Annotated in this window: 53 protein-coding genes (2 of these 53 running past the window's edge); 43 read left to right on the forward strand and 10 right to left on the reverse strand. The window is 47.1% G+C overall.

What is annotated here, in order from left to right; genetic code table 11:
- The 8 genes from AB6805_RS25320 to AB6805_RS25355 form a co-directional block, all read left to right on the forward strand.
- A protein-coding gene (locus AB6805_RS25320) for a hypothetical protein (RefSeq protein WP_370912238.1) crosses the window boundary here: on the forward strand, positions 1–1,141 show its 3' portion. Its footprint begins 398 nt before the window's first position; the window shows 1,141 of its 1,539 coding nt (coding positions 399–1,539); its start codon lies off the left edge, out of view; its stop codon occupies positions 1,139–1,141.
- A gap of 83 nt (positions 1,142–1,224) precedes the next feature.
- On the forward strand, positions 1,225–4,269 hold the full coding sequence (locus tag AB6805_RS25325; protein ID WP_370912239.1) for a S41 family peptidase: 3,045 nt from the start codon (positions 1,225–1,227) through the stop codon (positions 4,267–4,269).
- Positions 4,270–4,282: 13 nt separating this feature from the next.
- Complete coding sequence (locus tag AB6805_RS25330; RefSeq protein ID WP_370912240.1) at positions 4,283–4,834, forward strand: RNA polymerase sigma factor; 552 nt, start codon at positions 4,283–4,285, stop codon at positions 4,832–4,834.
- A gap of 92 nt (positions 4,835–4,926) precedes the next feature.
- On the forward strand, positions 4,927–6,012 hold the full coding sequence (locus AB6805_RS25335) for a FecR family protein (protein ID WP_370912241.1): 1,086 nt from the start codon (positions 4,927–4,929) through the stop codon (positions 6,010–6,012).
- A gap of 108 nt (positions 6,013–6,120) precedes the next feature.
- Entirely contained in the window at positions 6,121–9,474 is a 3,354-nt protein-coding gene (locus AB6805_RS25340) for a TonB-dependent receptor (protein ID WP_370912242.1), read from the forward strand.
- Positions 9,475–9,486: 12 nt separating this feature from the next.
- Positions 9,487–10,884, forward strand: a complete 1,398-nt coding sequence (locus AB6805_RS25345; RefSeq protein WP_370912243.1) for a RagB/SusD family nutrient uptake outer membrane protein — start codon at positions 9,487–9,489, stop codon at positions 10,882–10,884.
- The gene (locus AB6805_RS25350) at positions 10,884–11,918 is read left to right on the forward strand and encodes a cyanophycinase (protein WP_370912244.1); all 1,035 of its coding nucleotides are present in this window, start codon (positions 10,884–10,886) and stop codon (positions 11,916–11,918) included. Before AB6805_RS25345 ends, AB6805_RS25350 begins: the two co-directional genes overlap by 1 nt.
- Positions 11,919–11,941: 23 nt before the next feature.
- Positions 11,942–12,973 carry an isoaspartyl peptidase/L-asparaginase family protein gene (locus AB6805_RS25355; protein WP_370912245.1) on the forward strand — a complete coding sequence of 344 codons (1,032 nt, stop codon included), beginning with the start codon at positions 11,942–11,944 and terminating at the stop codon, positions 12,971–12,973.
- A gap of 54 nt (positions 12,974–13,027) precedes the next feature.
- On the opposite strand, the gene AB6805_RS25360 is transcribed toward AB6805_RS25355, so the two are convergent.
- The 4 genes from AB6805_RS25360 to AB6805_RS25375 all read right to left on the reverse strand — a co-directional run bounded on the left by AB6805_RS25360 (position 13,028) and on the right by AB6805_RS25375 (position 15,205).
- Positions 13,028–13,297 carry a hypothetical protein gene (locus AB6805_RS25360; protein ID WP_370912246.1) on the reverse strand — a complete coding sequence of 90 codons (270 nt, stop codon included), beginning with the start codon at positions 13,295–13,297 and terminating at the stop codon, positions 13,028–13,030.
- A 105-nt stretch (positions 13,298–13,402) separates the two neighbouring features.
- Entirely contained in the window at positions 13,403–14,371 is a 969-nt protein-coding gene (locus AB6805_RS25365) for a hypothetical protein (protein WP_370912247.1), read from the reverse strand.
- 120 nt (positions 14,372–14,491) lie between these two features.
- Entirely contained in the window at positions 14,492–14,965 is a 474-nt protein-coding gene (locus AB6805_RS25370; protein WP_370912248.1) for a PRC-barrel domain-containing protein, read from the reverse strand.
- A gap of 36 nt (positions 14,966–15,001) precedes the next feature.
- Positions 15,002–15,205 carry a hypothetical protein gene (locus AB6805_RS25375; protein WP_370912249.1) on the reverse strand — a complete coding sequence of 68 codons (204 nt, stop codon included), beginning with the start codon at positions 15,203–15,205 and terminating at the stop codon, positions 15,002–15,004.
- A gap of 259 nt (positions 15,206–15,464) precedes the next feature.
- On the opposite strand from AB6805_RS25375, the gene AB6805_RS25380 reads away from it, so the two are divergent.
- Positions 15,465–15,647 (forward strand): RagB/SusD family nutrient uptake outer membrane protein, encoded by a 183-nt coding sequence (locus AB6805_RS25380; protein ID WP_370912250.1) that lies wholly within the window; start codon positions 15,465–15,467, stop codon positions 15,645–15,647.
- A 52-nt stretch (positions 15,648–15,699) separates the two neighbouring features.
- A complete protein-coding gene (locus tag AB6805_RS25385) occupies positions 15,700–17,037 on the forward strand; it encodes an alkaline phosphatase family protein (RefSeq protein ID WP_370912251.1) in 1,338 nt (445 codons plus the stop codon).
- Positions 17,038–17,116: 79 nt separating this feature from the next.
- Here AB6805_RS25385 and AB6805_RS25390 read toward each other — a convergent pair whose 3' ends face one another.
- On the reverse strand, positions 17,117–17,869 hold the full coding sequence (locus AB6805_RS25390; protein WP_370912252.1) for an SOS response-associated peptidase: 753 nt from the start codon (positions 17,867–17,869) through the stop codon (positions 17,117–17,119).
- 63 nt (positions 17,870–17,932) lie between these two features.
- A complete protein-coding gene (locus AB6805_RS25395) occupies positions 17,933–18,352 on the reverse strand; it encodes a LexA family protein (protein WP_370912253.1) in 420 nt (139 codons plus the stop codon).
- A 372-nt stretch (positions 18,353–18,724) separates the two neighbouring features.
- Between AB6805_RS25395 and AB6805_RS25400 the strand changes: the two genes are divergently transcribed.
- From AB6805_RS25400 to AB6805_RS25505, 22 genes are all read left to right on the forward strand, one after another.
- A complete protein-coding gene (locus AB6805_RS25400; RefSeq protein WP_370912254.1) occupies positions 18,725–19,405 on the forward strand; it encodes a hypothetical protein in 681 nt (226 codons plus the stop codon).
- Between the two features lie 285 nt (positions 19,406–19,690).
- Positions 19,691–20,545, forward strand: coding sequence for an ATP phosphoribosyltransferase (hisG, locus tag AB6805_RS25405; protein WP_370912255.1), 855 nt, complete (start codon positions 19,691–19,693; stop codon positions 20,543–20,545).
- A gap of 15 nt (positions 20,546–20,560) precedes the next feature.
- Entirely contained in the window at positions 20,561–21,853 is a 1,293-nt protein-coding gene (gene hisD / locus AB6805_RS25410; RefSeq protein ID WP_370912256.1) for a histidinol dehydrogenase, read from the forward strand.
- A 10-nt stretch (positions 21,854–21,863) separates the two neighbouring features.
- Complete coding sequence (gene hisC, locus AB6805_RS25415; protein WP_370912257.1) at positions 21,864–22,937, forward strand: histidinol-phosphate transaminase; 1,074 nt, start codon at positions 21,864–21,866, stop codon at positions 22,935–22,937.
- Positions 22,934–24,070 (forward strand): bifunctional histidinol-phosphatase/imidazoleglycerol-phosphate dehydratase HisB, encoded by a 1,137-nt coding sequence (hisB, locus tag AB6805_RS25420; protein WP_370912258.1) that lies wholly within the window; start codon positions 22,934–22,936, stop codon positions 24,068–24,070. The genes hisC and hisB overlap by 4 nt, the downstream gene beginning before the upstream one ends.
- Positions 24,071–24,556: 486 nt before the next feature.
- Complete coding sequence (locus AB6805_RS25425; protein WP_370912259.1) at positions 24,557–25,969, forward strand: anthranilate synthase component I family protein; 1,413 nt, start codon at positions 24,557–24,559, stop codon at positions 25,967–25,969.
- Position 25,970: 1 nt separating this feature from the next.
- A complete protein-coding gene (locus tag AB6805_RS25430) occupies positions 25,971–26,540 on the forward strand; it encodes an aminodeoxychorismate/anthranilate synthase component II (protein WP_370912260.1) in 570 nt (189 codons plus the stop codon).
- 61 nt (positions 26,541–26,601) lie between these two features.
- Positions 26,602–27,597, forward strand: coding sequence for an anthranilate phosphoribosyltransferase (gene trpD / locus AB6805_RS25435; RefSeq protein ID WP_370912261.1), 996 nt, complete (start codon positions 26,602–26,604; stop codon positions 27,595–27,597).
- Positions 27,598–27,612: 15 nt separating this feature from the next.
- Positions 27,613–28,416, forward strand: coding sequence for an indole-3-glycerol phosphate synthase TrpC (gene trpC, locus AB6805_RS25440; RefSeq protein WP_370912262.1), 804 nt, complete (start codon positions 27,613–27,615; stop codon positions 28,414–28,416).
- Between the two features lie 4 nt (positions 28,417–28,420).
- On the forward strand, positions 28,421–29,056 hold the full coding sequence (locus AB6805_RS25445; protein ID WP_370912263.1) for a phosphoribosylanthranilate isomerase: 636 nt from the start codon (positions 28,421–28,423) through the stop codon (positions 29,054–29,056).
- Positions 29,057–29,062: 6 nt separating this feature from the next.
- Positions 29,063–30,271, forward strand: coding sequence for a tryptophan synthase subunit beta (trpB, locus tag AB6805_RS25450; RefSeq protein WP_370912264.1), 1,209 nt, complete (start codon positions 29,063–29,065; stop codon positions 30,269–30,271).
- A 7-nt stretch (positions 30,272–30,278) separates the two neighbouring features.
- Positions 30,279–31,052 (forward strand): tryptophan synthase subunit alpha, encoded by a 774-nt coding sequence (trpA, locus tag AB6805_RS25455; RefSeq protein WP_370912265.1) that lies wholly within the window; start codon positions 30,279–30,281, stop codon positions 31,050–31,052.
- Positions 31,053–31,056: 4 nt separating this feature from the next.
- The gene (hisH, locus tag AB6805_RS25460) at positions 31,057–31,650 is read left to right on the forward strand and encodes an imidazole glycerol phosphate synthase subunit HisH (protein ID WP_370912266.1); all 594 of its coding nucleotides are present in this window, start codon (positions 31,057–31,059) and stop codon (positions 31,648–31,650) included.
- Position 31,651: 1 nt separating this feature from the next.
- On the forward strand, positions 31,652–32,797 hold the full coding sequence (hisA, locus tag AB6805_RS25465; RefSeq protein ID WP_370912267.1) for a 1-(5-phosphoribosyl)-5-[(5-phosphoribosylamino)methylideneamino]imidazole-4-carboxamide isomerase: 1,146 nt from the start codon (positions 31,652–31,654) through the stop codon (positions 32,795–32,797).
- An 11-nt stretch (positions 32,798–32,808) separates the two neighbouring features.
- Positions 32,809–33,564, forward strand: a complete 756-nt coding sequence (hisF, locus tag AB6805_RS25470; protein ID WP_370912268.1) for an imidazole glycerol phosphate synthase subunit HisF — start codon at positions 32,809–32,811, stop codon at positions 33,562–33,564.
- Between the two features lie 23 nt (positions 33,565–33,587).
- Complete coding sequence (gene hisIE / locus AB6805_RS25475) at positions 33,588–34,181, forward strand: bifunctional phosphoribosyl-AMP cyclohydrolase/phosphoribosyl-ATP diphosphatase HisIE (protein WP_370912269.1); 594 nt, start codon at positions 33,588–33,590, stop codon at positions 34,179–34,181.
- 256 nt (positions 34,182–34,437) lie between these two features.
- On the forward strand, positions 34,438–35,520 hold the full coding sequence (locus AB6805_RS25480) for a redoxin domain-containing protein (protein WP_370912270.1): 1,083 nt from the start codon (positions 34,438–34,440) through the stop codon (positions 35,518–35,520).
- Positions 35,521–35,590: 70 nt separating this feature from the next.
- Positions 35,591–36,730, forward strand: coding sequence for a redoxin domain-containing protein (locus tag AB6805_RS25485; RefSeq protein WP_370912271.1), 1,140 nt, complete (start codon positions 35,591–35,593; stop codon positions 36,728–36,730).
- A 169-nt stretch (positions 36,731–36,899) separates the two neighbouring features.
- Positions 36,900–37,259, forward strand: a complete 360-nt coding sequence (locus AB6805_RS25490) for a BlaI/MecI/CopY family transcriptional regulator (RefSeq protein WP_370912272.1) — start codon at positions 36,900–36,902, stop codon at positions 37,257–37,259.
- 13 nt (positions 37,260–37,272) lie between these two features.
- Positions 37,273–38,793 carry a TonB-dependent receptor plug domain-containing protein gene (locus AB6805_RS25495; RefSeq protein WP_370912273.1) on the forward strand — a complete coding sequence of 507 codons (1,521 nt, stop codon included), beginning with the start codon at positions 37,273–37,275 and terminating at the stop codon, positions 38,791–38,793.
- Positions 38,794–38,904: 111 nt separating this feature from the next.
- On the forward strand, positions 38,905–39,366 hold the full coding sequence (locus tag AB6805_RS25500) for a peroxiredoxin (protein WP_370912274.1): 462 nt from the start codon (positions 38,905–38,907) through the stop codon (positions 39,364–39,366).
- A gap of 3 nt (positions 39,367–39,369) precedes the next feature.
- A complete protein-coding gene (locus AB6805_RS25505; RefSeq protein WP_370912275.1) occupies positions 39,370–39,879 on the forward strand; it encodes a DsbA family protein in 510 nt (169 codons plus the stop codon).
- Here the strand turns inward: AB6805_RS25505 and AB6805_RS25510 are convergent.
- Positions 39,862–40,908, reverse strand: coding sequence for a formylglycine-generating enzyme family protein (locus tag AB6805_RS25510; RefSeq protein ID WP_370912276.1), 1,047 nt, complete (start codon positions 40,906–40,908; stop codon positions 39,862–39,864). The genes AB6805_RS25505 and AB6805_RS25510 overlap by 18 nt on opposite strands.
- Before the next feature lie 185 nt (positions 40,909–41,093).
- On the opposite strand from AB6805_RS25510, the gene AB6805_RS25515 reads away from it, so the two are divergent.
- Positions 41,094–42,458: a GH1 family beta-glucosidase gene (locus AB6805_RS25515; protein ID WP_370912277.1), complete on the forward strand. Its 1,365-nt coding sequence runs from the start codon at positions 41,094–41,096 to the stop codon at positions 42,456–42,458.
- A 229-nt stretch (positions 42,459–42,687) separates the two neighbouring features.
- Here AB6805_RS25515 and AB6805_RS25520 read toward each other — a convergent pair whose 3' ends face one another.
- On the reverse strand, positions 42,688–43,917 hold the full coding sequence (locus AB6805_RS25520; protein WP_370912278.1) for a hypothetical protein: 1,230 nt from the start codon (positions 43,915–43,917) through the stop codon (positions 42,688–42,690).
- Between the two features lie 9 nt (positions 43,918–43,926).
- Positions 43,927–45,261: a DUF4270 family protein gene (locus AB6805_RS25525; protein WP_370912279.1), complete on the reverse strand. Its 1,335-nt coding sequence runs from the start codon at positions 45,259–45,261 to the stop codon at positions 43,927–43,929.
- Positions 45,262–45,508: 247 nt separating this feature from the next.
- Between AB6805_RS25525 and AB6805_RS25530 the strand changes: the two genes are divergently transcribed.
- The 5 genes from AB6805_RS25530 to AB6805_RS25550 all read left to right on the forward strand — a co-directional run bounded on the left by AB6805_RS25530 (position 45,509) and on the right by AB6805_RS25550 (position 50,510).
- On the forward strand, positions 45,509–46,498 hold the full coding sequence (locus tag AB6805_RS25530; RefSeq protein ID WP_370912280.1) for a Kelch repeat-containing protein: 990 nt from the start codon (positions 45,509–45,511) through the stop codon (positions 46,496–46,498).
- Positions 46,491–46,835, forward strand: a complete 345-nt coding sequence (locus AB6805_RS25535) for a DUF4907 domain-containing protein (protein ID WP_370912281.1) — start codon at positions 46,491–46,493, stop codon at positions 46,833–46,835. The genes AB6805_RS25530 and AB6805_RS25535 overlap by 8 nt, the downstream gene beginning before the upstream one ends.
- Before the next feature lie 340 nt (positions 46,836–47,175).
- The gene (locus tag AB6805_RS25540; RefSeq protein ID WP_370912282.1) at positions 47,176–48,462 is read left to right on the forward strand and encodes a sensor histidine kinase; all 1,287 of its coding nucleotides are present in this window, start codon (positions 47,176–47,178) and stop codon (positions 48,460–48,462) included.
- Positions 48,459–49,190: a LytTR family DNA-binding domain-containing protein gene (locus AB6805_RS25545; RefSeq protein ID WP_079470552.1), complete on the forward strand. Its 732-nt coding sequence runs from the start codon at positions 48,459–48,461 to the stop codon at positions 49,188–49,190. Before AB6805_RS25540 ends, AB6805_RS25545 begins: the two co-directional genes overlap by 4 nt.
- A 192-nt stretch (positions 49,191–49,382) precedes the next feature.
- Complete coding sequence (locus tag AB6805_RS25550) at positions 49,383–50,510, forward strand: cysteine desulfurase family protein (protein WP_370912283.1); 1,128 nt, start codon at positions 49,383–49,385, stop codon at positions 50,508–50,510.
- Positions 50,511–50,733: 223 nt separating this feature from the next.
- On the opposite strand, the gene glmM is transcribed toward AB6805_RS25550, so the two are convergent.
- Entirely contained in the window at positions 50,734–52,116 is a 1,383-nt protein-coding gene (glmM, locus tag AB6805_RS25555) for a phosphoglucosamine mutase (protein WP_370912284.1), read from the reverse strand.
- A 166-nt stretch (positions 52,117–52,282) separates the two neighbouring features.
- Between glmM and AB6805_RS25560 the strand changes: the two genes are divergently transcribed.
- The 5 genes in view from AB6805_RS25560 to AB6805_RS25580 are tightly spaced (at most 31 nt apart) and all read left to right on the forward strand, a layout consistent with a single transcriptional unit that may run on beyond the window.
- Positions 52,283–54,301, forward strand: a complete 2,019-nt coding sequence (locus AB6805_RS25560) for an LTA synthase family protein (RefSeq protein WP_370912285.1) — start codon at positions 52,283–52,285, stop codon at positions 54,299–54,301.
- Positions 54,302–54,332: 31 nt separating this feature from the next.
- Positions 54,333–55,076: a class I SAM-dependent methyltransferase gene (locus AB6805_RS25565; protein WP_370912286.1), complete on the forward strand. Its 744-nt coding sequence runs from the start codon at positions 54,333–54,335 to the stop codon at positions 55,074–55,076.
- A gap of 2 nt (positions 55,077–55,078) precedes the next feature.
- Positions 55,079–55,657, forward strand: coding sequence for a phosphatase PAP2 family protein (locus tag AB6805_RS25570; protein ID WP_370912287.1), 579 nt, complete (start codon positions 55,079–55,081; stop codon positions 55,655–55,657).
- Entirely contained in the window at positions 55,654–56,385 is a 732-nt protein-coding gene (locus AB6805_RS25575) for a ZIP family metal transporter (protein ID WP_370912288.1), read from the forward strand. Before AB6805_RS25570 ends, AB6805_RS25575 begins: the two co-directional genes overlap by 4 nt.
- Before the next feature lie 23 nt (positions 56,386–56,408).
- Positions 56,409–57,671 carry the 5' portion of a hemolysin family protein gene (locus tag AB6805_RS25580; RefSeq protein ID WP_370912289.1) on the forward strand. It continues 27 nt past the right edge of the window, so the window shows 1,263 of its 1,290 coding nt (coding positions 1–1,263); it begins with the start codon at positions 56,409–56,411; its stop codon lies beyond the right edge, outside the window.

Below are 57,671 nucleotides of genomic sequence, written 5' to 3' on the forward strand. Positions count from 1 at the left end.
TAATCCCTTGTTCCCTTTCCTGAGCAATTATTTTATTTCAGATGCGCTGTTCCTTTCGCTCGGACTTACCTGGATTACTTTGTTGCTGTGGATTCTGCATAAGCCCACTACGTTGTTACTGGTATTTCACGGGCTGCTGTTGGGATACGCGTTTACCGTGCGCTATAATGCCATGTTTTACCCGTTGGTGGCGCTGATCCCGATTTTATTATCTGCTTACCGGTCGTGGCAGAAAGTGGTGGCTGTTTTATTGCCGGTAATGCTGATCGTTTCGTTTGTGCTGTTTACCCGTCAGAAAACAGCGGAGCATTCCGGGGTGAAAATATTTTCGGCTTTCAGCGGCTGGCAGATCATGAATAACGCGATGTATATGATGCAGTATGTGCCGCTGGATTCTGTGGGCGTGCCGCCACAGTTTGCCAAAACACATAAGGCGGTATATCACTACATGATGGCGCTGAAGAAGCTGCCGAGGAAAATAGTGGTGTCAGACGGATCGTATTTTATGTGGGATATGAACGGGCCGCAGAAGGGATTGCTGAGAGATTATGGGCTGGAGCATACCGGTAAGGATGTATATGCCGGCTGGTGTGGCGTGGCGCCTTTGTGCAGTGATTATGGGAATTACATGATCCGGAAGTATCCCTGGGATTTTGCCCGCTATTATTTGCTGGGCAATGCAAAGCTTTATTTGTTGCCGGAACTGGAAGTGCTGGGCGGATATAACCGGCCTGTTATTAACCTGGTGAATAAAGAGGTAGCCACTTTTTTTAAAGAGGGGGATAAGCCTAAACCGGAAGGTAAATACAATAACTGGCAAAGTACGCTGATGTCGCTGTTCCCTTCTTTGATCGTGATTTGTCATTTGTTGTTTATAGAAGAAACGATCCGCTATCTTATTAAAAAAGGTATCCGGAAAACCAGCCGTAAATTTAATATTGCGCTGTTGTTGTGCTGGGCTTTCATCGGGCTGAATTTTGCATTCAGCGTTTTTGCCGCGCCTATTGTATTGCGGTACCAGGTATTGCTGATCGTGTTGCTGCTGGGGTATACCCTGCTGCTCACGGAAATAACAGATGCGCCACATGTGTCGCAGGCAGAAGCCGAAGCGGAAGAAGAACGGGTGATGCTGGGCATTTAGCAGGATGTAGGGTGCCCGGAAAATATGAATTATATATTTGTATCTTTATCCGGGCTGTTACAAACTGCATTCATGCACTGCGAATGAAAAGACTGATCATTATTTTACTCATCTTGTTTTGGGGGGAATATATTTTTGCCCAAAGTTCTCCCTGCTGGTTGCGCTATCCTTCTCTTTCTCCTGATGGAAAAACAATTGTATTTACTTATAAAGGCGATTTATACACCGTTGCTGCCAGGGGCGGCACTGCTGTACAGTTAACAGCTAACCCCGCGGAAGAGTGGATGCCTGTATGGAGCCATAACAGCAGCAGTATTGCTTTTGCATCTGACCGTTATGGTAATGCCGATATTTTCCTGGTACCCGCAAAAGGAGGAACTGAAAAGCAACTCACCTTTCATTCGGCAGAGGAGTATCCCTATGATTTTAGTGAAGATGATCAGCAGGTGATTTTTGGTGGGGTGAGAATGGATGCAGTAAACAGCCGGCAGTTTCCTTCAGACGCGCAGCCTGAGCTATATCGTGTATCCGTAAACGGTGGACGGATAACCCAGCTACTGGGCGTTCCTGCGGAAGATGCAAAGCTCAACGGTCCATTCATTGTTTATCACGATAAGAAGAACCGGGAGAATCCCTGGCGGAAGCACCAGGTATCTGCTGCGGCGAGGGATATATGGTTGTATGACACGCAAAACGATACGTATAAACAATTGACAGACTTTAGCGCGGAAGACAGGTCACCGGTGTTTACCGACAAAGGGAAATCCATTTGTTATTTGAGTGAAGAAAGTGGCAGTTTTAATGTGCACCGTTTGTGGCCCGGTCGTCCGGGCGCATCAGAACAACTGACAACATTTAAGCAATTCCCCATCCGTTTTTTGAGCGCATCCCGCAATGGCGCACTGTGCTTCGGTTTTAACGGAGATATTTATTTACAGGCGCCGGGGGCCGCGCCCAAAAAAGTAAACATACATCTTACCAGCCGGGTTACGGAAAATACAACCGTAGTGCCGGTAGCGGATCATATTAAATACGGGGTGGTTTCACCGTCCGGTAAGGACATCGCGTTTATTTTCCGGGGAGATGTATTTTCCGCCGGCATGGAACATGGCGTTATCCGGCAATGGACGCATACTCCCGGGGAGGAAGCGGACCTGAGCTTTTCACCGGATGGCACCAAACTGTTGTATGCCAGTGAAAGCAGCCATGGCTGGCAGCTTTGCGAGATGGATCTGCTGCATGGAAAGGAAACCGTGTTGCTGGCCAACGGCGAAGAAAACTACCAGCCCTTGTATTCTCCCGATGGAAAAGAAGTAGCTTATATCGAAAACAGAGTAACGTTAAAAATATATAACATCGCTTCGGGAAAGAGTCGCCGTATTGCGTCGTTGTTCAGTCGCAGGGATCATGATCAGTATTTCCGCTGGAGTCCTGATGCCCGGTATCTCCTGCTTCAATATAACCAGCCGGGCGCGGGCAACCAGGAAGTTGGCCTGGTGGCAGCCGATGGTAGTGGTAGCGTACAAAATATTACGCAAAGCGGTTTTTCCGATGAAGCGCCACAATGGGCAACGGACGGAAAGATGATGATCTGGAAAAGCGACCGGAACGGGCTGCGGGGTTTTTCCACGAGCAGCAGCCGGCAACAGGACGTATATGCGTTACCGTTTTCCGGCGGCAGTTTTAAAGACGCAGAACAGATTATAAAACTAACGCCATCGGCCGGTATGCTGGGAGATGTATTACTCAGTAAAAGCGGCAACAAATTATATTACCTGGTAAAAGCCGGTGCGGCTTACCAGTTGTGGATAACAGATATTCCCACCAAAACGTCCACGATGCCTTTGTCGGTGAAGGCAGAAGATTGCTCACTGCAATGGGACGCTGCGCAACAACAACTTTTCCTGTTGGCAGACGCCCGCATCCTGCAATTGGATACCACAGGGCAAAAGCAGCATAGCATTACCATTAACGGTTCCATGAAAACAGACCTGGCTGCAGAGAGGAAGGCGATGTTTTACCATATCTGGCGAAGAACAAAGGAAGCGTTTTATACCGCTGGTTATCATGGCGCCGACTGGGAAGCGTATGGCCGGAATTATGAAAAGTTCCTGCCGCATATTGCCAACAACTTTGAACTGGCAGAAATGGTGAGTGAAATGCTGGGTGAGCTGAATGTAAGTCACAGTGGCGCAACGGGCAGCCATGTGGTGGAAGAAAAGGAAGAAACAGCTTCCCTGGGTATTTGTTACGATGTATCTTACCGTGGCGCCGGTGTGAAAATAAGTGAAATACTTCCTGGTGGTCCGCTGGATCAGGAAGCATTTAATCTGAAGCCGGGCATGTTTATTACGGCCGTAGATGGTGAGGAGATTATGGCAGATAAAGATCTTTCCCAATACCTTAATCGCCGGGCGGGTAAAAATACCCGGCTGAGTATTGATGATGGTGGCCAGCGACGGGATATAGTGGTGACGCCGGTTACGCCGGAAGCAGAAAACGACCTCCTGTATAAAAGATGGGTAAAACGTAACCGTGACGAAGTAACGCGCCTCAGCAACGGGCAGTTGGGATATGTACATTTATACCGGATGAACGACGCCGCCTACCGCAATGCTTACAGCGAAATAATGGGCAGGTACGCCGGTTGTAAAGGCATTGTGGTGGATACCCGTTTTAACCGGGGAGGTGATCTGGCTTCAGACCTGGGCATGATGCTGAGTGGAACGGAGGTCAGGACAAATACAACAGACACGCAGGTGGAAAGCATGGAACCTGGCTTCCGCTGGACAAAGCCGTCGGTGGTGATTGCCAACGAAGCCAACTATAGCGATGGCAGCTGTTTTGTGTTCGATTATCAGTATCTCCATATGGGTAAACTGATAGGGATGCCGGTGCCTGGCAGCTGTACCTTCATGACCGGGGAAACATTGCCCGATGGCAACCTCCATTGGAGCGTGCCTTCACTGGGTGTGAAAAGCCGGGAGGGCTATTACCTGGAAAATCATCAAACGGAACCGGATATACGTGTAAGGAATGCGCCTGAAGAAATAATTAAGGGAAGAGATCAGCAACTGGAAGCAGCCATCAGGGAATTGATGAAGGAAACTGCTCCATCAACATTATAACGACCTGCATTTTATGTCTTATGAAGAAGACAATAATATTCATTGGGAGCGCCTGAGAAACGGCGATAAGCAGGCGTTGTTTGCACTGTATAATAATACCTATTCTCATCTGCTGAGGTTTGGATTGAAAATTTGCGGCAGCGACGAACTGGTAAAGGACTGTATCACGCAACTATTTTTGCAGCTGTGGACCCGGCATCAAAGTCTGCGCCCGGTAACCAACGTGCCGGCCTATTTATTTACCGCCCTGAAAAGACAGCTACTGGATCAGTTGGCGTACCAGTCGAAGATCCATGCAGCTATTCACCGGATGACCGATAAGGAAGCGGAGCGCGAATTATCTTATGAAGAAATTATTATCCAGGTACAACAGGACGAAGAATTAAAGCAGCGGCTGCAACAGGCGCTGAAAGCGCTCACTCCGCGACAGATAGAGCTGATACGGCTTAAGTTTTTTGAAGGATTGTCGTACGAACAGATTGCTGCACAAACTTCGCAAACGGTGAAAACGGCTTACAATACCATTTATGATGCCATCAAAGCATTAAGGAAAATGCTGAAATAAGCCCGGCTTCCCCATCTCCCGAAAAAAAATTTATAAAACCTTTAGGAAAAACGATTGATTTTGCCGTCTGTATAGTTAAAGGCATTATCTACATGAATTTCCAGGATTTCGAAGCCGCCGACTTTGCATGTGATGAATCTTTTCAGCGCTATTGCCTGGAAGAGAATGACAGCGATATTTTATTTTGGGAGAGCTGGATAACCCGCCATCCTGAAAAGAAGGCTGCTGTACTGGAAGCCCGGTATATGATTGAGGTATTGTCGGCCCGGCAGGGTAACCGCCTGGAGCAGCTGAAACACCTGAAAGATGGTATTTCACAGTATGATCTGCTCCATTCGGCCCTGGAAGAGCCTTCCCGACAAAATACCCCTGCTCCTGCCAGGAAAACCGGTTCATTATTTAAATATGCCGCAGCATTGGGGGGGATCCTGCTACTGGCCGGCGCCATTTACCTGTTCAGCCGTAACAACACCGTTACTGATATCAGCTCCCCCAAAACAAGCATGGTTGTTATCAATGCCGGCAATGATCCCCGCAAAACCGTGGTGCTGCCGGATGGCTCTTCCATTATTTTACGGAAGAACAGTACCGTGGAACTGGCGGCGGGATTTAATGAGGTCAACAGGAAGTTGACCCTTACAGGCGAGGCTTTTTTTGATGTAACGCAACATGCGCAGTATCCTTTCATTGTACATACTGCCGCTTTTGATATTAAAGTACTGGGCACCGTTTTTAACGTAAGTGCCTATGCCGGCAGCCATCAGTCGGAAACCGCTTTGTTTAAAGGCAAGGTGGAGGTTACGCTGGCCAATAAGCCCGAAGAAAAGATCATACTACAACCAAACCAGAAGCTAACGATGAATGTTACCGGGCTGCCGGCGCCGGTCAATCCTTTTAAAGTAATGCCGCTGGATGCAGATCCGGTAAATCATAAAGCCAGGGAAATAGCCTGGGTGAGAAACCGGCTGGAAATTGAAAATGAGCCGCTGGAAGTGATAGCGGGCAAGCTGGAAAAATGGTATGGCATCCGGGTCACCTTTGCGGATGAAGAAGTAAAGCATTACCGGTATTCCGGCACCTTTGAAAGTGAAACGATCCTGAAAGCACTGGATGCCCTGCAGTTATCTTATCCATTCAGTTTTAAAATGGTAAACGGTCAGATTATCATCAGTAAATAAATAATTATACATCAACCAAATAAAGAAAGGGGAAGTGCTGGAACACTTCCCCCGGAATTAGGCTAGAAAATGTCCTGAATGATCATTAACTAAACCAACATCAAAGGTATGTTAAAACTTGTATTCCTGGAATGGAAGGGGAAACCTGTTCCCACCGGCAAATTGCTGCTTACTATGAAATTAACTGTTCTTCTTTTTTTGACCTGCCTTCAGGTGCAGGCTATTTGTTTCGCGCAGGAAACCATTACCCTGCAGGTAAAAGAAACAAGTATCAAACAATTGCTGAAAGCACTGGAGCATCAAACGGCCTACCGCTTTGTGTTCCATGATAAAACACTGCCTGAAAACAAAAAGGTGACAGTCGCAGCAAAAGAAGCCACGCTGGACGCCGTGCTTTCACAGGCGTTTGCCGGTACCAACCTGGCATACACGCTGAAAGAAGACGGGCTGGTGGTAGTATATGCAGGCGCAGAAAGTACATCTGCCGTAGATATTACGATCAGGGGAACGGTGAGGGGGATAGATAACCTGCCTTTACCGGGAGTTACCGTCCGTGCCTCCGGCACCACTGCCGGTACGCTTACCAATGAAGATGGCGCTTATACGCTCATCGCCCCGGATAATGCCACCACGCTCCAGTTCTCACTGGTAGGGTATCTCAGCCAGCAGGTAACTATTGGCAACAGACGAGAAATCAATGTGGTGCTAACAGAAGACATCAAAACGCTGAATGCTGTAACGGTTACCGGGTATACGAATTATACCAGGGATAAATCTACCGCAGCTGCCGGCGTGGTAGGCGCAGATAAGATTACACAGGTGCCGATGGCTACCTTCGACCAGATATTACAGGGACGGGTTCCGGGAATGGTGGTATCTGCCGGCTCCGGCCAACCAGGTACCGCTGCAACGATTACTGTGCGGGGCGTTGGTACCATCAATGGCAGCTCCTCCGTTTTATATGTAATGGATGGCATCCCCATTGAGGCAGGCCAGTTTCAGGGTATCAACCCTTCAGACATCGCTTCTGTTACCGTATTGAAAGACGCTTCTGCTAAAGCATTATACGGATCACGCGGTTCCAATGGCGTAATTGTGATCACTACCAAAAAAGGACAGGCCGGAAGAATAGCCGTGTCGTATAAATCGCAGTATGGTTTTTCCAATATGACCACCCCCAAATTCCAGATGATGAACTCCGTGCAACACCTGCAGTTTGAAGAAGAGATCGGCCTGGAAACCGGCGCTAACCTGGGACCGGGTTGGGAGTTCTCCAATAAAAATCCTGACTACCTCAATAAAACACCACAGGAAAAACAGGAAGCAGATCATATCCTTGATAGCTTAAGAGGTGTTAATACCGACTGGAGAAAGATTTTCCTGCAAACAGGTAAATTCCAGGAACAGCAGCTGAGTGTAAGTGGCGGCAGTGAAAATGTCCGGTTTTATAGCTCTGTGAATTATTACGATCAGCAGGGTATTGCCAAACGCTCTGAATTAAAACGCTACAGCTTTAAAAATAACCTGGATTTTAATGCAGGTAAATTAACCGCCAATATCAACGTGGGACTGGCCTATTCTGAGTCTTCCTTTATAGAAAGAGAAGCCTCCAGCAGCGGCAGCAACCCGTTGGCAGCGGTATACTACGCCCTGCCTTATGAATATCCTTATGCACCGGATGGTACACTGGTCACCAATTATAACGATGATGTTTACCCGGTATATGATCTGCGGGAAGGCAGCAATGCACTCGAAGCATTATTAAATACCAGCAGTAAAGATAACCAGCTGAAAAGCATTATTGGTACTTCACTGAATTACATCCTGGCGAAAGGATTGGTGGCGAAAACCAGGCTAGGCATCGACTTCAGGGAAACTACCACCGAGCGTTATGTGAACCCGGATTCTTATTCCGGCTATAAAGTGGATAACGGCGGAAGAGGTAGTTTTGGAGAAGGCGTTACCAGGAATGTTACGCTGGTGAGCACTTCCGGGTTAACGTATTCAAAAGTTACCGGCAAACATGATTTTGAGGTATCCGGTTATTTTGAGTTTACCAGGAATAATTACCGCGCATTTGATTATACAGGTTATGACCTGGACGACAGGTTACCTGCCACTCCTGCGGCCATTACACCCGGTTCGCCCTACAGCGCCTTGTTGGGCGGAGGCCGCACTAAAAGTGCGCTGGCTTCTTACATTGGCGTAGGCCGGTATACTTTCAATGAAAAGTATACCCTGAATGCGAGTTACCGGTATGATGGCGCTTCTACCGTACCACCGGACAACCGCTGGCATGGGTTCTATTCCCTGGGTGTTGGATGGGAAGTAAAGAAAGAGAATTTCCTGAAAGATGTGAGCTTTGTAGATAACCTGCGCTTCCGGGCCAGCTATGGTACTTCCGCCAATCCATTTTCCAATCTCGGCCCCTTTGCTTATTTCCGGACTTATGGAACCGACCAGTATGGCGGTAACCCGGCGATTGTGCCTAACCAGCCGGGTAATCCGAACTACGACTGGGAGTACGCCAAAGAATTTAACATCGGCTTTGACCTGGGTGTAATGAATAACCGCATCCGCCTGGTAACAGATGTATATAATAAAGTAACCAATAACCTCTTTATAGAGCAGCCGTTATCTATTACGTCAGGATTTTCCACCATGTTCCTCAATTCCGGCGCTATGCGCAACAGGGGAATAGAAATGGATCTCCAGGGAGATATTGTGAAGAGAAAAGATCTCACCTGGTCGGTAGGTGTGAACTTTGCCTATAATAAAAATGTGATCACGGATCTGGGCGTGTCAGGTGAATTTACGCAGGGTACTACGCAGATTGTAAGAGTAGGCTTGCCTTACGGGTCCCATTATGCGCCTAAATGGGCTGGTGTGGATCCGCAAACAGGCGATCCTTTATACTATGACAGGTCAGGTAATAAAACAAGCGATTATAATGAAACAGCTTTGAGCGTAGCAGAATTTGGCACTTATATTCCTCCTTTCACCGGTGGATTTAATACGGCCGTTAGCTGGAAAGGTTTTTACCTGAATGCGCTGTTTACGTTTGCAGATAAAACCATGCGGTATCTCAACGAAGATTATTACAACGAGAATCCAAGTTTTGCCAGCAGTAATCAATCTGTTCGTATGCTGTATGACCGTTGGAAGAAACCAGGTGATAATGCCATCCTGCCTAAGTTTGATGCCAGCAGGGGATTTTCTTCCAAAGATATCCAGGATGCCTCTTACCTCCGTTTAAGGAATGTAAATATTGGCTATAATTTCCCGAAAGAAATTATGACCCACCTGAAATTTGTGCAGGGCATCCAGGTATTTGCGCAGGCTCAGAACCTGTACACCTGGACCAGCTGGAAAAGTTTTGATCCGGAGAATAATTATGGTGACGGCAGGTTTGACTACCCCAGCGCACGAACCTACACTTTTGGCCTGAACGTTAATTTTTAAATCACTAAGCTCATGACGATCCGTTATATCAAATATACTTTTACGCTCCTGTTGTCGTTGTGTACACTTGCCTGTAATAAGCAACTGGACCTTTCTCCTACCGACAGTATTATAGATCCGGGAAGAACCTTCCGGACTGTCAGTGACCTGAATGGCGGCCTGCTTGGGGCTTACGCAGGTCTTACTTACAACACCATCTACGGCGTATCATTGGTTACCGATGAATGTACATTGCCCAGTGAGAATGGTACTGGCGGCGGTGTAGCCACTTACCGCTGGCAGATAGATCCCAGCAATACAACTATTACTGCTTCCTTCGGAGAATATTATATTGCCATTGACCGCGCTAACCGCGTATTGGGGGCTATGGGTAATGTTACTGCCAAAGGTGATGAGATAGGTTTGAAAGATCAGTACCGCGGAGAGGCGCTGGCGATACGCGCTTATTGTCATTTCCAGCTATTACAGAGTTATGCAGAGGCATATGAGCCGGCTGCGATGGGAGTACCTTATATGGATACTTCCGTTAACAGTTTTCCTGCCCGGAATACTTTTGGTGAAGTAGTGGCTGGTATAGAAAGAGATTTACAGCTGGCTAAAACACTGATCCCTGCTGAGGCAGATGATAACACGAGGATTACGCTTCCTGCCATTTCTGCTATCCAGGCAAGAGTAGCTTTATACGCCAAAAAATGGACCGATGCCATCACCTATGCTACGGAAGCCATTGATGCGCTGCCGCTGGCTTCCGCCAGTGATTTTCCCGGTATCTGGAAAGACACTAAGCAATCTGAAGTTATCTGGAAACTGAAACAGGTAGCAGGTAGTGATGATGAGTTGATCGGCAGTGCTTATTTCGATAGGGATGTAGCGTTATATGTGCCGTCTTTTGAACTGATTAACCTGTTCGATAAAAATAACGATGTGCGTTATCCTGCCTACATACAGTTTGACGATACCCGTGGCGATGGCAACTCTGAATACCTGGTGAATAAATATTTTGGATCTTCCGGCAGCATGGGACTGGCGGATATCAAACTTTTCAGAACAGGAGAAATGTACCTGATCCGTGCAGAAGCACTGGCAGAAAATAACCGGGTGGCGGATGGCGCTGCCGATCTGAACGACCTGCGCGCTGCGCGTATCAATGGTTACACGCCGCAGTCTTTCAGCAATAAAGATGCATTGATCACCGCTCTTTATACCGAACGATTCAAAGAGCTGGCCTTTGAAGGGCATCGTCTCTTCGACCTGAGAAGAAGGGGACTGTCTGTAACCCGCAACCCGGAAGATGCGATTAATGCACTGGGTGCTGTGTTGCTGAAACCCGGTCAGAAGGGATATGTATTTCCTATTCCTGATGCAGAAACCAAAGCTAACAAAAACATGAAACAAAATCCCGGCTACTGATGAAAAGAATAATAACTGTACTAACGATAACGGCTATATGTTTAAGTGCCTGTTATATGCGTATGCCCAAACCACTGACTATTGCCGGCCGGCCGGCTTCCATCGGGATTATTGGCGATACGGCAGATGTAACCACGCCGGTAAAAGGAGGGGTAGCGTTGATTGGCGGCGGTGGGAATGTGGACGGCGCTTTCCAATGGATGATTGAACGCAGCGGTGGCGGTGATGTAGTAGTGCTTACCGCCTCCGGCAACGGCGGCTATAACCATGATATCGACTCCCTGGGGAAAGTGAATTCAGTAGAAACGCTGAATATCACCAACAGGGAACTGGCCAATAATGATACCGTGGCCAATATTATCCGTAATGCAGAGATGTTGTTTATTGCCGGTGGTGATCAGTCGCGCTACATGCTGCAATGGAGAGGTACCAAAGTAAATGATGCGATCAATTATTTACTGCAGGAAAAGAAAGTGCCGGTGGGCGGCACCAGCGCGGGCTGTGCTATCCTGACCGGATTTTATTACAGCGGCGAAGGAGGCAGTGCGGTGTCTGATTCGGTGCTGGCCAATCCATATGATTCGCTGGTAAAAGTGTATAACAACGATTTCCTGCATGCGCCTTATCTTCGTGACGTGATCAGTGACCAGCATTACCTGAAGCGTGGCCGCGAAGGCAGGCATGTTACTTTTATGAGCCGGATCATTAAAGACCAGGGCATTTTTCCAAAAGGTATTGCGCCCGATGAAAAAACGGCGGTGTGTATTGATGAAGCAGGAGTGGCCAAAGTTTTTGGCGTGAGCAAGGCTTATTTTATCATGTCTGACAGTCTTAAAAAACCGGAACTTTGCGACCCGGGGCAGCCGCTGCAATGGAACCACGGCGGGCAGGCATTGAAGGTATATGAAATCCCTGCCAGCGCTTCCGGCAACGGCAGTTTCCGGGTAGCTGATTTTGATGCCACAACAGCCAGTGGCGGCGCCTGGTACTGGTGGTGGGTAGAAAATGGACAGCTGAAGAAAAAAGCAATCTGATTATTTCCGTAATAAAATTTGATATGAAAGGCAGGTTTGGTATTTTATTTTTTCTGATGGTACTTTTTGTTTTGCCTGTAAAGGCGCAACAGAAGGCATCATCTTATGTACTGGTGATCCATGGTGGTGCGGGTACTATTCTTAAAAAGAATATGACCCCTGAAAAGGAAGCCGCGTACAAGGCATCTTTACAAAAAGCACTGGAAACGGGCTATAAGATCCTGCAGTCGGGCGGAAGCAGCCTCGATGCGGTGGAAGCCACTGTAAGAGTGTTGGAAGACGATTCACTTTTTAATGCGGGCAAAGGTGCTGTGTTTACCCACGAAGGGCGCAACGAGCTGGATGCCGCCATTATGAATGGTAAAACCAGGGCAGCAGGTGCGGTAGCCGGTGTTACCACCGTGCGCAACCCGGTGAGCGCTGCAAGGGCGGTGATGGAAAAATCGGAGCATGTGATGATGGTAGGGCCGGGTGCAGAAAAGTTTGCAAAGGAAGCGGGGCTGGAAATAGTGGACCCCTCGTATTTCAGAACGGAATCGCGTTGGAGGGACCTGCAGAGTGCCATCAAGGAGGATTCTATTGCTGCGGCTAAATCGAACGCCTATACGAACCAGGGGAAGCTGGGTATAAAAAACCGGGATTATAAATTTGGAACGGTTGGGGCAGTAGCGTTGGACCGGCAGGGCAACCTGGCGGCAGCAACTTCTACCGGCGGTATGACCAACAAAAAATATGGCCGCATTGGTGATTCGCCTATCATTGGCGCGGGTACGTATGCGAACAATGAAACTGCTGCCATATCCTGTACCGGTTGGGGCGAGTTTTACATCCGTAATGTGGTGGCTTATGATTTGTCGGCCCTCATGGCGTATAAAGGACTTTCTGTGCAGCAGGCGGGCAATACGGTGATCAAAAAAGTAGGGGATATGGGTGGCGATGGTGGTTTGATTGCCCTGGATAAAAAAGGAAATATGACCATGTCTTTTAACACGGAAGGCATGTACCGGGGCGCCGTTACCAAAGATGGCAAAATAGAAATTTCGATTTACAAGTAAACATTATAACGAACGGATGCGGGGCGTAGTACCCATATCCGTTCGTATTTTTTATTATTCCAGCGGCCTTTTTGGTGAATCATCTTCTTCCAGGCTGTTTTCTGATACATCCTCATCCGTAATATCTTCTTCCTCCAGGAGCTCATCTATTTCCACGTCGTCATCTTCTTCATCGAGTAATTCATCAGCGTTGTCGTCGCCCCTCCTCGATTGTTCATCCTGGTTGCCTCTCTGTGGCACCGGTTGTTGTTTTTGACTAAAAACATCGTCTGGTTGAAGATCGTCGTTGAGCAGTGGTCCGGGTGTTTTAGGTTGTGTGGTCATAAAGCAAGTTTTCCAGGGAAAGTCCAAACATCGCACCACTAAAAACAGCTTGATTTACAGGCTGCTGTTGCGGATGACTGCGTAAATAAATACACAGTTAATGGGTTATTCATTCACCACTTTACTTTTTCTGAAAACGGCGCTCCATTTGCTCACGAAGGCGGCCGGCAAAGTTTCTGTTTTTTGGGCAATGAAAACGGCATGAAAGGACCTGGGGCCCTGTATCACATAATACAGCTGCGATTCCGGATTTCCGGCGCCGGGTGTTTCCACTTTAAACAGTGCCCAGCGCCGCTGGGGAATATTTTCTTTTCCAAGCAATGTCACCTTTGCCTGTGATGCTTTACTCACAGCGGCTTCCGAGAAGCTTTTTACAGCGAGATCAATATTATTGACCCGTGCATTTTCCATGGTCATATTGTTGATCAGCAGGGTCCATTGCTGCGCGGTTTCATTGGCCGGCAGGAACTGGCGGGTAGCGAGATTGTCCACTTCTGTATCGGTGATCGTTGTCCATTTTACATTAACCGGCAGCACAATTTTAAGGCGCTCTTTTCCCGCTGCTTTGCCTGTTTTGAAGGAATTGCCGATTTTATGAAATAGAGGCTTAAAACCGGCTGAAAACGGCAAAAGAGTGGTGGCGGTCAACAGGTAGGTTTTGTTGTTTGAATACGCAATGAAGATGCTGGCGAATATGGTATCGGTTCTGCTTCCCTCCAGGTGGATTTCATCCAGCCAGATCATCCGTTTGCCGGCGCTGACAATGCTACCGGAATCCAGTAGTTTGAAATAAGGATTGCGACCGATATAGTACAGGAGTTTTTTTGCAACGGCATCCACATTGGAACGGGGTTCATCCACTACATTGACTGTGAAATTTTCCGGCGCTACCAGGGCGCTGTCGGCCCGCTGCGCCATAAATTTCAGGGAAGGGATCTGTTTGTTTTTTATTACCTGCCATCCGTTGGGAATTCCTACGGAGAAGTGGTTCGCCGTATCGCGGTAGTTCACAAGGTTCTGGCCGTTGGCAATAAAAGAGAGTAACACGAGGCCACACAGCAAAGCATATTTCATCCGGAGCAATTTGTTGCACAAATAAAACATATTTAGTGTTAGCCTGCAAAAGAGAAAGCCTCCGACCGGAGGCTTTCTCTTTTGCAGGCTAACATCAACGGACGATTATTTAGGCAAGTACTATACGCGGTTATCCCTGGGCGCCCGTGTTCCATAAAATCTATCCTGGTCAAACTGGTCGTGGTTGTAAAAGTCGTTATCGGCGGTATACGAATCCGGCGCCACAAATACATTCCGGATATCCCGTTCCGTTTCGGGGGTAACGATCACCCCTTTTTCATAAAAAGGAAGGATGCTGATCTGTAAAGGAGTTATTTCCGGCAGCAATACGGTATCATCTTTTTCATGCAGAATGGCTACGCCGATAGGAAAGAGTACTTTCCGGTCGGTGAGTCCTATCCGGTTACCCTTGAGGTTGATGACGAGATAGCGTACCCTGCGTGAAGCGGGATTGAACAGCAGGTCATCTACTTTTCCGAATTTATTGCCTTGCAGATCTTCCACCCCCCAGTTCCTGATATCGGGCTGTCCGTCTACAATTTCAAATCTGCTGCCGCTTAATTCTTCAAGACGATTGGTTTCAGTGATAGACATGGTAATATTTTTTAGATAAAGAATAGGTGAAAACCTTTACGGTTGTGCGCCGGGGGTATCTGCTGCGGGTGCAGCATTGCCGGTAGTACTAACAGTATCAGTGGTGGTAATTACGTCCTGTTGACGGTTATTACTGCTGCGCATCAGAAAAAACAGGATAGCAGCGATGATGATAAGACCTATGATCAGCCATAGCCACGCCGGATTTCTTTTCCTGGGTTGAACTTCTAAGTGTGCCATAGTAGTATGGTTAAGGTAGATAAATATTCCGGATGAGTTCATCCGGAAAAGGTTCATGCACTATCCGGCAATCATTATACCAATGCACAGGAAAAATGTATAGAGGGCCTATTTTCCTTTACTATGGCTTATTGTAGGGGAACTAAGGTGCTGGTTCCGGGGAGTTCAGCCATTTTTTTGTTAGGGTCTTTTTCCTACGTATTGCGGAATTATAGTCCGCTGTATATACTCACTGCTACGAGTAGTATACCTTACAGAGATGCGGTTCTTGTCTCGTTTTCCGAATGTTAACGAAAGCGTAACAGACACTGTATTGCCGGAGATACGCCGCGAAAGAGGCGTTGAGCTGATCCTGGAGGGCTTCCGTTTTTACATTCTGGTACGCTGCGGACTTGGCCCTTTACCTTTGAAGCCTTATATTGGCTGGTATGGCTGGTTTTGAACCTGGCGTTGAAACAGCATCCTGAGTGGAAATAAAGTAAAATATATATTGTATGAAGAAGATTACCGGTATAGCATTGTTGCTGATGATAGGATTCACTTCCTATGCGCAGCGCGCCTCGCATGTGGTGCTGATTACCATTGATGGCTTCCGGCCTGAGTTTTATACAGACGCTTCCTGGGGTATGGTAAACCTGCGGGCCATGAAAGACAGCGGCGCTTATGCAGACGGGGTAAACAGTGTATTCCCTACCGTTACCTATCCCAATCACACGTCGCTGATCACCGGTGTAACGCCGGCACGGCATGGCATTTATTATAACACGCCTTTTGAGCCCAATGGAGCCAGCGGGATCTGGTACTTTTATTACGACAGCATCAGAACGCCTACGCTGTTTGATGCGGTGCATAAAGCCGGGAAGAAATCGGCTAATGTAATCTGGCCGGTATCTGTGGGCGCACCGATCGATTACAATATACCGGATGTATGGCCTGTTGGGAAAAAAGACAGGCGGGACCTGATGGCTACCGTCACCAACCCGGTGTCGCTGTGGCAGGAAGTACAGGAACATGCCACGGGTAAACTTGGTGAAAAGGATTTCACGATGGAGGATGAAGAAATGATCCTGGATGAAAATGTGGCGCGTATGTCGGCCTACCTGATCACTACTTATAAGCCTGCTTTTACTACATTGCATTTAGCCTGCACAGATCATTATGAGCATGAACAGGGCCGGGATGGCCTGCTGGTAAGAAAGGCGGTAGCCGGGGCAGATAGGGCATTGGGTACTATTATTGAAGCGCTCAAACGTGCAGGCATATACGAAAATACTACCGTCATTGTTACCGGTGATCATGGTTTTGTGAATATCAGCAAAAGCTTTTCCCCGAATGTATTGCTGGCGCAAAATGGTTTGCTGAACAATATCAAAACGGGTGATTGGAAAGCGCAGTTCCATTCTTCCGGCGGGTCGGCCTTCCTGCATCTCAAAGATCCGAAGGATGTGGCTACACAACAGAAGGTACTGGCGTTGCTGAAAGCACTGCCGGCGGCACAGCAGCAAATGTTCCGGATCATTGGCCGCACACAGCTGGATGCAGTGGGCGCTGATCCGCATGCTGCTTTGGCCATTTCCGCGTCTGATGGCGTTACCATTGGCGGTGGCTCCACCGGTGAACTGGTAATGGCAGCCAAAGGAGGCACACATGGTTATTTCCCGGATTTTAAAGAGATACAAACCGGCTTCGTGGCTTCCGGAGCAGGGATAGTGGCAGGCGGTCACGTGAAAGAAATGAATGTAACGGATGTAGCACCGCTGGTAGCCCAACTGCTTGGATTATCATTGGATAATACCGATGGTAAAGTGCCGGCGGGTGTGGTAACTAAGTAAGCATTGAAATCTAACAATAGTGAGCGGACGCCTTGTGAGAGGGGCGTCCGTTTTTTTTGTGGTGTTCAGGAAGCGATGTTTACATCTGCAGGGCAGGTAAATGCTCATATACTGCAGGGGCTATTACAGCTGCGTCATCAGGCTTTGCTTTTCTGACAGAATTTACCGGCCAGCATTCCAGTTGTGTTGTAGGCAGTTCATACTGTATAATTGATCGTATATCCGTATCGGTTAGTTCCGGTTGCAGCCATTGTTCTGCGAGTCCGGGAGTAAGCATCATGGGCATTCTGCCGGCGTTGTCGCCGCCGTTATGGATCTGTGCCATCAGTGGGTTAGCCGCACGGGTAAGCAGGGTGAATGCGGGAATACGTGCGGGTTTATCTACATCCCAGGAGTTAGACATTGCCCATAACCCGGCGATAAAAAAGAGTTCCTGTTCTTTGGGTTTGATATAGTAGGCCACTTTATTTTTCCATCCGGGAATGTGCCGGTATTCAAAGAAGCCGCTGGCCGGAACGAGGCAGCGCTGGTGCCGGATGGCATTCCACATGGTGCCGTTTTCAAGTACTTTTTCGCTGCGGGCGTTGAGGAAAAGTTGCCGCTGACGTTTTACTTTTTCCAGGGTGTCCAGCATTTTAGGTACGGGACCCCAGGTGTATTTTTCAAGTTTGAAGCCGTTGTTGTTGGTAACTACGGGCCATTGCGGATAAGACATCCCGATCTTGTGCCAGGTAGGGTCGAAGTCGATATCCAGTTTGCCGCCGGGTTTAAGTCGCGGCAGGTATTTGAAAATGCTCTCTATGCTGGAGGTAAAGGCAATATCGTAACACATATTATCTGTCGTGGTATTATAATCGGATAAAGGTACTTTTATTTCTGTATCTGTCCCGGTGCGCTATTTGCGCATATCTACAATGACGGCGGTTACCACGCCCCATACCTGGAAGTCGGCGTCTTCTGTGATAACAATAGGTTTATAGAAAGGATTTTCGGGATGTAATACCCAGCTGCGACCCGCTTTTACGAGCCGTTTTACAGTATATTCCCCATTGAGTGCGGCCACTACAATATCTCCCGTGGAGGGGCGGATAGAGCGGTCTACAACCGCCATGCAACCATCAGGAATGCTGGCATCAGTCATGCTATCGCCCTTTACCCTGATAATGAAGGAGGTGGAGGGATTTGGCTGCAGGATACGGGAGAGATCAATCTGCTCTTCTTCATAATCCAGGGCGGGAGTAGGAAACCCTGCAGGAACACTGGTATTAAAGAATGGCAGGGTAATGTGCGGGTCACTCAATTTCATCACTTGCATATAACTATCGTTTTTATAAATACTAATATTATTAGCAAAATAAAGCTAAAATTATTAGTTTATGAAATCCATTAACACATCGTTTGCAAATGATGGAAATCCGCAGCAGGAGGGGATGGGAAGTAAGTGACGGGGGATCAGTAAGATGTAAATACCGGCTGCTAAAACAGGCGCAGTAAGAATTTTTTTGGCAGAAGGGAATGTATCCAGTTCAATATTTATCATTTATTGACCGTTTAAATGTTAATCACTTGTTATTCAGTACATCCGGATTTTTTTTCTACACTCCCTGTATGCCCCACACATAATTTTATGCGCCGTGAAATTTTACGCGGTGAAAATATTGTAAACCTCAGATAATCCTTATTTCTTATGGGCATTCAAATGAAAGCACTCCTTTTCTGCTGCCTGGCAGCCTTCACCTTCTTTGCACCCATCGATGCAGCTGCAAAAGTTAAATCCAAAAAGATCGTTATTAATACGGAGAACGACGCACGGATCTATGTGGATGGAAAACTGGTCAATAACACTTCTACAGAAATCAAGGTAGCGGTGTACGCGCAGGTAAACATCCGTGTGGAAAAGGTAGGTTTTATTACACAGGAGCGGAACTACATCAATGATGGAAAGCATACCTTGCCTTCTACAGATTATATTAAGCTGGAGAAAGACGATGCGTACGAAAATTCAATGGTAACGAATCTTGCGAACCAGGATATCGACGTACGGACCAGTCATGATGAAGAAAATTCCTGGAAGCTGATCAACCGCATCATTACCGGTTATTTTGATGTGATTGCGGTTACCGATAAAGCGACGGGATACATGTGCACTGCCTGGGTAGTAAAATCTTTTAAAGCAGCTACTGTCCGTACCCGTCTTATCATTAAAACCGGGAACACAGACCCGCTTACCTACAAGGCAAAGCTGGTAAGTGAAATAGCTCCTCCCGGTGTGTCTGCAAGTTCTGACGAATCATTCCGTAACTGGGACCGGCTGCTGCGTACGTTTGAAAATGTAGTGCCCGAATTGCAAAGCAGGCTGGCGAAATAAGCAGGCTGGGATACTGAAAAGAGATATTGGCAAAGGTTTATTATACCAGTGATTATATATAAGCGCTTATATTTAAATTTCCCGTTAATTCCAAAAAAAACCTTTGTTATTTCATTTTACTTCCTATTTTTGCACCTGAAATTATGATTACAAACAAACATACACATCACCACCATCATATCTTACCACAAGGGTAGGCAGGGGGATGATTTGTGTATATCACCATATTACATCATCAACAGGGGCTTACCGCAGAGGTAAGCCCCTTTTTTTATTTTATCAGGGATGAAACTGAAAATTGCAATCCAGAAATCCGGCCGCCTGCACGACGATTCCATCAAGCTTTTGAAGGAGTGCGGCATCGACATCAACAACGGTGTTAATAAGCTGAAAACAGAGGCCACCAACTTCCCGCTGGAAGTGTTTTTCCTGCGTGATGATGATATTCCGCAATACATTGAAGATGGTGTGGCAGACATAGGAATTGTAGGAGAAAATGTAGTGCTGGAAAAACAAAAGCAGGTAAATATTGTTCAGAAACTGGGCTTTGGAAAATGCCGTTTATCTATGGCGGTGGAAAAATCGGTGGATTATACCTCCGTGAAAGACCTGCAAAATAAACGTATTGCTACCAGCTATCCTGTAATAGTAGAAGATTTCCTGCAACAAAACGGTATTACCGCAGAGATCCATGAAATCAGCGGCTCCGTGGAAATAGCGCCGGGTATAGGTTTGGCGGATGCTATCTGCGACCTGGTGAGCAGCGGATCTACCCTGTTCATGAACGGTTTGAAAGAAGTGGAAACGGTGCTGAAATCGGAAGCAGTGCTGGCAGCCTGCCATAACCTGAAGCCGGAACAACAGCTGCTGCTGGACAAACTTTTATTCCGTATCCAGGCAGTAAGGAAAGCAAAAAATAACAAGTACATCCTGCTTAACGCACCCAATGATAAACTGAATGAAATTATTGGTTTGCTGCCGGGCATGAAAAGCCCTACAGTACTGCCTTTGGCTGAAGCCGGCTGGAGCTCCGTTCATTCGGTACTGAATGAAAATGATTTCTGGGATATTATCGAAAGTTTGAAAGAAGCGGGTGCACAAGGCATCCTGGTAGTACCCATCGAAAAAATGGTGATCTGATAAACTGAGTAAACGATGCAAACAACCAGATTTCCCGATAAAAGTTCCTGGAATACGCTGCTGCAAAGACCTGTAATGGATACTTCCACGCTCGAAAAGAAAGTGAATGATATCCTGCAGGAAGTACGCACCGGCGGCGATGCCGCCATCAGAAAATTTGCAGCTGAATTTGATAAAGTAACGCTGGATAATTTACAGGTGCCATCCGCCGCTTTCGCAGCTGCAGAAGCTACGCTGGAACCGGCGCTGAAAGCGGCTATCCAGCAGGCAGCAAAAAACATTACTACCTTTCACCGCGCACAGCAGGAAAAGGTACAGGTGATAGCCACCATGCCCGGCGTACAATGCTGGCGCAAATCAGTCGCCATACAAAAGGTAGGCTTATATATCCCCGGTGGCTCCGCACCACTGTTTTCCACCATCCTGATGCTCGGCATACCAGCCATGATAGCAGGTTGTAAGGAGATAGTGCTTTGCACGCCTTCCCTGCATCCGGCGATCCTGTATACTGCCCAGCTGATAGGCATTGACAAAGTATTTACCATCGGCGGCGTACAGGCCATTGGTGCAATGGCTTATGGTACGGAAAGCGTGCCGCAGGTATATAAGATCTTCGGTCCGGGTAACCAGTATGTTACCTGTGCAAAACAGCTGGTGAATAAAAGCGGCGTGGCCATCGATATGCCGGCTGGCCCTTCTGAAGTGGCTGTGCTGGCAGATGACAGCTGCGTGCCGGCTTTTGTGGCGGCCGACTTACTATCGCAGGCGGAACATGGCCCCGATAGCCAGGTGGTATTGGTTACCACGAGCGAGCAGGTGCTCACCAATGTAACCAATGCGTTGAATGCCCAGCTGGACGAACTGCCCCGTAAGGGCATTGCCACAGCGGCGTTGGAAAACAGCAAGATGATCCTGGTGAAAGATATGGATACCGCCATTGACATGCTGAATGCCTATGCGCCGGAACACCTCATCCTGGCCTGTGAAGGCGCAGAAAACCTGGCAGATAAAGTAACAGACGCGGGTTCTGTTTTCATGGGAAATTACACTCCGGAAAGCGCAGGTGATTATGCCTCCGGCACCAATCACACCCTGCCTACAAATGGCTATGCCAGGGCTTACAGCGGCGTGTCGCTGGACAGCTTCGTAAAAAAGATTACTTTTCAGCAGATATCTCCCGACGGGCTGCAGAATATTGGCGCTACCATAGAAGCCATGGCAGCAGCAGAGGGACTTGAGGCGCATAAAAACGCCGTTACCGTAAGATTAAAACAGCTGGAATACACCGGCTCACTTATAACAGATTAATTAATGCAATATGTTTAATCTCGATACCCTGGTAAGGGAAAACATAAAAAAACTGGTACCTTATTCTACTGCCAGAGATGAATTCAAAGGAGAAGCATCCATCTTCCTGGATGCGAATGAAAATAATTTCGGATCCCCGTTGCCGGTGAATTATAACCGCTATCCCGATCCGATGCAATGGCAGCTCAAATACAAAATTGCTGATATCAAAGGGGTGCCGCCACAAAATATTTTTATTGGTCACGGCAGCGACGAAGCCATAGACGTGCTTTACCGCTCTTTTGTAAATCCGGGCGTGGATAACGTGATCCTTTGTCCGCCTACCTATGGCATGTACGAAGTAAGCGCGCACATCAACGATGCCATTATCCGCAAGGTAACGCTGACAGAAGATTTTCAGCTGGACATCCCTGCGCTGCAACAGGCCATAGATGCCAACACAAAGCTCATCTTCATCTGTTCTCCCAATAACCCTACCGGTAATTCTATCAACCGCTCGGACATAGAACTGCTGTTGAATAATTTTGATGGTATTGTGGTGATAGATGAAGCGTATATCAATTTCTCCCGTCAGAAAACTTTTATACAGGAACTCACCGAATATCCTAACCTGGTAGTGATGCAAACACTGTCGAAGGCATGGGGGTTGGCCGGACTCCGCATCGGGATGGCTTTTGCCAGTGAAGATATTGTGAACACCTTCAACAAGGTGAAACCACCCTATAATATCAGCCAGGCCACCAATGAGCTGGCGCTCCAGGCATTGGAAAACGTAAGCCAGGTAAATGAATGGATCCGCGAAATAGTGATAGAACGCGACCTGCTTTCCGGCGCACTGATTCAGTTGCCGGAAGTACTGCACATTTATCCCAGTGATGCGAGCTTTATCCTGGTAAAAACCACCGATGCAAAAGGTATCTACAATTATCTCATTGAACAGGGAATTGTAGTACGCGACCGTTCCAAAGTAGAATTGTGCATGGGCTGCCTGCGTATCACCATTGGCACGCCGGCCGAAAACCTGCGCCTGCTGGAAGTATTGAAATCTTTTAACCTGAAAACAGCCACAATTGCATCTGCATGAAACGAGTGCTCTTTATAGACCGTGATGGCACCCTGATCAGGGAAGTGCCGCCAACTTACCAGATCGATAGCCTGGACAAAGTAGAATTCTATCCCAAAGTATTTGTGAATATGGCGCGGATCGCCGCTGAGCTGGACTATGAGCTGGCAATGGTTACCAACCAGGATGGACTAGGTACTGCTTCCTTCCCGGAGGATACCTTCTGGCCTGCGCAGAACATGATCATGAAAGCGTTTGAGAACGAAGGGATCAAATTTGATGAGGTGTTTATTGACCGCTCTTTTCCCGCCGATAATGCGCCTACCCGCAAACCCCGCACGGGCATGCTCTCCAAATATCTCGATGGCAGCTACGACCTGGCTAATTCTTTCGTGATCGGCGATCGTATCACCGATGTGGAGCTGGCAAAAAACCTGGGCGCAAAAGCTATCTGGATCAATGAAGGCGTTGGTTTGGGAAGTGCAGAAATCAGCGATAACGCAGCTGCGCTGCAATCCGTGATTGCCCTCGAAACCACCGACTGGAACCGGATCTATGAGTTCCTGAAACTGGGATTAAGAACGGTAACGCATGTACGGAAAACCAATGAAACAGATATCAATATTGAACTGAACCTGGATGGAACCGGTAAAGCGGATATTCATACAGGGCTGGGTTTCTTTGATCATATGCTCGATCAGATTGCCCGCCATGGCGCTATAGACCTGAAGATCACCGCCAAAGGCGACCTGCATATTGATGAGCACCACACCATAGAAGATACGGGCATTGCCTTAGGAGAAGCTATTGCCAAAGGCTTAGGCGATAAACGTGGTATCGAAAGATACGGTTTCTGCCTGCCAATGGATGATTGCCTGGCCCAGGTGGGTATTGATTTTGGCGGCCGTAACTGGCTGGTATGGGATGCGGAGTTTAAGAGGGAAAAAATAGGGGAGATGCCTACCGAGATGTTCTATCATTTCTTCAAATCCTTTTCAGACGGCGCCAAAGCGAACCTGAACATTAAGGCAGAAGGCGAAAATGAACATCACAAGATAGAAGCCATCTTTAAAACCTTTGCGAAGTCCATTAAAATGGCGGTAAAACGGAATCCGGCCAATATGCAGCTGCCCTCGACGAAGGGGGTGTTGTAGAAGGGCGGCGCCTTCGGCGCCTTTTGTCTTTCTGCAGGATTAGGCTGATTACATTGATTACGCTGATTTTTCCACCTTTTGTTTTAATATATTTTGGGAGATAGGAGCGGGTAAGATTAATTGATTGCAGAAGATATAAGCGTATTTCGCTTTTATCTCCATACAATAATTCCAACAAAAGGTGGGAAAATCAGCGTAATCAATGTAATCAGCCTAATCCTGCAAAAAGACAAAAGGTGCCGAAGGCACCGCCCCCCACAAAAAAAATTTGCATTTTCTAAAAAAATGTTCCATTTTTGTTCTCGCTATGCAAAATATCATTACAAACAAACATTGGTGGTGGCACGGAATCAATTCCTGATCTGTGTTACAGTGCCATGTTTCGTTTAGAAATATATTTGGAAGGCCCGCTGTTACACAGCGGGCCTTCCGCTTTTTCAGCCCTTCCCTTTTTTAAAAAAAAACAAATACTTCACCCAATACATCATGCGTACCATCCAAGTAAAAACGAGATCCAAACAGATGCTGGCAGACATTTTCACGCCAGTGGGAATATATCTGCGGCTGCGCGATAAGTTCCCGGGTTCTATCCTCCTCGAAAGCACTGACTACAGGGCCAGTGATAACAGTTATTCCTTTATTTGTGTGAAGCCAATTGCAGGTATTGAAGTTACTTCCACGTCGCACTTCGAATTTAAGTATCCCAACCTGCCTGTAGAAAAGAAAGAGCTGAAAAATAAACAACAGGTACTGGATGAAATGGAGCAGTTTCTGGGCAACTATTCTTTCACCGGCAAACACCCGGTACCAATGGCGCAGAGCCTCTTCGGCTATACCACTTTTGATGCCGTACAGTTCTTTGAAACCATTGAATTTAATAAAAAGAAACAAGAGGCCGGTAATACCATCCCGTTGATGCGTTACCGCTACTATCAATATGTAATAGCGATCAATCACTTTAAAGATGAACTTTATCTTTGTGAAAACCAGATAGATGGCATCGACAGTGAGTTTGAGCTACTGGAGTCGCTTATCCGGCACAAAGATTCCCCCGGGTATCCGTTTGCCACTACCGGGGAAGAGAAAAGCAATATGACGGACGCGGAATATATGCAGATGGTAGAACAGGGCAAACAACACTGCTTCCGCGGAGACGTTTTCCAGGTAGTACTTTCCAGGGCTTTCCAGCAATCCTTCAAAGGCGACGAATTCAATGTTTACCGCGCGCTCCGCTCCATCAACCCCTCTCCTTATCTTTTCTTCTTCGATTACGGCGATTATAAATTAATGGGTTCCTCACCGGAAGCACAGATCGTGATTACAGATGGCAAAGCCACTATTCATCCCATAGCAGGTACTTTCCGCCGCACCGGGGATGATGAACAGGATAAACTGCTGGCCAATAAACTGCTGGAAGATCCGAAGGAAAACGCAGAACACGTGATGCTGGTAGACCTGGCCCGCAATGATCTCAGCAGAAACGCTACAGAAGTGGAAGTAGCTTCTTACAGGCAGGTGCATTTCTATTCACACGTAATTCACCTGGTAAGCGAAGTAACCGGAAAGGTAGATCCAAAGCTGAATCCGTTCACGCTACTGGCTTCTTCATTCCCGGCAGGCACACTGTCCGGCGCACCAAAATATCGCGCCATGGAAATCATTGATCAGTATGAACCCACTGCACGTGGCTTCTACGGCGGTTGTATCGGCGCTGTTGGTTTCAACGGCAACTTCAATCATGCCATCATGATCCGATCCATACTCAGTAAAATGAATACCCTGTACTACCAGGCCGGCGCCGGTGTGGTAGCAAAATCAGTAGCTTCTTCAGAACTGGAGGAAGTGAACAACAAACTCAATGCGTTAAAACAAGCCATTCTGCTGGCACAAAAAATTTAGTATGAACATCCTCGTTTTCGATAACTACGACTCCTTCACATACAACCTCGTTCATCTCGTGGAAAAAATCATCAACGGTAAAGTAACCGTGGTACGCAATGATGAAATTCCATTGGAGAAAGTAAATAACTACGATAAAATTATTTTATCGCCCGGCCCCGGTATTCCGGAAGAAGCTGGATTATTGCTGCCGCTGATCAAAGAATATGCGCCCACCAAATCCATCTTTGGCGTGTGTTTGGGGCAGCAAGCCATCGGACAGGCTTTTGGCGCTTCTCTCACCAACCTGAAAGAAGTATACCACGGCGTAGCTACCAACGTAAATATTATTAAGGAAGATGGGCGGCTGTTTAACGGCTTACCACGACAAATACTGGCCGGCCGTTATCATTCCTGGGTAATCGATGAGTCTACCCTGCCTGCGGAACTGGTGATCACTGCCAAAGACGAAGATGGTTTTATTATGGCCGTACAGCATAACAAATATGATGTAAGTGGTGTGCAGTTTCACCCGGAAAGTGTGCTTACCCCGCAGGGAGAAAAGATTGTAAGAAACTGGTTAAGCCTGTAATAATAACACCGGCGCCCGTTTTAAAATTATCGAACACCCAATCAGTAAAATTCTTCCAAAAATGAAAAAGATTCTTAATTACCTTTTTGAACATAAAACTTTCAGCCGCGAAGCTGCCAAAGATATCCTGATCAGTATTTCCAAAGGCATGTTCAACGAAAGCGAACTGGCGGCTTTCATGACGGTATACCTGATGCGCAGCATCACCATCGATGAGTTGCTGGGCTTCCGCGACGCCCTGCTGGAACTCTGCGTACCGGTTAATCTCAATGGTTACGATGTACTGGACATTGTTGGTACCGGCGGGGATGCAAAAAATACTTTTAATATTTCTACCTTGTCGTGCTTTGTGGTAGCCGGCGCAGGCGCAAAAGTAGCTAAGCACGGCAACTATGGCGTGTCTTCTGTAAGTGGCGCTTCCAATGTAATGGAGCTGGTAGGGTATAAATTCAAGAATGATGATGCCAAACTGAGAACAGAGCTGGAGGATTCAGGTATTTGTTTTCTGCACGCACCACTGTTCCACCCGGCATTGAAACATGTAGCAGGCATCCGCCGCCAGCTGGGTATCCGCACGTTCTTTAACATGCTTGGTCCCCTTGTGAACCCGGCGCTGGCCAAACATCAGCTGATCGGCGTTTACAGCCTGGAAATGGCGAGGGTATACAACTACCTGTTCCAGCAAACGGACAAGCAGTTTGTGATTGTTCACAGCCTCGATGGATATGATGAAATATCCCTCACAGCAGATACCAAAGTGATCACCAATAAAGGTGAACAGGACTGGACCCCGGAGCAACTGGGCAAACGTAAAGTTCACCAGGAAGATATTTACGGCGGTAATTCTACTGAAGAAGCCGCAAAGATCTTTATGAAGATCCTGAAAGGAGAAGGTACCTGGGCCCAGAATTCCGTTGTTTTTGCCAACGCAGCAATGGGTTTGTACAGCCTCGGAACATATAATTCGTATGAAGATTGCTTCGCCGCCGCGGTAGAATCCCTGGAGTCGGGCAATGCACATAATGCGTTCAAAAAACTGATTGCTTTGCAGTCGTAGTACAGATAGTTTATCATGAAGAATATTTTAGCAGAAATTGTTGCTCATAAACACATCGAAGTAGCTGCCCGCAAATTGCAGCGCAGCGCGCAGGACCTGGAGCAGTCGCCGGCCTTCCCGAGGGAAACATTATCGCTCCGCCATTTCCTGCAGCAGCCGGAAAAAACGGGCATTATTGCGGAATTCAAACGGCGCTCTCCTTCGAAAGGAGTGATCAATGGCGATGTAACCGTTCAACAGGTAACTACCGCATACACCCGTTACGGCGCTTCCGGGCTGTCGGTGCTCACCGATGAAAAATATTTCGGTGGTTCTTCCGACGATCTGCAACAGGCGCGCAGCTTCAACCAGATCCCGATTCTACGGAAAGATTTTGTGATAGATGAATACCAGATACTGGAGGCAAAGGCTATCGGGGCAGATGTAATACTCCTCATTGCAGAATGCCTGGATGCCGCACAGGTGGCACACCTGGCAGCTTTTGCACATAACCTCGGACTGGAAGTATTACTGGAAGTACACAGTGAAGCACAACTGGAAAAAGTAACGGCACATACCCACCTGGTGGGCGTGAATAACCGCGATCTGATCACCTTCCAGGTAGACTTTAACCGTTCCTGTGAACTGGCGCCGAAAATTCCGGCGGATAAAGTGAAAGTAGCGGAAAGTGGTATTAACGACCCCGCTGCTATTATAACGCTGAAAGCCGCCGGGTTCCAGGGATTCCTGATAGGCGAGCATTTCATGAAGCAGGAAGATCCCGCGCGTGCCTTTGAAAATTTTGTACAAACACTCAGCGATCTGCAGCATAAATCATAACACGATGCGTATTAAAGTTTGCGGTATTACCAGGATAAATGATCTGCAGGCGCTGGTGGATAACGGCGTTGACTATGCAGGGTTTATTTTTTACGAGAAGTCACCGCGTTTTGCCGGTAACAAAATAGATGCGAGATCGGTACGGGAAACCTCCGGCATCAAAAAGACAGGGGTTTTTGTAAACGCGCCGCTGAAGCAGATCCAACGCACCGTGAGCGATTATGCACTGGACCTGGTGCAATTGCATGGTGATGAAACGCCGGAGTTTTGCGCTGCTGTCCGCACCTTCATCCCGGTGGTGAAAGCTTTTCGTATAGGTGATAACGTTAACTGGCAAACGGAAGTGGCGCCTTTTATACCGGTAACCGATTACTTTCTCTTCGATACCGCTTCCGTAAAAGGTTATGGCGGAACAGGCGAGCAATTTAACTGGGACCTGCTGAAAACGTACCCGTTTGATCATCCCTTCTTTTTGAGCGGGGGCATCAGCGCTAACCAGGCAGCAGAAATACAGGAGATGCAGTTGCCGGCGTTGTTTGCAGCAGATGTGAACAGTAAATTCGAGGACAGTCCGGGTGTAAAAAATATCGCGCTGGTAAAACAATTTGTGAAACAAATTCATTCATCAATAATAAAATAAGCGGTCATGGATATTGCGATTAATACCGGCAACTCCAGGTATCAGGTGGATAAGAATGGCTATTATGGCAGATTTGGCGGGGCGTACATCCCCGAGATGCTGTATCCCAACGTAGAGGAATTACAGTCCAAATATCTCGGCATCCTCAGCGATCCCGGTTTTCAGCAGGACTTTGAAGCCCTGTTGCGGGATTATGTAGGAAGGCCTTCCCCTTTATATTTTGCCAAACGTTTGTCTGAAAAATATAAAGCGAAAATTTATCTTAAAAGAGAAGATCTGAATCATACCGGTGCACATAAAGTAAACAATACCATCGGGCAGATCCTGCTGGCGCAACGCCTGGGCAAACGCCGTATCATCGCTGAAACCGGCGCTGGTCAGCATGGCGTGGCTACGGCTACCGTATGTGCGCTCATGGGCATGGAGTGCGTGGTGTATATGGGCAGCATTGATATAGAAAGACAGGCGCCCAACGTAGCGCGGATGAAAATGTTGGGAGCCACCGTAGTGCCGGCCACCAGCGGCAGTAAAACTTTGAAAGACGCTACCAATGAAGCGATCCGCGACTGGATCAACAACCCGGTAGATACGCATTATATTTTGGGCACCGCTGCAGGTCCGCATCCATATCCTGATATGGTGGCCCGCTTCCAGTCGGTGATCAGCGAAGAAATAAAAAAACAGCTGTTGGAGAAAACCGGCAGCGAGAATCCTGACTATGTACTGGCTTGTATCGGTGGCGGCAGCAATGCAGCCGGCGCTTACTTCCATTACCTCGACAGGGAAGCCGTAAAACTGGTGGCCGTGGAAGCTGGCGGAAAGGGTGTACACAGTGGATTTTCCGCAGCTACTACGCAGCTGGGCACCATTGGTATTATCCATGCCAGCAAAACATTGCTGATGCAAACCAACGACGGACAGATCGTGGAACCACATTCCATTTCCGCAGGACTCGATTATCCCGGCATCGGACCTATGCACGCTCATTTGTATGAATCGGGCCGCGCACAGTTCCTGTCGGCTACCGATGAAGAAGCTCTTGCAGCGGCTTATGAACTGAGCCTGCTGGAAGGAATTATTCCTGCTATGGAATCGGCTCACGCCCTGGCTAAACTGAAAGACCTGCCCCTGAATACAGATGATGTAGTGGTGGTATGCCTTTCCGGCCGCGGGGATAAAGATCTGGATACCTATATCCGTCACATGAATAAATAAATGGAATATGCAAAATCGTATTGATCAACTGTTTGCTGTTAAGCGGCACAACGTTTTAAATATATATTGTACGGCTGGCTTTCCGCAGTTAAATGACACCCTGTCTGTAATGACTGCATTACAGCAATACGGAGCGGATCTTATTGAGCTGGGGATGCCATTCTCCGATCCGCTGGCCGACGGGCCTGTCATCCAGGACAGCAGCACCAAAGCATTGCAGAACGGCATGAGCCTGCACAAACTGTTTGAACAACTTACCGGTTTCAGGGACCGTATACAGGTACCCGTTATCCTGATGGGATATTTCAACCCGGTATTAACTTACGGTGTGGAAGCCTTTTGCGCAAAATGTGCAGAAGTAGGTGTGGATGGCATCATTGTGCCAGACCTCCCAATGGCCGAATATGAAAATGAGTACAGACCTGTTTTTGAAAAATACAACCTGCACCTGATTTTCCTGGTAACACCGGAAACCAGTGAAGCACGGATCCGTAAAATAGACAGCCTGAGCAAAGGCTTTATTTATGCCGTATCTTCTTCTTCCACCACGGGGAAAGACAAGGATATGAAAGACCAGCAGGCTTATTTTGAGCGGCTGAAGCAGTTGCAGCTCACAAACCCTGTTTTAATTGGTTTTGGTATAAAAGATAAAGCTACTTTTGATACGGCATCTGCATATGCCAATGGCGCTATTATCGGTACTGCCTTTATCAGGGCCATTGAGCACAGTAAGAATATTGACGAAACGGTGAAAACGTTTATTTCGGGAATAATTCAGTAATAACATGAAAACGGTTATCATAAAATACAACGCCGGTAATATCCGCTCTGTGCAGTTTGCATTGGAGCGTTTAGGCGTAAACGGTACTGTTACGGATGATCACGAAGAGATCATGTCGGCCGATAAGGTGATTTTTCCCGGTGTGGGAGAAGCCAGCACGGCGATGCAGTACCTGAGAGAAAGAAAACTGGATGCCGTAATTGCCGGCCTGAAACAGCCGGTACTGGGCATCTGCCTGGGTATGCAGCTGTTGTGTAAATATTCGGAAGAAAACGATACCAAATGCATCGGCGTATTTGATGTGGATGTGAAACGTTTTCAATCACCGGTGGAAAACCTGCTGAAAATACCACAGATCGGATGGAACAATATCACCGGTTTGCACAGCGTGGTGTTTGAACACGTACCGGAGAATTCCTACATGTACTTTGTGCATAGCTATTATGCGGCACTTGGGGCAGATACCGTAGCCATCACCAATTATGTGATCAACTACAGCGCTGCATTGCAGAAGGATAATTTTTATGCGGTGCAGTTTCACCCGGAGAAATCAGCTATAGCAGGCGCCCGTATTATTGAAAACTTTTTGAACCTGTAAGATGAATATCCGGAAAATCAGCGCAGATGACACGCTGCAACTCCGCAGGGATGTGATGTATCCCAATGAATCGCTGGAAGCCGTAAAAGTTGACCACGATGCAGATGGATTGCACTTCGGCGTTTTTGACCAGGGGCAACTGGTTACCGTGGTGTCCCTTTTCCTGGGCCGCGACAGCGCGCAGTTCCGTAAACTGGCTACAGCGCCGGCTGCACAGGGAAAAGGCTTTGGCAAAGCGATACTGGCACATCTGGTGGACATCTGTAAAAAAGAAAAAATAAAACTGCTCTGGTGTAATGCCCGTGATACCGCAGTAACATTTTATGACAGGCTGGGCTATACGAAGAAAGGAGATTACTTTGTTAAGGGAGGAATCACTTTTGTGAGAATGGAACTGCCTTTGGATCAGCAAAACATGACAACTAAAAAATTTGAAGTTATACCTGCCATTGATATCATCGATGGTAAATGTGTAAGGCTTACCCAGGGTGATTACAACCAGCAGAAAGTGTACAACGAACATCCGCTGGAAGTAGCAAAGGAATTTGAAGCCATCGGCGTTCGCCGTCTTCACCTAGTAGACCTCGACGGCGCCAAAAAAGGAGCGGTGGTAAACTGGAAAGTGCTGGAGAGCATTGCCGGTAAAACCGGTCTGGTAACAGATTTTGGCGGCGGTATTAAAACGGATAAAGACCTGGAGATTGTATTTCAAAGCGGTGCTGCATTGGCTACGATAGGCAGCGTAGCGGTGAAGCAACCCGAGCTGTTTTTCAGTTGGGTGAAGCAATACGGAGCCGGTAAAATATTCCTGGGCGCCGATGTAAAAGAAGAAAAGATTGCAGTAGGTGGGTGGCTGGAAACAACGGAGTTGTCGGTATTTGATTTTCTCGAAAGCAATATCGCGCAGGGCGTCAGCAATATCTTTTGTACAGATATCGCTAAGGATGGTCTTTTACAGGGACCGTCTGTTGAGTTGTATAAAAAGATTATAGAACGTTTTCCGGATATTAACTTTGTGGCCAGCGGCGGTGTGAGTAATATTGAAGATGTGGCGGCCTTGCAGGAAATTGGCTGCAGTGGCGCTATCATCGGTAAAGCGATCTATGAAGGTAACATCTCCATGGATGCATTAAAAACATTCCTGTAAACTATTAGCACATGTTGACCAAACGCATCATACCATGCCTGGATATCAAAGACGGCCGTACCGTGAAAGGCATCAATTTTGAAAATATCCGCGATGCCGGCGACCCTGTTGAACTGGGGGCGTTGTATGCTTCACAGGGAGCTGATGAGCTGGTATTTCTCGATATAACGGCAACGAACGAACGGAGAAAGACGCTGGCGGAACTGGTAACGAATATTGCCCGTCATGTGAATATTCCTTTTACCGTGGGCGGGGGCATATCTTCCGTGGAAGATGTATACGTGCTGTTGCAATCCGGTGCAGATAAGATTTCGGTGAATACCTCTGCGTTTAAGGACCCTGCGCTGGTAGACAGGCTAGCCCGTGAATTTGGGAGTCAGTGTATAGTACTGGCTATTGACACCCGCTTTGAGGAGGGCGACTGGTACGTGTACCTGAATGGTGGCCGTGTGAAAACGGATATAAAGGCATTTGACTGGGCAAAAGAAGCGGTAGGCCGTGGTGCGGGTGAGATACTGCTCACTTCCATGAACAACGACGGTACCAAGAAAGGCTTTGCCCTGGATATTACCGGGCAGCTGGCACAGCACCTGAATGTACCTGTTATCGCTTCCGGCGGCGCTGGTGCAATGGAACATTTTACCGATGTTTTTGAAAACGCACAGGCAGATGCCGCACTCGCTGCCAGCATCTTCCATTATAAAGAAATAGAAATTCCTGCGCTCAAAACTTTTCTTTATAACAAAGGAGTGAACGTAAGATTTTAAGTGATACCTGAAATAAGTAAACAATGCAGATAGATTTTCAAAAGTCGCCCGATGGCCTCGTACCGGCTATTATACAGGACGCCATCACCAATAAGGTGCTGATGCTTGGTTATATGAACCGGGAGTCGCTGGAGAAAACCGTTTTGGATGGCAAGGTGACTTTTTTCAGCCGCTCAAAAAACCGTTTGTGGACAAAAGGAGAAGAGAGTGGTAATTTCCTGATCGTAAAAGACCTTAAAGTAGATTGCGACCAGGATACGATTCTCATCAAAGCCAGTCCAGTAGGCCCGGTATGCCATACCGGCGCTGATACCTGCTGGGATGAAAAGAATGTAAGCAACGACTTTCTCTCTACCCTGGAGAACATTATTACCGACCGGAAAAATAATCCTTCCGATAAATCTTATACTGCCAGTCTTTTTGAAAAAGGCATCAACAAAATTGCACAGAAAGTAGGAGAGGAAGCGGTAGAAGTGGTGATTGAAGCTAAGGACAATAACGATGAGCTGTTCCTCAATGAATCCGCTGACCTGTTGTTCCATTACCTGATCCTTCTTCAGGCAAAGGGTTTCCAGCTGGCAGATGTTATATCGGTGTTAAAACAGCGCCACAAGTAGTTGCCGGCTTCGCCGGCGTTAAATTGTCTTGGAGCGGGATTAGACTGATTACATTGATTACGCTGATTTATTTTTATTTATTAAAGGTTGATAATTAACTTATAAGATCATTCCTGAAAATAATAAAATCAGTGTAATCAATGTAATCAGTCTAATCCCGCTCCAAGACAATTTAGTGCTGGCGAAGCCGGCACCCCTCGCCGTAAAAAAATCTCTTCGTATATTACACACCACTAACTAATTAAAATAATTTGTAATGAAACAGATTTTACTGTTAGCCGCTGCGGTGTTGGTTTTCGCAGGTGTGAATGCCCAGCAGGTGTCGGGTATTGTGAGGGGAGGCAACGGCAAAACCATTTATCTTTTTGACGACCAGGATAATAATCCGGATGATTCGGTGGTGATAAAGAATGAGCAATTCAGCTTCCGTGTAAAAAGTGGCAAGGAGCCAGCCGTGTATGCGTTGATCCTGCGGGATGTAAATTACCCGATGTTGTTTGTAACAGGGAATGAGCCTGTTCAGTTTACTACTTCCGTGGCCACCTATCCTATTGCTACTTCCGTGAAGGGCAATGCGAATACGCTGGCGATGCAGGAGTACCAGAAGGCATTTGAGCCCCTGATCAAACAGGCGCAGGAGCTGAACAACGAAGCAAAGCAGATTAACCCCGAGGATGAGCCAGGGAAGAATGCCTTCCGTAAGAAAGCGGAGACATTCAGCCGCGAGGTGGTGAACACTGGTAAACAGTTTATTACTTCACATCCGAAGAGTATTGCCAGTATATGGCTGATGATGAATGAGCTGCGCAGCAGGCTGGAACCGGAGGAGTTCAGGCAATTGTTTGAATCACTGGATAAGTCGGTGCAGGAAAGTCCGTACGGACAAAGCGTAACCGCCTATGTAAAAAGTCTGAAAGCAAATGTGTTGAATGTGGCCGCCGACGATTTTTCGCAGGAGGATACCAAAGGGAATCCGGTAAAACTATCGTCTTTCCGTGGTAAGTACGTATTGGTTGATTTCTGGGCGAGCTGGTGTGGTCCCTGCCGCCAGGAGAATCCTAATGTAGTAAAGGCTTATAACAGGTTCAAGGATAAAAACTTCACCATTTTGGGCGTTTCGCTGGATGACAACCGTGATCGTTGGTTACGGGCTATCAGCCAGGATGGACTGGCCTGGACCCAGGTATCTGACCTGCGAGGCTGGGGCAATGAAGTAGCGGTGCAGTATGGCGTTCAGTCGATTCCTACCAACTTCCTGGTAGATCCTGCCGGGAAAATTATCGCCCGCAATCTCCGTGGGGAAGAGCTGGAGGCAAAGCTGGAGCAGTTGCTAAAATAGCCGCTTATCAAAATCAGGTTGCTAAAGAGCGGCGGATTTTACAAATTTGTTATTCGTAAAACAAAAACCAATGAAAAAAGCGATTATAGGTGTTGCCCTTTTAGTGCCGGGGATCATGTTTGCCCAGGATAAGAAAGGCGCAACTGCAGGAAAACCTTATACTATACAGGGAACTGTTTCCCAGCAACAGAATCCGGCTACTGTTTACCTCAGGATGCGCAAGGGTGGTGAGAACTTCATGGACAGCGCGCAGATCAAGGACGGCAAATTTACCTTTAACGGAACTTTGGAAGAAGCCGGTTTGGCCAGCCTGATGCTGGTACAAAAAGGTTCTGAAAAACCAATGTCGATGGGACGTGATATGCTGGCGGTTTTCCTGGATAAAGGCGTTATCACTATCAGCACTACCGATTCTATCAGTAAAGCTACTGTTACCGGCTCAAAAGCGAATGACGATTATAAAAATCTGAATGAACTGCTGAAAGATGTAAATGAGAAAGGCGCAGCTTTGCAGAAACAATACCGTGAGCTTGCGAAGAATAAGGACGAAGAAGGGATTAAGAAACTGGAAGCAGCCTATGATTCGTTAGATACAGAAGAGAAAAAAATTGAGAACGAGTTTCTTTCTAAAAATACCAATTCTCCTATTGCGATGTTCCTGTTAAACCAGGTAGCCGGTTACGATATAAAACCTGCTGAAGTTACACCGCTGTTCAAGAAATTAAGTAAGGAAGCAAAGAATTCACCTTCCGGTAAAGAATTCTCCAAGCGTCTTGAAGCTGCCCGTAAAACGGCGGTTGGTCAGCCTGCTATTGAATTTGCCCAGGCAGATGCCAATGGTAAAGACATCAGCCTGTCGTCTTTCCGTGGTAAATATGTACTGGTTGATTTCTGGGCCAGCTGGTGCGGTCCCTGCCGTGCAGAAAACCCTAACGTGGTAAAGGCATACGATAAATTTAAGTCCAAAGGCTTTGAAATCCTCGGGGTTTCCCTGGATGACAAAAAAGACAAATGGCTGGCTGCTGTTGATGCAGATAAGCTTACCTGGACGCATGTTTCCGATCTGAAAGGCTGGAAGAATGCAGCGGCAGACCTTTACGGTGTGCGCGCCATCCCGCAGAATGTACTGATTGATCCTAAGGGAAAGATCGTAGCGAAAAACCTGCGTGGTGAGGAACTGGCCTCCAAACTGGAAGAAATACTGAAGTAATAATTTCCCCTCGGGGAGAAAATATCAAGAGGTGCAGGGGCTGTCCCTGCACCTCTTTTTTTTAAAAAACAATTTTACCCGCCAGATCATCTATCTAAAAAAATAATTTGTTTATCTACGAAACATTCGTAGATTTACGAAAGAATCGTAATTCAAAATATTCATTTGTATGGAAAAACTTACCCAGCAAGAAGAAACGGCCATGCTGGCTATCTGGAAAGTAGGGAAAGGTTTTGTGAAAGACTTTCTGGAAGCGCACAGCGCTCCGGCGCCACCTTATACTACATTGGCTTCTACGATTAAGAACCTGGAGAAAAAGGGGTTTGTGGAAAGCCGGAAAGTGGGTAACGTATATGAATATACGCCGGTTATGGAAGAAGCAGCTTATAAACAGAAGTTTATGAATGGCTTTGTAAAAGACTATTTTGAAAACTCCTACAAAGAGCTGGTGTCTTTTTTCGCGAAAGAGAAAAAGATCAGCCCGGATGAGTTGAAGGAAATTATCAACATGATAGAAAAAGGTAAATAATAAAATTACAGCCATGGTACCTGCTATTTTAATATACCTCTTAAAGGCAAATATTGCTCTCACGTTATTTTTTCTCGCTTACCGCTTTGGTTTGCGCAGGCTTACCTTTTATACCGGGAACAGGTTGTTCCTGCTCACTGGTATTGTTTTTTCATCCTTGTTTCCTTTAATTCCCATTGATGCGTTTGTAAACAGGCATGAAGTGCTGGCGGGCAATGTCATGACTTATGTTCCGGACCTGGCCGGCTGGCGTGCGCCTGCACCGGTGTTTACGATCTGGACGCTGCTGGTGTATATCTTTTGGACAGGGGTATCTGTAATGGCTATACGTTTCTGTTTCCAGTTGTTATCCTTATGGAAGATACACCGGACCTCGCAACGCAGTGAAATAGCCGATATCCCGGTGCAGGTATTGCGGCAACCGGTGAATCCTTTTTCTTTTTTCCGGAATATCTATATCAATCCGGTACTCCATCAACCCGAAGAGCTGCCCGCTATACTGCGTCATGAAAAAGTACACGTACAGCAGTGGCACAGCGTAGATGTGGTGTTAGGAGAGCTTAATAACATTTTTTACTGGTTCAATCCCGGCGCATGGCTGATGAAAACAGCCATCCGTGAAAACCTGGAGTTTATAACAGACAGGTACCTGCTGAAGCAGGGTGTGGATAAAACCGCCTATCAATACAATTTAATTAAAGTAAGTGGGATCCCATATGCGACGGCCATCGCAAACAATTTCAATTTCTCACATTTAAAAAACAGGATCATCATGATGAACAGCAAAAAGTCATCACGTTATCAAATGGCGCGTTACCTGGTATTAGGACTGCTGGTAGGTGGAACCGTTTTGTCGCTCAATTACACCAAGGCGCCTTCCGTTAATCCTTTAGCCCTTGTTATCGTCAAGGACACTGTACCGCCATCTCCGCCGGCACCACCACTTCCTCCACCTCCGCCGGCGCCACCCAAAATAAAGGTGGCTAAACCGACACCACCGGCAAAAGTAAAAGAAGTACCAGCGCCGGAAGTCAAACTGAGCGGTAGTATGACTCTTCGGGGAATAGACCCCGCCAATGCACCGCTCTATATAATTGATGGTAAAGTTGCGGAATCAATTGAAGGTATTGACCCTAACAGGATTGAAGCCATTGAGGTGTTAAAAGACAAAAGTGCAACTGCTTTGTATGGCGACAGGGGAAAAAATGGGGTTATACGTGTTACGCTGAAGAAATCTGCGGCGACTATGACACCCATTAAAGCATCGGGCGTTGTAGTAACAGGTAATTCCTTTAGTGCCTCGGAAGGTGCACTGTTATTGGTGGATGGTAAAAAAATGACTAAAGAAGAAGTGAGCGCAATACCTCCTTCCAATATCAAATCTGTTAATGTGTACAAAGGCGGTAAGGCTACCCTTTACAAGGGCACGCCGCAGCCAAACGGGATAGTAATGATCAACACCAAAGACAACCCCGATGAATTGATCGTATCAGGTGTGATAACCGTGGAGTCTGATACCGTTAAAGTAAAATAACAGCGGCAATAGTCTGTCACAAAAAGCCACGGTCCGCCACCGTGGCATTTTTGTTTCTGCACAACATTATTCCGCAATAGCTGTTTATATAGGGTTAAGAACTCATTGCTTATGTTACAGAAAGGCGAAACTGCTCCCGATTTCACGCTGGATGCCACTCCTGAAAAGAAGGTGCATTTAAAAGACCTCCGCGGAAAAAATGTTATCCTGGCTTTTTACCCGGCCGACTGGAGTCCTGTATGCAGCGATCAGATGGCGCTGTATAACGAAATACTGCCCTATTTCGAAAAGTATAATGCGGTGTTGCTGGGTATTTCCGTAGATGGCGCCTGGTGTCATCAGGCATTTGCCAGCGCCCGCCAGATCCACTTTGACCTGCTCTCAGACTTTGAGCCGAAAGGCGCCGTTTCCATCGCTTACGGCGTGTATGAAGAAAAGTTTGGTGTAAGTAAACGTGCCTTGTTTGTTATAGACGCCAACGGCATTATCCAGTGGAGCTATTTATCGCCGGTAAATGAAAATCCCGGTGCAGACGGTATCCTGGAAGCATTGGAAAACCTCAAAAATAAATAAGATATGCCCACCCTCATCCCGCCGGTAAATGCCATGGATCATGTGCTAGGCAAACCTGATGCAGCTATTGAACTGGTAGAATACGGCGATTTTCAATGCACTTTCTGCGGCGAAGCTTTTTTTATTATAAAACAGTTGCGGGAACAACTTGGCGGCCGGCTTCGATTTGTGTTCCGTAACTTTCCTTTGTCCGAAGCCCATGAATATGCGATGGATGCTGCACTTGCAGCGGAGGCCGCCAGCCGGCAAAACCAATTCTGGGAAATGCATGATGCGATCTACACCCGTCAGTCTGATTTGAATGAAGGGTTGCTATTGCAGCTGGCTACCAGTCTCGGATTGGATCTGAGGAAATTCAGGGAAGACATGGAATCTCCCAAATTACTGAGCAGGGTAGAAGCCGACTTTGAAAGCGGTGTTCGCAGCGGCGTGAATGGTACGCCCACCTTTTATGTAAACGGCAAACGTTATAACGGCGACTACCGCGAATTGCCGTCATTTCTGGACAAGTGAACGCACGCAGCGGAAGCCAAGATTGGCCAAACCCGATTCAGGCGTGCTTTTCATACGTGCAGATACCCGGTATCCCCGGCAATATTCATCACTGCACATAAAGGAGCCTCCGCGGATGACGCGCTTGGCCTGGCCTGGATCGTCCGGATCAAATCCTGCTGCCGGTCCGGCCGGATTCTTCACCCCTTTTTCCCCCTGGATATAATAATTGGCGTCGTACCAGTCTTCACACCATTCCCACACATTGCCGGACATGTCATATAACTGGTAACCATTAGGGCTATACGATTTCACCGGTGCGAGTCCGTAGTAACCATCTGTTTTGGTATTATGATAGGGAAAGTTACCGTTCCAGGTGTTGGCTTTAGGTTGGCCGCTGGTTAAGGCTTCGGTTCCCCAGGGATATATTTTGCCTGAGAGACCGCCACGTGCCGCGTATTCCCATTCCGCTTCTGTGGGAAGGCGTTTCCCGGCCCATTTGGCATAAGCCTGTGCATCCAGCCACGACACCTGCGTTACGGGCTCATTGTCCCGCTTATCGATATTACTGGCCGGCCCTTCCGGATGCTGCCAGGTGGCGCCTGGTACAAACGACCACCATTGGGAAATATCATTAAAAGGAACTGCATGATCAGGAGGGGTGAATACCAGGGCTCCCGGCGCCATCATTCCTGCCAATGCAGCGCTGTCGGGTTCCGGTGTTCCGGGCGGCAGGCTGGCCAGCAATTCTTCTTTGCTGATGGGCTTTTCGGCAGTAGTTACATATCCTGTTGCGGCCACAAACTGTGCAAATTCGGCATTGGTTACTTCGTGTTCATCCATCCAGAATCCGGCTATATCCACGGTGTGTTTGGGGTATTCATCGGCCATACCGGTTGAATCGTCGGCGCCCATGGTAAAAGTACCCGCTGGTATCAGTACCATTTTATTCAGTGAGTCCTTTCCGCCGGCAGCTGCGTCCTGCTTTCCCGGATTGCCCGCGCAGGCGCTCAGGAATGCAAGGCCAAGCAATAGGTTTATCTTAAACATATATTTGTCTATCAATTTAGTAGGCTTCCAAAAATAGGATATTAAAACAGCTTTTGCGAAATTTTCACGGCAGACTTTCCCGCCGTAATTGCCCCTTAACAATTATATAATTAAATTTCCCCGAAAACTGTTGTAAACTGCATGCTGTTTCGGGAAGCACTTGGCCCCGGTTACAGGTATTGCATATGCAAACAACTGCCGTACCCTTTACCCGAAAGGATTTCGGGGACGATTTTCTCTGGGGGGTTACTATTTCCGCATTTCAGAATGAAGGTGCCTTCGATACCGATGGCAAAGGACCTTCTATTTGGGATACTTTCACCGGCCGTAAGGGCAAGATCAAAGATAAAAGCCACGCACAAACCGCTACCGATTTTTATAACCGCTACACACAGGATATCCTGCTGGCAAAGCTGCTGGGCTTTTCCGTTTTCCGTTTTTCGTTGTCGTGGTCACGCATCATGCCTAAAGGCACCGGCGCGGTAAATCCTGCCGGGATCGACTTTTACCACCGGGTAATAGACGCCTGCCTGGAGTTGGGGCTGGAGCCTTATGTAACGCTGTATCACTGGGATTTGCCCCAGGCATTGGAGCATAAAGGTGGCTGGAGCCACCGGGGCGTTGTTTTTGCTTTTGAAGAATTTGTACGGGTATGTGCCCGTGAATTCGGGAATAAAGTGAAGAACTGGATTGTGATGAATGAGCCTTTCGGGTTTACCGCCCTGGGTTATATGCTGGGTGTGCATGCACCTGGCAAATTTGGCCTCTCCTGGTTTTTGCCGGCCGTACACCATGCGGTGATGGCGCAGGCGGAAGGCGGGCGGGTACTCCGGGAAGAAGTTGCCGGCGCCAATATCGGCACGGCGTTGTCGTGCTCACAGATTATTCCCAACAGCAACAGCGATGCCGACCTGATGGCCGCGCGCCGCGCAGATGCCCTGTTTAACCGCTTGTTCCTGGAACCCTCGCTGGGGATGGGATACCCGGTAGCGGATTTTCCGTTGCTTAAACGTATTGAACGCCGCTACGCCCTGTGGCGCGACTGGGACCGGCTGGCCTTTGATTTTGATTTTATTGGTGTGCAGAATTATTTCCCGCTGGTAGTAAAGTACAACACTTTCATGCCGGTGGTAAGGATCTCTGAGGTGAAGGCCAGGTACAGGAATGTGCCGCTAACAGGACTGGGATGGGAGATTAACGGCAACGGGTTATACGAAATTCTCCGGCAGTTTGCCGGTTACAAAGGAGTGAAAAAACTGATCGTTACCGAAGGCGGAGCCGCTTTCCCGGATATCCCCGGCGCCGATGGCCGTATAGCGGATACAGCCCGCATCAGCTACTTCCAGGAATATCTTGCTGCCGTACTGAAAGCAAAAAAAGAAGGGATTCCGGTAGACGGCTATTTCGCCTGGACCCTCACCGACAACTTCGAGTGGGCCGAAGGCTACCGGGCACGCTTTGGCCTGGTGTACGTGAATTTTGACACACAACAGCGGATGATTAAAGACTCCGGCTACTGGTTCCGCGAGCTCCTGTCGGCGGGATCATAGCGGAGATCGCCTTCGGCGATGCGGATTTTGTCTTGGCTCAGGATTACGCTGATTTTACTGATTACCTGGATTTTTACTTTTGGATTTTTTTTGATTTTTAGATTAATAAGTAAGGGAGATAAAAGCGAATATCCGCTTCTATCTCCCTTAATCCTTTATAAAATCAAAAAAGTAAAAATCCAGGTAATCAGTAAAATCAGCGTAATCCTGAGCCAAGACAAAATCCGCGCTATTGTGCCAGGCGTTTGAAGAACCAGATATCGCGCAAGCTGAAGTTGAATACGGCGTTTACATAAGTTTCCTTGACCAGTGCCGTGCCTTCTTTTCCGCGTTGCCCGGCTTCCAGGCCGATGTAGTATCTGAGCTGCCCGTTTTTATTGGGGAGTGATACGCCAAGTGTGCCCGAGATATCGGTGATTTGCGTGCTGCCTATTACCAGCGGGGTTTTATTATAAGCAAATCCGGCCTGTAACACGGCTCCTTCAAAGCTTTGGTTATAATAATGCCGTTTAATCGTATATTCTACACCGGTAGAATACCGTTCTCCGTCCTGGTAGCGGTAGGTAGCGCCTTTTTCATTCAGTGAGTTCCACAGTGAATGGCGGTAGTCTGCCACCCAGGTAATGGTACCGTTGGTAAGGCTCAGACCAGCGCCGTATTCTGCGGGCAGGGTGAGGAAAGAGGGGTCCTGGTCTTTCTGATACAGCGATGTGCCATCCTGGTTAACGATATTCAGTTTTTCCTGGAGTTTCATTGTTGTTTCGAAGCGATAAGTGGCGCCCAGTCCCAGTTGCCAGTCTTTACCTATTTTTCCTGCATATTGTGCGCCGGCTGTAAAGTTAGGTTTGAACCCATATTTATTGTGCTGTGTTTGTAAGGAGTCGGAACCAATGTATTGTGTAGTATTCAGCGGACCAAATAAGAAAGCGGTAGATACGCCGGCAGAGAAGTTTTTGCTGATCTGGAATCCATTGGAGATATAGGCCCTGTTGAACCCGCCGGTGCCGGTAGTAGTGGCGGTTACGGGACTACCGGTACCGGTTACAAATTGCTGGTTTTCCAGTTTGTAATCAATCGTGCTGAAAGGTGTGATACCTGCGCCGATGCCCCACCATTTGGCTGCTTTGAATCCGAGTGCGAGCCGTTTAAAGTTAATATCCCCGGCGCTTTGTGAAATATTATTGCCACTATAATTTATCTGTTGTGCTTTCAGCGACACATCAAACATAAAGTTTTGCGGAGGCAGTGCGCTGTAGGAAGCGGGATTGAGTTCGTTGAGATAACCGGAGTGCCTGCGGCCAATGCCGGTGCTTCCCAGTCCGAAATTGCGGCTGTAATCCCTCGATTCCAGGTCGCCTATGCCATAGGCAGAATAAATGGAATTAAGGCCACGTTGCGCTTTTACGGTGGCCGTGCACAACAGGAGTAAGATTAATCCGCTATATATTTTTATTCGCATGAGTGTCCTTTATTTATACAACAGGTAGTATAACTGTATTTTAAGCTGGTTTTGCGTATTCTTCTGATCACCGGTAACCAGCCTGTCCAGCGTTGTTCTGCTGTCGGTAGCACTTGGTGTAAGCAAAAGGCCGCGGGAGTCAACATCGCTGACGGTTTGTTCTTTCGTTACGTAGTTGGTGATGTCGAAGGTGTAATTGGTATTTTTATCATACAGTTTATCTACTGTCAGTTGACCATAAGTAAGGGTATCTGTTACATCATTCAGTTTATTCACCTCGCACAGTGCCATTCTCGGTGGAAGACGGCTATCTGTGTAGGTGCCGACAACCGGTTTTAGCGTCATATATACTTTCATTATTTTAAAGAACTGCCCCATGTACACGAGGTTCTTGATATAAGGAATATCTATTCGTGTAGCCGATCCCGTGATAGGCCGGGTGAACACCCTGTTGCCGGTGCTGGCGGAGGAAAGTTCTTTAACGTTGCCAGTAAGCGGCGCCAGTGGCGTGCCGGTCTGATCTGCTACTACCTGGTTGAATTGCAGGTTAGATGCCTGCATTTTAAAATCAACATATTTAACGGTGGTAATAATTTCGTTGACATGATAGTATAATCGCATTACGAGATAATTTTCTGTAGCACGAAAGCCGCTAACGGCTTTGCTATTGGGCCCACCCCGTACATTCAGACCTTTAAAAAATTCGAGGAAAGTATTATTGGCGGTGATATCCGGACTTTTGTTAACCAGCATGGTAAATAGCTGACTGCCCAGCTGATCGGACATATGTACAGTAACGATGGTATCGGTACCTGGCCGTATAAGGCCGTTGAAGCTGCCAATCGGGGTACTTTCTGTTGAGAAGCTGCTGTTGTTATACAGGTAATAGAAATTTTTTGCGGTTTGTATGGTAGATGTTACCCGGTATACCTGGAGTTCCTGTGGTATGGTAGAATCACCGGCGATGTAACCGTTGGGGCGCATCATCAATACCATTGAATCGTATGCGGAGCCATTCGCCGGAATTTCCACGGCGGCAGGTTGTGCTATCTGGAAAAAGGATTGTATGGTGGCGGTGCCAAAAAGCGGATCGGTATTTTTACCGGCCAACAGCACTTCTACTCCCGAGGTGGGTACAGAATCCTGCTGCACGGTTTTCACATTTACGGTAAGTGTGTCGGTCAGGATGTAATCTGTATTCTGATTATTATCTACAACATTATTATAGGTAAAGCCTGTTTTTTGGCAGGAAGAAACAGCAGCCACCAGTAAAAGCGCCGGGAGATACCTGCGTAAGCTCCCTGCCGTGCGCCTGAAAAATAAGTGATACATGGTATTGTTCATGGTGCGCAATTTTAGACAGGATCGATACTTTCAGTTCCTTTAATATGCCAACGGCCAAAATTCATCGATGAATAACGAAATATATCCTTTATGCCGCCAATAGCGCAGCAACAGGCATTTCAGGCGAAAGAAACCAACTGGTAGATGAAATAACGGTATCCGTCCGCTAAAAACAGGGGAACAGCTATTTCCTGTTTGCCGGAATGCTCCTGCGGATAATTTTGGCGCTAGTAAAAAGAACATGCTAATGCGATATTTAAAAGGTTATAGTTTATTATTGATGGCTTCCCTGGCAGCCTGTTCGAAAGGTTCAGATACTACTACGCTGGTAGGAAACTGGGTTAAGCGCTCTCAGTATGAAGGCGTTGCCAGGAGCTCGGCGGCTTCCTTTGTAATTGATAATAAAGCTTACGTAGGTACCGGCTATGATGGAACTGAAAGGTTACAGGATTTCTGGGTATATAACGTGGATCAGAACCAGTGGACACAGGTAGCGCCGTTTACCGGTGTGGCCCGTAACGGAGCCGTTGGCATGGCTATGGCCGGTAAAGGGTATGTAGGTACCGGTTACGATGGATTAAATAAACTGAATGATTTTTACGAATACGATCCAGCTGCCAACAGCTGGACAGCGAAAGCTCCTTTTAAGGGTACTGCCCGTTATGGCGCGGTGGCTTTTGCACTGAACGATAAAGGCTTTATTACCACCGGTTATGATGGCAACTGGTTAAAGGATAACTGGCAATATGACCCGGGTACCAATGCATGGACGCAGGTGGAAAGCATGAACAGCGGCAAGAGAACAGATGCTTCGGCGTTTGTGATCGGCAACAAAGCCTATGTTTGTATGGGTACCGCCAATGCTGCTAATGTAACCGACTTCTATTCATTCGACGGAACTACGTGGACGACGCTGAACCAGATTTCCAATGTAAGCGACGATAGCTTTGATGATGACTATAACTTTGCAGGCAGTTCTGCCGCCGCTTTCTCTATGCAGGGCAAAGGCTACATCGTTTCCGGTATTAAGGGTGGCTATTCCGCCGCAGTGTGGGAATACACACCGGGTACCGACCGTTGGGTGCAGAAAACTGCTTTTGAAGGTGCTGCCCGGTCGGGTGCAGTAGGCTTTGGTATAAAAGACCGTGGCTTTGTAGGTTTGGGCGCCAGCTCCAGCCTGTCGCTGGATGATTTATGGGAATTTAATCCTAGTGCAGAGTACAATAAAAATGACTAAGCGTAATATCATTATCGTAGCCGGTATAGCCGTGATCATACTGGCTTTTGTGGTGGCGAGATCTTACCGGCGACCACACGACGCTGGCAACGATATGCTTCCGGTAGCGGTGGTGCCCTTTGAAATACACAACGGATGGGGATATAAGGTAAACGTAGACGGACATACCTACATTTACCAGGATATCATTCCAGGCGTTCCGGGCAACCGTGTTTTCAGTTCAAAGGAGCACGCCCTGCGCGTTGGGCAGGCCGTGGCAGCGAAGCTGACACAGAACAAAATACCATCGGTATCCCGACAGGAATTAATAGCCATGCAGATCCCGGAAGCGCAATAGCGCGCGGAAATTGTCTTGGCTCAGGATTACGCGGAGGTTGTCTTTCTCAGGATTACGCTGATTATACTGATTTAGAGATTTGATCACTTTGGATTTTGAAGGATTTGGGAAGATGGGCGCGAATATATCCGCTGCTATCTCCCCAAATCCTTTATAAAATCAAAAAAGAAAAAATCAAAGTAATCAGTATAATCAGCGTAATCCTGAGCCAAGACAATTTCCGCGTTTTTAAGCTGTTTTTAATTTCTTTATTAAATTTAACAAACCCTTATATCGGATTAACAAATTTTAACACAAGCCTAACCCTATCTGGTGTAAGTTTATCGCATCAAATAATGTGATGCTAAATTTTAAACGGATTATCAAAAGTCGTCCCTTCCTCATTTCACTGCACATCCTTGGCTGGGCGTGCTTTCTGTTTTTTCCATTTTTTATTTATCGCATCCAGATTCTGCATACAGGTTTCTTTATTAAGGAACTTATCGACAACCTGTTTTTAATCGGTATATTCTATCTCAATATTTACGTGTTGATCCCCCGTTTTTTTAACGGGAAAAAGATTGCTATTTATCTCAGCACGATCGTTTTGCTGATCGTTTTTATTACGGCACAACAGGCGGTCTTAAATTTTTATTTCTTCCGGAATTATGCGCACAGGGCGCATCCGATGATGGCTATTCGCCTGGATAAAAAATTTAACAATTCAGAAGTAACATCCGACGAGTTTCCGCCGTTTCAACGTCGTCGTATGATGATCAGGGAAAGAATGGCGGGTGCGGAGGCAATCCCTGTTGAGCAGGCAACTGTGACAAGAGATACGCCTAACGATACCGCCGGTGTTGCCGTTACCAGTGTAGCCGCTACTCCCTTGCCACCCGGAATGCCGCCAATGGAGCCGGATGCGCCAACTATCCTGGAGTACCTGTTTTTTCCGGAAGTGCTGCGGAGATCCGGATTTTTTGCATTGCTCATGTTGTTTATGAGCGGATTTATAAAGATTGCCCTCGAATGGTTTAAAAGTGAAAAACAACGGGAAGAGCTGAAAGTGGAGAAATTAAATGCGGAATTAAAATTTTTAAAGTCGCAGATTAATCCTCACTTCCTTTTTAACTGTCTAAATACTATTTACTCGCTGGCGCATAAACAATCGGCGCAAACAGAACACGCCATTCTGAAGCTGTCAACCATTATGCGCTACATGATCTATGAGTCCAATGAAGCCAGGGTATTGCTGTCGCACGAACTGAAATACCTCCATGATTACATTGAAATACAACGTTTGCGGTTACCAAAGGATATAGAGATCACCTACCAGTTAAACGGAAATGCAGATGGCGTAGAGATAGAGCCTATGCTGCTGGTGCCCTTTGTGGAAAATGCGTTTAAACACGGGATCAGTTACACGGAAGATTCCTTTATAGATATAGATATTGCTACAACTGAAAATATGATCAGATTAACGGTTAAGAACAGTCACTTTAAAGAACGGGTAGCCGAAAGGGGGGGCGTTGGCCTGGACAACGTATTAAAACGATTGGCATTGCTCTATGAGCATGAACATGAGATTGATATCACGGAAACCGAGAACCAATTTATTGTTGATCTTAAAATTGCGTTGAAAAAATGATAAAGTGTATTGCAGTGGATGACGAGCCGCTGGCGCTGGAAATCATGGAAGACTACATCCGTAAGGTTCCTTTTCTGACCCTGGCAGGTAAATTCGAAAACGCGGCCACCGCGTTACGCTTCATCCAGGATGAACCGGTAGACCTGGTATTCCTTGATATCAAAATGCCTGATATTACGGGTATCCAGTTCCTGAAGTCCCTCAAATACCCGCCAATGGTGGTGTTTACCACTGCCTACGGAGAGTATGCCCTGGATGGCTTTAACCTGGATGTGGTAGATTACCTGCTGAAGCCCGTTCCCTTTGAACGCTTCCTGAAGGCGGCCGCCAAAGCCAGCGAAACATGGTCTGCCACCCAGCAGAAAAATGTAAGCGCCGGCAATAATGCCATCCCAATGGATGCCGCATGGGTAAATGACTACATCTTCATAAAAACAGAATACAAGATCATCAAGATCAATCTGGAAGACATTCTTTTCATCGAAGCACTGAAAGACTATACGAAGATTTATACACAAAACCTGCCCGTACTCACGCTGCGCAGCCTGAAATCATTTGAAACCCGTTTGCCGGCCGATAAATTCATCCGGGTACACCGGTCGTACCTCGTTTCCCTGAATAAAATCAACTGCGTGGAGAAGAATACCGTGATGATCGCCAACCAGTCGATTCCCATTTCAGATGGGTACCGCGACCGGTTCTACGACGTTATTAACAGAAATTCGTAATATATTTTCCCTTCGGGAGATGTGGATTAAAAGGAAACAACGCGCTTCAACAGGTGGGGCGGGCTGTTTCCTTTTAAAATTTCCGTTCATAAAAAACCAAAATCAAAAATCCCAAAATTTTCGGAACTTCGCTTCCTTTTAAGACCACCAACCACCATTAATTATTATTCTTTTATCAAAAACCACCAAACATTGGAAAGAATATACTTCGACAATGCAGCTACCACATCGCTGGATCCAGCGGTATTGGAAGCAATGCTGCCATTTATGACGGAAAAGTTCGGTAATCCTTCCTCTATCTATTCTTACGGACGGGAATCAAGACTGGGTATCGAAAACGCGCGTAAATCAGTCGCCAAAACACTCAATGCACATCCGGGAGAAATTTTCTTTACCTCCGGCGGGACCGAAAGCAGCAATACGGCCATCAACGCGGCAGTAAAGGATCTTGGCTGCAAGCACATCATTTCTTCGCCAATCGAGCACCATGCTACGCTGCACACCGTAGAATACCTGCATCACCACGATGGCATAGCCCTTTCCTTTGTGAATGTGCTGCCTAGCGGCCATATTGATATGGACCACCTGCGTGAACTGCTGCAGAATGCTCAGGAGCGTTGCCTGGTATCCCTCATGCACGCCAATAACGAAATCGGTAACCTGCTGGATATTCATGCCGTGGGCAACCTCTGCAAAGAGTTTGACGCTATTTTTCATTCAGACACCGTACAAACCGTAGGTCACTACCCCTTTGACCTGCGCAATACGCCTGTACATTTCATCACCGGCGCCGGGCATAAGTTCCATGGCCCCAAGGGAGTTGGAATCCTGTACATCAATGAAAATGTTAAGATAACACCTTTCATCCAGGGAGGCAGCCAGGAACGTAACATGCGCGCCGGCACCGAAAACCTGTATGGCATCATCGGTTTTGCCAAAGCCCTGGAACTGGCCACCATACACCATGAAGAACACAGCGCACATATCAATGGCCTGCGCATGTACATGGCGGAACAACTGCAAAAGCATATTCCTGAAGTAGCTTTCAATGGCGACCTGTATGGCCGCAGCCTGTATACTGTACTGAATGTGGCTTTTCCCAAATCTGAGAAAACAGAGATGATCCTGTTTAATATGGATATCAACGGCATCTGCGCTTCCGGTGGCAGTGCGTGTACATCCGGCGCTAATGCGGGATCTCACGTTATTCGCGCCATCAACAGCAATCCTAATCAAATTGCGGTGCGCTTCTCCTTCTGTAAAAATAACACCAAAGAAGAAGTGGACAAGGTAGTGGAGCGGCTGAAGGAATTGATGTAAGCGGATTTTGTCTTGGCTCAGGATTACGCTGATTTTACTGATTACCTGGATTTTTACTTTTTGATTTTTTTGATTTTCTTAAAATAATAATTAAGGGAGATAAGAGCGAATATCCGCTTCTATCTCCCTTAATCCTTTATAAAATCAAAAAGTAAAAATCCAGGTAATCAGTAAAATCAGCGTAATCCTGAGCCAAGACAAAATTCGCATCGCCGAAGGCGATCTAGTGCATAAATTCTTTAATGTCCTGCATGATCCTTTTGGCGATATTGTCTGCCGTAGTTTCATTCTGGCTTTCGGCGTATATACGGATGATGGGTTCTGTATTGGAAGTGCGCAAGTGTACCCAGTCTTTGTCGAACTCTATTTTCAATCCGTCTTCGGTATTTAAAGGCTGGTTTTTATACTTTACCTTGATTTTTTCGAAGATAGTTTTTACATCCACGCCTTTATCCAGCTCTATTTTATTTTTGGAGATGAAATAGTCGGGATAGCTGTTGCGTAAGGCTTTGATGCTTTTTTTGCTGTGCGCCAGGTGGCTCAGGAAAAGCCCGATACCGATCAGGGCATCACGGCCGTAGTGCAGGTCGGGCACAATGATGCCGCCATTGCCTTCTCCGCCGATCACTGCGTTGGTGTCTTTCATTTTCTTTACCACATTCACTTCACCTACTGCAGAAGGCGTGTATTCACCACCATGCTTCAGGGTGACGTCTTTCAACGCCTGTGTGGAAGACATATTGGAAACGGTGTTACCTTTTCTTTTGCTTAACACGTAATCGGCTACTGCCACCAGCGTGTATTCTTCGCCGAACATGCTTCCATCTTCACAAACAAAGCACAAACGGTCTACATCCGGATCAACGGCAATACCGAGGTCGGCATTGGATTTATTTACCTCATTGGAAAGAGCGGTCAGGTTTTCTGCCAGCGGTTCCGGATTGTGGCTGAATTTGCCGTTTACTTCCGCAAACAGCACTTCTACTTCCTCCACACCCAATGCTTTCAGCAAAGGTGGAACGAAGATAGCGCCGGTAGAATTTACCGCATCCACCACAATTTTGAAGTTACGTGCTTTAATGGCAGGCACATCCACCAATGGGTAGTTCACGATCAGGTCGATATGTTTCTGCAGATAGGAATCGTCGGCGGTGTAGGAGCCGAGCTTATTTACATCTGCAAAATTAAAGTCTTCCTGTTCGGCTATTTCCAGCAACTGTGCACCATCTTCACCGGAAATGAACTCGCCTTTGCTGTTCAGCAGCTTCAGGGCGTTCCATTCTCTGGGGTTATGGCTGGCAGTGAGGATAATACCGCCTGCGGCATTTTCCATCGTTACCGCCAGTTCCACGGTAGGGGTGGTGGATAAACCGAGGTCTATCACATCAATCCCCAGCCCGTTGAGGGTGGATACTACCAGGTTTTTTACCATTTCGCCGGAAATACGGCCATCACGGCCTATTACCACCTTACGGTTGTCTGTTTGCCGGCTCAGCCAGGTGCCGTAGGCAGCGGTAAATTTCACCACGTCTAATGGAGAAAGTCCCTCGCCGGGCTTACCGCCTATGGTTCCGCGTATGCCGGATATCGATTTGATCAGTGCCACAAGATTCAATTTTAAAGGAAGGCAAATATAAAAAAATCCATTCCAGAAATCCTAATTATGAAAAGATGACCACGAATACGCTGCTGTCATTCCTGTTTTTCAATTTTCCGCCATCACTTTTCACTATATTTGCAGCTACGCTTTTCAAAAAACAGCTATACGTTACATGCAATACTCGTGGAAGAATATACCCCGGTATATTCGTTATGTGTTTGTTCAAACGCTTTACCTCTTCCTGTTAATGGTGATGTTCAGGGCTATATTTTACCTGTTTTTCTTTAAAACAACCATTACAGAGCATGCAGCGATACTCAAGGCCTGGAACCTGGGATTAAGATTTGATCTCCGGCTGGCACTTTACCTCATGATCCCCATCTTGTTATTAACGCTGATTACCCGGAATAAATTTTTTACCTCCAGGGCTATACGTAATACCAGTTTTATCTATTTTTTCCTTATTTACCTGTTACTTACCCTTCTTTATATCCTTGACCTCGGTCATTACGACTACCTCGGACAACGTCTCGACCCTTCTGTACTGAGATTCCTGGCAAAGGGGGAGCGGGCCGACAATGCCAGGATGGTATGGCAAAGTTACCCGGTGGTGCGGGGCGCCCTGGGCATTATAGTGTTCATGTTCCTTGTATACCGTTTGCAAAAGGCTACCTGGAAAAAATTTGCCGCCCAGCCGGTTACTTACCTGCGTAACTGGCCCTTTACCGGCTATGTTATAGGGATGGTGCTGCTGTTTGCCGCCGGCATCTATGGGAATATCGCTTATTTCCCGCTGCGCTGGAGCCAGGCCATGTTTACCCGCGATAACGGCGTAACCAGCCTGGGACTCAATCCCATCCTGTATTTCGCTTCCAACTTCTCCGTAAAAGGAGATACGTACAACCTGGAAGCCACCAAAAAATATTATCCTTACCTGGCTTCCTACCTGAAAGTGGATTCCACGGATGTTAATAACCTCAATTATGTTCGTACCGTTGCCGGCGACAGCAGCAAGCCCAGGCTCAATGTAGTATTGGTGATGCTGGAATCCACCGGTGCGGCGGTAACCAGTATGTATGGAAATCCCATGCAGGCCACGCCTCATATGCAGCGCCTGGCAGACAGCGGTATCCTGTTTAAGAATTTTTATGTGCCGGCTATCAGCACCGCCAAAACAGTATTTGGTGTGCACACCGGTTTACCGGACATTACCGCGGTGAAAACTGCCAGCCGTCACCCTAAGATGCTGGATCAGCGTATTGTGATGGACCAGTTCAAGGGATACGACAAACTGTACCTGCTTGGCGGAAATACCAACTGGGCCAATATCCGCGCGGTATTTACCAATAACGTGGAAGGCATCCGCATCTATGAAGAAGGTATGTACAAATCAGGGAAGGCCGATGTATGGGGTATTTCCGATTACGACCTCATCACGGAAGCCAGTGGTATTTTTAAAGAAGATAATGATAAGAAGAAACCTTTTGTAGCGTTCCTCCAGCTGGCAGATAACCACCCGCCGTACACCACCACCAGCGGCTCCGGCGATTTTAAGAAGCTCACGGAGAAAGACCTCGATATGAAAAAGTTCAAGCAATCGGGCTTTGTATCGGTGGATCAGTTCAATGCGTTGAGATATGAAGATTATAATGTAGGGCACCTTATTGATATGGCGCGCAAAGATGGCTATCTTGATAACACCATTTTTGTATTTTTCGGTGATCATAACTGTGTGCTCAATCCATATAGTTTTATGCCGCTGCCGGAATATGAGTTATCTACCGGCGGCGTGCATGTAACTGCATTTATGTACAGTCCGAAGCACCTGGCGCCGCAACAGGTTAATACGCCGGGAAGCTTACTGGATGTGTATCCTACCGTGGCAAAACTGGTGGGAATGCCGTATAAAAATTATACATTGGGCGTAGACCTGTTTGACAGCACCCGGGTAAACGATAAATATGTGTTCATGACCTACCTGCGTAATCAGATGCCTTTTTACGCTACATTGGGCGATCGTTACCTGTACGAAATCAACCTGGTTACGGATGCTGCCGCTCTGTATGATCTGAAGGGCGACCCGTTGAAGAATATCCGTGCCCAGCAGCCGGATACAGCGAAAAGCCTCGATAATTTAACACGTGGCTTTTACGAAAGCACCCGATATTTGATGTTTAATAATAAAAAATAGCTGTTAGTTTCTGCCTATAGCTGCACAAAATATGGAAGTAGATAAACTATGGTTTAAAGATTGGTTTAATTCTCCTTATTATCACCTGTTGTACAACAACCGGGATGACAGGGAAGCCGCGGCATTTATTGATAAGTTACTCACCTATCTGCAACCGGCGCCGGATGCGGAAATGCTGGATGTAGCCTGTGGAAGGGGACGGCACGCCAAATACCTGGCAGATAAAGGTTATTATGTAACCGGAATCGATCTTTCTATCGAAAGTATTAATGTGGCAAGAAAGCTGGAAAATGATCACCTGAGCTTTTTTCAGCATGACATGCGCTTACCTTTCTGGGTAAACTACTTCGATGTGGTGTTTAACTTCTTTACCAGCTTTGGTTATTTTGAATCGCAGCGTGATAATGACAACGCATTGCGTACACTCAAAAATGCGTTGAAGCCGGGTGGTAAACTGGTGCTGGACTATCTGAACAGTAACTATGTAGCTGCCCACCTGGTGAATGATGAAGTAAAGGAAAAGGACAATGTGGTATTTGATATCCGCAGGGAACTGAAGGCGCATAAATTTATGAAGCAGATCAGTATCCTGGATAAGGAAAAAATGCGCCGCGCTACTTACACTGAAAGCGTGAATGCCTTTACCAGGCAGGAGTTTGAGGCCATGTTTGCCAAACAGGGACTCAAAATAACAGAAATATTCGGCGACTATCACTTTAACAGCTATGATGAACAACGTTCGCCACGACTGATCATCATCGCCTCAAAATCATAGCCATGCTTGAATCGATACTCCGCGGGGATCTCCGGCTCTTCTTTCATATTAATGGTCAATGGTATAACGGGTTCCTGGATGTGGTGCTGCCTTTTTTAAGGGAGCCTTTTGTTTGGGCGCCGCTGTACCTGTTCCTGGGGCTGTTTGTAACTATTAACTATGGCTGGAAAGGCCTTTTCTGGATATTATTTTTCCTGCTGTGCTTTGGCGTGGCAGATCAGAGCAGCTTGTACCTGAAAAGCGCGATCGGAAGGGTGCGGCCCTGCCGTGATCCGCTGGTGTCGCACTACGCCCGGGTATTGGTGGTGTATTGTCCTATGAGTGGAAGCTTTACTTCCAATCATGCCGCCAATCATTTTGCATTGGCTACATTTTGTTTCATAACTTTAAAACAGGCATTTCACCGGTACGCCTGGTTATTCTTTGCATGGGCGGCTGCTATTGGCTATGCACAGGTATACGTAGGGGTGCACTATCCGCTCGATGTGGCAGGAGGTGCGGTACTGGGCATTTTAATCGGACTGCTGAGCGGCAGTTTTTTTCAACGCCGCATAAGACTGGAGTCTGAACTCGCATCATGAACTGGAACTATCTGATACTAATACTGGCTGCAACCATTGCTGGTGGGATGATCCCCATGACAGTAAAACGCGTCAATGCCAACTTTTCCATTTACCTGCTCGCATTTACGGGGGCTTTTCTTTTCGGCGTGATCATTATGCACCTGCTGCCGGAAGTGTACGAGGCGCTGGGTCATCAGGCGGGTGTTTATATTGTGCTGGGATTTTTCCTGCAGGTATTCCTGCAGCAGCTTTCGCACGGAATGGAACATGGCCATACCCATATGCCGCAGGAGCATCACCATCATATTGCGGTTACCCCGCTTTTGCTGGGACTTTCCATCCATGCGTTCATGGAAGGGTTGCCGCTGGGCTTTAAATACAATGATCATTCTGCGCTGCCTTCACTGATGGCGGGCGTTGCTGCTCATAAAATCCCGGAGGCATTAACGCTTATTACCGTGATGATGCATGCCCATAAGAAAAGGGCGGATCTCTGGCGGATCCTGATCATTTTTGCGCTGGTAACGCCGCTGGCCGCAGTACTGGCGGGTTGGCTGGGAAGCCGCTTTGAAGTGATACAACATTACTTTTTATACGTGGTAGCGCTGGTGGTGGGGGCATTTCTGCACATTTCCACTACTATCTTTTACGAAAGTGGTACAAAACATCATGAACTCAGCAGGAAGAAAGTGCTGGCAATAGCCGTAGGCTTGCTTCTGGCATTTCTAACCCTGATATTTGAATAATTTTTTATTTTTAGGCTTTATATATGGAAGTCGTCATTATCCTCATCCTTATTTTATTGAATGGCCTGTTCTCGATGTCGGAGATAGCGTTGGTCTCGGCCCGGAAGATCCGATTGGAGAACCAGGCCAATAAAGGGGATGAAAAAGCAAAGGCAGCTTTAAAGCTTGCCAACAATCCGGACACCTTTCTTTCTACCGTGCAAATCGGTATTACCCTGATCGGCATCTTAACGGGTATTTATTCAGGCGAGAACATCAAAACTGATGTGATGGCCTGGCTCAATACCTTTCCGGCTATACAGCCTTACAGCAGTGTGGTGGCCACTATTCTCATTGTAGTGGTGATTACGTATTTTTCTATGGTATTGGGGGAACTGGTTCCGAAACGTATCGGGCTGGCCAAACCGGAAGCGATCGCCAAGTTTATGGCGAAGCCCATGCAGGTACTTTCCTGGCTTACTTTTCCTTTTATCTGGTTATTAACCGCTTCTTCTGCGGCACTGATAAAATTGTTAAATCTCAAATCCGGCGAACCCCATGTTACGGAAGAAGAGATCAAAGCCATTATTAATGAAGGTACCAGTTCCGGCGCCATTGAAGAAACAGAACAGGAGATCATAGAAAGGGTATTCCACCTGGGCGACCGTAATATCACGTCGCTCATGACTTACCGGAATGATATTACCTGGCTGGATATCAACGATGAACCGGCCACTTACCGGCAAACGATCCTCGACAGCCTGCATTCGGTATACCCGGTGTGCGACGGGCAGATAGACAGTATTAAGGGATTAATTACCATCAAGGACCTGTATTCGGTAGCGGGCCAATCGACCCCGCTTACAGAAATTATCCGTAAGCCGTTGTTTGTGCCGGAAAACAATACCGCTTACCAGGTGCTGGAGAAATTTAAGGAAACGCACCTGCACGCCGCTTTTATTGTAGATGAATATGGTACCTTCCTGGGAATGATTACATTGAATGATATCCTGGAAGCCATAGTGGGCGATATGCCGGAAACAGCTGAAAGCGACGACTATGAAATGGTGCTCCGGGAAGATGGGACCTGGCTGGTAGATGCCCAGATCCCGTTTTATGATTTCCTGGAAGAATTTGATAAAGAAGACTGGATGACCGAATTTGAGCAGGATTTTGATACGCTGGCAGGGTTTATCCTGCATCACCTGGAACACATTCCTCAAACGGGAGAGAAGTTCTCCTGGAGAGATTTTACCTTTGAAATAGTGGACATGGATGCGCATCGTATCGACAAAGTACTGGTTACA

Source organism: Chitinophaga sp. RCC_12 (genome assembly GCF_041360695.1).
Lineage (GTDB): Bacteria > Bacteroidota > Bacteroidia > Chitinophagales > Chitinophagaceae > Chitinophaga.

What these genes read in the sequence shown, in the direction of transcription:
- AB6805_RS25325 (WP_370912239.1), top strand. Translation starts at nt 1,225, where the DNA reads ATGAAAAGACTGATCATTATTTTACTCATCTTGTTTTGGGGGGAATAT.
- AB6805_RS25330 (WP_370912240.1), top strand. Translation starts at nt 4,283, where the DNA reads ATGTCTTATGAAGAAGACAATAATATTCATTGGGAGCGCCTGAGAAAC.
- AB6805_RS25335 (WP_370912241.1), top strand. Translation starts at nt 4,927, where the DNA reads ATGAATTTCCAGGATTTCGAAGCCGCCGACTTTGCATGTGATGAATCT.
- AB6805_RS25340 (WP_370912242.1), top strand. Translation starts at nt 6,121, where the DNA reads ATGTTAAAACTTGTATTCCTGGAATGGAAGGGGAAACCTGTTCCCACC.
- AB6805_RS25345 (WP_370912243.1), top strand. Translation starts at nt 9,487, where the DNA reads ATGACGATCCGTTATATCAAATATACTTTTACGCTCCTGTTGTCGTTG.
- AB6805_RS25350 (WP_370912244.1), top strand. Translation starts at nt 10,884, where the DNA reads ATGAAAAGAATAATAACTGTACTAACGATAACGGCTATATGTTTAAGT.
- AB6805_RS25355 (WP_370912245.1), top strand. Translation starts at nt 11,942, where the DNA reads ATGAAAGGCAGGTTTGGTATTTTATTTTTTCTGATGGTACTTTTTGTT.
- AB6805_RS25360 (WP_370912246.1), bottom strand. Translation starts at nt 13,297, where the DNA reads ATGACCACACAACCTAAAACACCCGGACCACTGCTCAACGACGATCTT.
- AB6805_RS25365 (WP_370912247.1), bottom strand. Translation starts at nt 14,371, where the DNA reads ATGAAATATGCTTTGCTGTGTGGCCTCGTGTTACTCTCTTTTATTGCC.
- AB6805_RS25370 (WP_370912248.1), bottom strand. Translation starts at nt 14,965, where the DNA reads ATGTCTATCACTGAAACCAATCGTCTTGAAGAATTAAGCGGCAGCAGA.
- AB6805_RS25375 (WP_370912249.1), bottom strand. Translation starts at nt 15,205, where the DNA reads ATGGCACACTTAGAAGTTCAACCCAGGAAAAGAAATCCGGCGTGGCTA.
- AB6805_RS25380 (WP_370912250.1), top strand. Translation starts at nt 15,465, where the DNA reads ATGCGGTTCTTGTCTCGTTTTCCGAATGTTAACGAAAGCGTAACAGAC.
- AB6805_RS25385 (WP_370912251.1), top strand. Translation starts at nt 15,700, where the DNA reads ATGAAGAAGATTACCGGTATAGCATTGTTGCTGATGATAGGATTCACT.
- AB6805_RS25390 (WP_370912252.1), bottom strand. Translation starts at nt 17,869, where the DNA reads ATGTGTTACGATATTGCCTTTACCTCCAGCATAGAGAGCATTTTCAAA.
- AB6805_RS25395 (WP_370912253.1), bottom strand. Translation starts at nt 18,352, where the DNA reads ATGCAAGTGATGAAATTGAGTGACCCGCACATTACCCTGCCATTCTTT.
- AB6805_RS25400 (WP_370912254.1), top strand. Translation starts at nt 18,725, where the DNA reads ATGGGCATTCAAATGAAAGCACTCCTTTTCTGCTGCCTGGCAGCCTTC.
- hisG (WP_370912255.1), top strand. Translation starts at nt 19,691, where the DNA reads ATGAAACTGAAAATTGCAATCCAGAAATCCGGCCGCCTGCACGACGAT.
- hisD (WP_370912256.1), top strand. Translation starts at nt 20,561, where the DNA reads ATGCAAACAACCAGATTTCCCGATAAAAGTTCCTGGAATACGCTGCTG.
- hisC (WP_370912257.1), top strand. Translation starts at nt 21,864, where the DNA reads ATGTTTAATCTCGATACCCTGGTAAGGGAAAACATAAAAAAACTGGTA.
- hisB (WP_370912258.1), top strand. Translation starts at nt 22,934, where the DNA reads ATGAAACGAGTGCTCTTTATAGACCGTGATGGCACCCTGATCAGGGAA.
- AB6805_RS25425 (WP_370912259.1), top strand. Translation starts at nt 24,557, where the DNA reads ATGCGTACCATCCAAGTAAAAACGAGATCCAAACAGATGCTGGCAGAC.
- AB6805_RS25430 (WP_370912260.1), top strand. Translation starts at nt 25,971, where the DNA reads ATGAACATCCTCGTTTTCGATAACTACGACTCCTTCACATACAACCTC.
- trpD (WP_370912261.1), top strand. Translation starts at nt 26,602, where the DNA reads ATGAAAAAGATTCTTAATTACCTTTTTGAACATAAAACTTTCAGCCGC.
- trpC (WP_370912262.1), top strand. Translation starts at nt 27,613, where the DNA reads ATGAAGAATATTTTAGCAGAAATTGTTGCTCATAAACACATCGAAGTA.
- AB6805_RS25445 (WP_370912263.1), top strand. Translation starts at nt 28,421, where the DNA reads ATGCGTATTAAAGTTTGCGGTATTACCAGGATAAATGATCTGCAGGCG.
- trpB (WP_370912264.1), top strand. Translation starts at nt 29,063, where the DNA reads ATGGATATTGCGATTAATACCGGCAACTCCAGGTATCAGGTGGATAAG.
- trpA (WP_370912265.1), top strand. Translation starts at nt 30,279, where the DNA reads ATGCAAAATCGTATTGATCAACTGTTTGCTGTTAAGCGGCACAACGTT.
- hisH (WP_370912266.1), top strand. Translation starts at nt 31,057, where the DNA reads ATGAAAACGGTTATCATAAAATACAACGCCGGTAATATCCGCTCTGTG.
- hisA (WP_370912267.1), top strand. Translation starts at nt 31,652, where the DNA reads ATGAATATCCGGAAAATCAGCGCAGATGACACGCTGCAACTCCGCAGG.
- hisF (WP_370912268.1), top strand. Translation starts at nt 32,809, where the DNA reads ATGTTGACCAAACGCATCATACCATGCCTGGATATCAAAGACGGCCGT.
- hisIE (WP_370912269.1), top strand. Translation starts at nt 33,588, where the DNA reads ATGCAGATAGATTTTCAAAAGTCGCCCGATGGCCTCGTACCGGCTATT.
- AB6805_RS25480 (WP_370912270.1), top strand. Translation starts at nt 34,438, where the DNA reads ATGAAACAGATTTTACTGTTAGCCGCTGCGGTGTTGGTTTTCGCAGGT.
- AB6805_RS25485 (WP_370912271.1), top strand. Translation starts at nt 35,591, where the DNA reads ATGAAAAAAGCGATTATAGGTGTTGCCCTTTTAGTGCCGGGGATCATG.
- AB6805_RS25490 (WP_370912272.1), top strand. Translation starts at nt 36,900, where the DNA reads ATGGAAAAACTTACCCAGCAAGAAGAAACGGCCATGCTGGCTATCTGG.
- AB6805_RS25495 (WP_370912273.1), top strand. Translation starts at nt 37,273, where the DNA reads ATGGTACCTGCTATTTTAATATACCTCTTAAAGGCAAATATTGCTCTC.
- AB6805_RS25500 (WP_370912274.1), top strand. Translation starts at nt 38,905, where the DNA reads ATGTTACAGAAAGGCGAAACTGCTCCCGATTTCACGCTGGATGCCACT.
- AB6805_RS25505 (WP_370912275.1), top strand. Translation starts at nt 39,370, where the DNA reads ATGCCCACCCTCATCCCGCCGGTAAATGCCATGGATCATGTGCTAGGC.
- AB6805_RS25510 (WP_370912276.1), bottom strand. Translation starts at nt 40,908, where the DNA reads ATGTTTAAGATAAACCTATTGCTTGGCCTTGCATTCCTGAGCGCCTGC.
- AB6805_RS25515 (WP_370912277.1), top strand. Translation starts at nt 41,094, where the DNA reads ATGCAAACAACTGCCGTACCCTTTACCCGAAAGGATTTCGGGGACGAT.
- AB6805_RS25520 (WP_370912278.1), bottom strand. Translation starts at nt 43,917, where the DNA reads ATGCGAATAAAAATATATAGCGGATTAATCTTACTCCTGTTGTGCACG.
- AB6805_RS25525 (WP_370912279.1), bottom strand. Translation starts at nt 45,261, where the DNA reads ATGAACAATACCATGTATCACTTATTTTTCAGGCGCACGGCAGGGAGC.
- AB6805_RS25530 (WP_370912280.1), top strand. Translation starts at nt 45,509, where the DNA reads ATGCGATATTTAAAAGGTTATAGTTTATTATTGATGGCTTCCCTGGCA.
- AB6805_RS25535 (WP_370912281.1), top strand. Translation starts at nt 46,491, where the DNA reads ATGACTAAGCGTAATATCATTATCGTAGCCGGTATAGCCGTGATCATA.
- AB6805_RS25540 (WP_370912282.1), top strand. Translation starts at nt 47,176, where the DNA reads ATGCTAAATTTTAAACGGATTATCAAAAGTCGTCCCTTCCTCATTTCA.
- AB6805_RS25545 (WP_079470552.1), top strand. Translation starts at nt 48,459, where the DNA reads ATGATAAAGTGTATTGCAGTGGATGACGAGCCGCTGGCGCTGGAAATC.
- AB6805_RS25560 (WP_370912285.1), top strand. Translation starts at nt 52,283, where the DNA reads ATGCAATACTCGTGGAAGAATATACCCCGGTATATTCGTTATGTGTTT.
- AB6805_RS25565 (WP_370912286.1), top strand. Translation starts at nt 54,333, where the DNA reads ATGGAAGTAGATAAACTATGGTTTAAAGATTGGTTTAATTCTCCTTAT.
- AB6805_RS25570 (WP_370912287.1), top strand. Translation starts at nt 55,079, where the DNA reads ATGCTTGAATCGATACTCCGCGGGGATCTCCGGCTCTTCTTTCATATT.
- AB6805_RS25575 (WP_370912288.1), top strand. Translation starts at nt 55,654, where the DNA reads ATGAACTGGAACTATCTGATACTAATACTGGCTGCAACCATTGCTGGT.